We start from the raw sequence: 57,671 nt of genomic DNA on the forward strand, positions 1-57,671 counted from the left end.
TTCTATGATAGCAGAGGAGAAAATACGATGAAGTATGCGTGCGACATATGCGGAGCGGACGATGCGGTGGAGGTACCGCACGTCAGGGAATATACGGGCGGACAGGTGATACATATCTGTAAGTCCTGCGGCTTCGTATATGTGAGGGAACGCAGGACGCATAAAGAGATAGCCGACGTATGGTCGAAAGAGCTCTTCGGGAAGGGAAAGGGTTACACTTCCCGGACACCCCTCATGCTCGCAAGGCATAACTATGTGGCGGAATTTATAGACCAGGCGGCAGGCCTCCGCGGGAAAGTGGTATGCGACATAGGCGCAGGGGAGGGACAGTTCCTGAATATAGTAAAGAAGGATTACGGCGCCGAGGCCTTCGGCATAGAGCCGTCCGGCGATAATTGCAAGACGCTCGCAGGGCTGGGCATACCGTACTTCAACGGGACATGCGAAGAATATGTCGAGAAGAGATCCCCCTCGAAAGAGATCGACATAGTGACGATGATGTGGACCCTTGAGAATTCCACGTCCTGCAATGACCTCATTAAAGGGGCCTGGGATATATTGAAGGACGGCGGATACATCGTCGTCGCCACCGGCAGCAGGATACTGGTGCCTTTTCAAAAACCTCTCGATATGTACCTTAGTAAAAACCCGGTCGATGCGCATTGCTTCAGGTTCAGCATGAGATCCCTATCCTCGATACTCGCAAAAAATAAGTTCAGTGTATCGAAAATAAATGATTATTTGAATGACGGCATACTCTGCGTCATAGCCCGGAAGACGGATAAGGCCTCCGGCATCAAAAAAGACGATCATAAAAAGGTAGTGGAATTCTTCGAAAAATGGCATAATGAGACGAAGTATTTTAAAGGTCTGTCATAACCAAAAGGCGAGAGGTAAAGGACGATGAAAGAGACTATATTGCAGGAGATCAAAGAGGCGGTCTTCAGGGGGGACAGGGGCGGCGTGGAAAAGGCGACCAAGGCCGCGTTAGGCCAGGACCTGGGTATAAAAACGATCCTCGATGACGGCCTCATCGCGGCGATGGGCGTCATAGGGGAGAATTTCAAGGCCAACCGCATATTCATACCGGAGGTCCTCATCTCGGCGAAGGCGATGCAGGCGGGCACGGCCCTCCTCGAGCCGCATTTTGCGAAGAGCGGCATAAGGCCCATAGGAAAAGTGGTGATAGGGACCGTCAAGGGTGATCTTCACGATATAGGAAAGAATATAGTCGGGATGATGCTCAAAGGTTCATGCTTCGAACTGATAGACCTGGGTATCGATGTCGCGCCGCAGAAGTTCGTCTCCGTTGTAAAAGACGGGAACGCGGGCATCATCGCGATGTCTTCGTTGCTCACGACGTCGATGGGGGCGATGCGCGATACCATTAATTCCTTGAAAGATTCAGGCCTTCGTGATAAAGTTAAAATCATGGTAGGCGGCGCGCCCGTGACGGAAGAGTTCGCCAGAGAGATCGGCGCCGACGCCTACGCCAGGGACGCAGCTACCGCCGTCGACAAGGCGAAAGAGCTGCTTAAAAGATAGGGTCAAGGGTCATGGGTCAAGATAAAATTTTTTACTTGACCCTTGCTGCTTGACCCTGACACAGCTACAACGAGGCACTGAATGCCCCTTTTCCCCCGAAAACCCAAATATACTATCGTCAAGGTCTCCAAAAAACGGGACATCCCGGAGGACTTATGGACGAAGTGCGAAGAGTGTAAAGAGCTCATATATAATAAAAAACTCGAAGAGAACCTGAAGGTCTGCCCGAAATGCGGTTTTCACTTCACCATAGGGGCCCGGGAGCGCGTGAAGTCGCTCGTCGATGAAGGAAGTTTCGAGGAGACGGATGCGGTCATGGAGTCGCTAGACCCGCTCATCTTCGAAGGGCCGAAGACCTACAAAGAGAAGGTGAAGAAGGACCAGGAGATCACTTCTCTGAAAGAGGCGGTCATTACCGGCGATGCCGCGATCAACGGAGAAAAGGTGGTCCTGGGTGTCACCGATTCCAGGTTCATCATGGGCTCCATGGGTTCCGTAGTAGGCGAGAAACTCACCCGGGCTATCGAACGCGCGACCAAGACGAAGAAACCGCTTATCATCATCTCGGGTTCCGGGGGCGGGGCCAGGATGTATGAAGGGATGTATTCGCTCATGCAGATGGCCAAGACATCGGCCGCATTGAGCAAGATGAACGAAGCGGGCGGGCTCTTCATATCCGTATTGACCAATCCCACCATGGCCGGTATTATGGCAAGCTTCGCCTCTCTCGGCGATATAATCGTCGCCGAGCCCAAGGCGCTCATAGGTTTTACGGGGCCGCGGGTCATCGAACAGACGATACGCCAGAAATTGCCGCACGGGTTCCAGAGATCGGAATTTCTGCTGCAGCATGGCCTCATAGACATGATCGTCCACCGGAAGAATATGCGCGATACGCTGTCGAAGCTGGTGAGCTACCTGGCATGACCAAAGGCCGGATCATCCTCCTGATTTTTGCAATATCCCTGTCCCTGGTGTCGGCAGGCGTCTATTTTTTATCTTTCGGCATCTCCGAAAAGATATACGATAAGGCGATGTGCTACTACATTGCCAGGCATCTTACAGATGGCGCGGATACGTTCGAAGAGAAGATAGCTTCCATCAGGGGTTTTGTCCACGAGAACGTGCATCCGATAGCCGGCTATCCCAACAGGCTGGACACGGTGGGCATAGAGAAGCTGACCTCCGGCATAGGATGGTGCGACCAGCAATCACGCGTATTCATGGAGATCGCAAGCGGCGCCGGGATAGCGACGCGGCTTCTTTTCCTGAAGATAGAGGGCGGGGCTTCGCCGCATACGGTCGCCGAGGCCCTGGCCCCGGACGGCAGATGGGTCATAGTAGATACCGGATATGACCTTGACCTGCGGAACAGGTCCGGCTCCTGCGCAAGCCAGGATGAGATAAGGATGGATCCGGCGATAGTGTCGGAGAACGAAAAGGTGCGCCGCAGGGCCCCGACAGAGACACGGTGGGCAGACGGGAAGTATCTCTCCATTTACGCCAATACGCCGGAATATATCGTTACAAGAAAGAGGATGAAGTTCGACATCCTGAAGGCCGTGCCGCTATCCTGGATAAGGCCATTTACCGCGGCCATAAAGGACAGATACCTTGACCGCACGCTCACCCCATTAAAAGATATTTACGCCTCCGCGATGGTCCGGGCCCGCGGGTATCAACTCCTGGGTCATTATAAGAAGAGCGACGCTTTATATGAGAAGATAATAGCATCATCGGGCGATTATCTGCTTGCGCGAAAAGCGGAATTTTATTATGCGCTTTCGCTTAAAGAGAGAAATATGCACAGCGAGGCCCTGGGCTACATCACCGATACCCTCCGTACGCATCCGGGCCATCCGTACCTCAAGTATCTGTACAGAATGAGGGCATCGATATTCGATGGACTGGGCAGGAGGGAAGAGGCGGAAGCGGACCTGGCGGGGATAGGATACGATCTCGACGCATAGAGGATTTTGGTTACTTCTTTTATCAAATATGGTAGCATAATATCCGCTATGGCACAGGTAAGCCTACAGAACGTCTCAAAGAGATTTCCGGGAAATGTCTGGGCTATACGCGATATAAACCTGGGCATCGAGAATAAAGAGTTCATGGTCTTCGTCGGTCCCTCCGGATGCGGAAAATCCACAACCCTCAGGATCATTGCCGGCCTGGAAGAGTCCACCGGCGGAAATGTCTACATAGGCGGCCGACTCGTTAACGATCTCCCCCCAAAAGACCGGAATATAGCCATGGTCTTCCAGAATTACGCCCTCTATCCCCACATGACCGTCTATGATAACATGGCCTTCGGCCTGAAACTGCGTAAGTACCCGAAGGCGGAGATCGACTCCAGGGTCAGGGACGCCGCCGCCATCTTAGGCATAGAGAAACTGCTTTACAGGAAACCGAGGGAGCTCTCCGGCGGCCAGCGGCAGCGCGTGGCGGTGGGCAGGGCGATCGTAAGAAAACCGCTCGTATTCCTCTTCGATGAGCCGCTCTCCAACCTCGATGCCAATATGAGGATGCAGATGAGGGCCGAGATAAAGAAGCTCCACATGCGGCTTCAGACCACCATGATATATGTGACGCATGACCAGACCGAGGCCATGACGATGGGGGACAGGATCGCCGTCATGAAGGACGGGTATATCCAGCAGATAGCCGACCCCATAACCTTATATGATAAGCCGGTCAACAGGTTCGTCGCCGGTTTCATAGGCAACCCCCCTATGAACTTTGTCAGGGGCACGCTCTTCAAAAAGAACGGTAAACCATACTTCAATGAAGGATCTTTCCAGGTCAAGGTGATCGACTCGATGATGGCGCCGTTGGCGAAATATATGGATAAAGAGGTCATCTTCGGCATAAGGCCGGAAGATATATATGATAAACTCTTCGTCTCCGAAGCCCCCCCTGAAAATACGATAAAGGCCAACTGCGAGATAATCGAGCCGATGGGTTCCGAGGTCCACCTTTATCTTAATACCGGGAAGAGTTCCATGATCGCGAAGGTAGACGGTCATGCCAAGCCCACTCTTAACCAGGATATCGATCTCGTCCTGGATATGTCAAAGGTCCATTTCTTCGACAAAGAGACGGACTCGACCATAATTTAGGATATTTTTACCACTGCGACTCGCATGACACATTACCGCGATAAGTCACTCTGCGGCGTTCTTACGGTCACCCTTTCAATAGTCGCGGCCTGTCTTCTCGTATTATCTTCATCGCATAATACCCCGCGCACCCCGTTCTTTTCCGGCCTGTTCGGAAGCGCTATATTCATATTCAATATAGCCATACTGTGCGGATGGATGGCATACGGGAAGGGCGGAGGCGCGGCATCCACCGTCTTGGCCGTCATCATAGCCTTCTTCGAGGTGCTCCGTTCCGGGCAGTACGGATATCTTCTCTTCATCGTCTCCTTCTTCCCCGTGACGTTCGCGGGATACGCGTACTATAAGGCCAACCTCAGTATAGAGAACTTATATGCCTTGAAGTCGGAAAAGCTCGAAGAGGACATGAACCTTCTCGCAAGCTATGCCGGCGATAAACACAGGAGCATAACTGCCCTTGAAGAGAAATTAAAGAAATACTCCATCCTTAAGGAGGTCACGGAAAGGTTAAGCGCCCTACTCTCGCTCGAGGATATAAACAAATTATTAACGGAGAAGGTGGCCGAGACGATCGGAAAGAGCGGGAGGGTGCTCCTCTTCCTGGTGGACTTCGAACGGCAGGAGCTGATGCTTTCGGCCTCCTCTCTGGGCGCAGGCGATCCCAAGGTAAAGACGAAGAGGGGGGATCCGTTCGACTACTGGGTATTGCGCCACAGGAAACCGTTGATCGTGGAAGATATAACGAAGGATTTCAGGTTCCCGATAGACGAAAGCGAGAAGGCGGCGTCGTATTTCAGGTCGCTGATAAGCGCCCCGCTCATAAGCGCCAATAACGTCCTCGGTGTCCTGCGGGTGGACAGCCGGCGCGAGTTCTCATATACACAGGAAGACCTCAGACTGCTCGACATATTGTCCGACCTGGGCGCAGTGGCCGTGCAGAATGCCATCCTGTACGCCAGGACGCAGGAGCTCGCCATAAAGGACGGCCTGACGGGCCTCTTCCTCAGGCGCCATTTCATGGAGCGCTTAAGGGAGGAGTGCAGGCGCGCCGCCAGGAAAAAGGGGTCGCTGTCGGTCATAATGATGGATATAGACCATTTCAAGGAATATAACGACAGATACGGTCACACTGCGGGAGACCTTGTCCTGAAGCACCTGGCGGGCATCGTGACCTCTGGCATACGCGAGGGTGACATGGCGGCCAGATACGGCGGGGAAGAGATCGCGGTGCTCCTTCCCGGGGCCGACAGGAGATCGGTCACCCTTACTGCGGAGGCGATCAGGAAGAGGGTAGAAGAGAACCATTTTGTTCTCAGGCGGCAGAAGATGCCGATCACGGTCTCCATCGGGATATCGACTTATCCGCAGGAGGCGGTGCTGGAAGAGGAGCTTATACGGATCGCCGACGAACGGCTCTATAAAGCCAAGATCGGCGGGAGGAACCGGCTATGCGCGGATTGATGATAGCGCTGCACGGCTTAACGGCCATAGCGGCGCTGGTCATATTTCATATACTGTACTCTCTGCACAGGATCGACTACCCTTTCATAAATATAGTGCTCCTTATCCTATCCCCGGCCGGTTATCTTTACCGGAGGCCCTTCTCTTACATGGCGCTGGCAGGGGCCTGGGCCCTTCTCTTCCCGCTCTTCTTTTTTGTATACAGGATAGATATCGTGAATGCCGCGCTCCCTCTCCTTATATTCAGCGGCATGACAGCCGGTTTTAACGGGTGCAGGGTCATGATGCGGAAGACCATAGCCATACGCGGCCGTGAAGTGAAGTATAAGGAAGCGGAAAAGGCGGACCTGTCGGGGAATTTCGAAGAGTTGAGCGAAGCGGAGGATGCCGTAAGGAATAAGGAGCTCGTCATCGTCAACCTGTATGAGGCCACTAAGAAGATGTCGGCAAGCCTCACGTTCGAAGACATCTTCAGGATATTCAGCACATTGATGAAGGACCATTTCACCTTTTTGAGAAGCGAGCTCGTGATCCTGAAGACGGCCGACGGCCACCCTGCGGCAGGCAGGTCGTATCATATGCAGGGCCCCGATACAGGTGATGACCGCGTATCAGAAGTCGACTACGGGGAACTTGTCAGGGCCTCTTCGGAGCATAATAAGGCCGTATACATAACGAGACAGGACGATGCGCCGTTATTTGACCGGCTGAAACTGGGGCAGGAAGCGGACAGTATTATGATGATGCCGTTCCTGAGCGGGAAGAAGACAGTGGCGGTCCTTGCGGTAGAGAACCTTCCGCAAGGCGATTTCGAACGGCTTGTCATACTGGCTGCGCAATTTTCGCTTGAGATGAAGAAGATACTTCTCTATGAGAAGGTAGAAGAGATGGCCATCACCGACGGCCTGACGGGGCTATACGTGAGGAGATATTTTCTCGAACGCCTGGACGAGGAATTAAGCCGTTCGAGGCGGCACAGGTTCAACTTTGCGTTCCTGATGTGCGATATAGACAATTTCAAACACACCAATGACACATACGGTCACCTTGTCGGGGACGTCGTCCTGAAAGAGGCGGCCCGTATCATGAAGGGGAGCATACGGGAGATCGACCTTGCCGCCAGGTACGGCGGAGAGGAATTTTCTATGATATTGCCGGAGACCGATGCGGCAGGCGCGCTGGTGGTCGCCGAGAGGATACGGAAGAAGATAGAGGACAGCACATTCAAGGCGTACGACGAGAGCATAAAGGCGACGATAAGCATAGGCATTGCGATGTACCCGGAAGATGCGAAGTCCGCCGATGACCTGATAGAAAGATCGGACGCCGCGCTATACAAAGCCAAACGTTCGGGTAAAAATGTTGTATGCGCGTATGGGAAGTAGTATAATAGAGCTTTAAAAATAGGGTCAAGAAAAAACGGGGGGTTATGAAATTATTCATAGATACCGCTAATATCGAAGAGATACGGGAGGCGAATGCGCTCGGCATAGTGGACGGTGTAACGACGAACCCTACCCTGATAGCCAGGGAAGGCAAGGACTTCATATCGACGGTCAAAGAGATATGCGCGATAGTGGACGGCCCTATAAGCGCTGAGGTGATAAGCCTGAAGGCCGACGAGATGGTAAAGGAAGCTCAACAGCTTTCAAAGATACATAAAAACATCGTAGTGAAGATCCCCATGACCGCCGAAGGCCTCAAGGCGACGAAGGTGCTCTCGGGGGACGGTGTAAAGACGAATCTTACGTTATGCTTCTCACCCGCGCAGGCGCTCCTGGCGGCAAAGGCCGGCGCCGCTTACGTCAGCCCGTTCATAGGCCGTCTCGATGATATAGGCCAGGTCGGCATGGATCTCATAAGGGATATCAGGACCATATTCTCCAATTACGGTTTCAAGACCCGGATCATCGTAGCGAGCGTGAGGAACCCGGTTCATGTGCTGGAAGCGGCCAAATTGGGAGCGGACATAGCCACGGTGCCGTACGGTGTCCTGATGGCGCTCGTGAAGCATCCACTGACCGACGCCGGGATAGAACGGTTCTTAAAGGACTGGAAGAGTGTTCCGAAGAGATAGAACAGGGTATAGGGTATCGGGTATAGGGTATAGTCCGAAGTTCATAGCTCTCGGCTTTGGGCTTTGGGCTCTGTGCTCTGTGCTTCCTGCCAAGGCCTCCGCGGAAGAACCTCCGTCAAAAGAACCCATCGTCGTCAACGGCGACACCGTCGAATACCTGCACGAGAAGAAAGAGGTCACCGGTTCCGGCAACGTATCCATAACCTATAAAGACGTATTGCTCACCTGCGACAAGATAACGGTCCACCTTGATACAAAAGACGCCATAGCGGAAGGGAACGTAAAGATAACCCAGAAAGAGTCCTACTTCACCGGCGAAAAGATATTGTACAACTTTGACAAGAGGACGGGGGATATCGTGAACGGTTATATCAATTCGAAACCGTTCTACGGCAAGGCCGACGAGATAGCAAAGGTAAGCGAAAAAGAGATAAAGCTGGACCGCGGTTATGTGACTACCTGTGAGCTCGAGAAACCGCATTACCGCGTACAGGCAAGGCAGGTGAAGATATACCTGGAAGACAGGGTCGTCGCCAAACATATACTCTTCTTCGTAGGCAACGTGCCCATAATGTACTTCCCGTATTATGTGCAGCCGCTCAAGGAGCAGACCGCCCACGCCACGATACAGGTAGGGAAGGAGAGCGAGTGGGGCTACTACGTCCTCACGTCATACAGGTACTATTTCAGCGAGATATGCAACGGGAAGTTCCTGGTCGACTACAGGACCAAAAAGGGGCTGGCGGAGGGTGTAGATAATAAATACAGGATCAACGGCCTCGGGGATGGTGTAGTCAGATTTTACTATACCAACGAGAACGACAGCACCGCTTACGACCGCGAGGGCGACACCCAATCCAAGTACAGGGTCCAGGTCAGGCACAAATGGGACATGGGCAATGATACCGTTGCCACGCTTGAGCTCAATAAGGTCCGCGACCAGAATTTCGTGAAGGACTACCTCTACAAGGAATATGAGGAAGCAGGCGACCCGGACAACTACCTCTCGTTCATAACGACAAAAGATAATTACACCATAAGCCTCCTTTTCCGTAAGAGGATGGATAAGTACTTCGATGTCGTGGAACGCCTGCCCGAATTCAAGATCGAGATACCGAACAACCGGCTGACGGAAAAATTCCCCATTTACTACAAACAGGAGACGGCGGGCGTCTACCTGAACCATACCTTCCCCGAGACGGACCTGGAAGACCAGAAGGACGTGAGCACGATACGATTCGACACGTATCACCGGCTCTCATATGCGTCGAAATTGCTGGGGTCGTTGAGCGTTACGCCCTATGCGGCCATACGGGAGACGTACTATTCGAAGAACAGGTGGGGCACCACGAATGTGGACCGCACCGTATTCTCGGCCGGCCTGGACAACTCCATAAAATTTTACAGGATCTACGATGTGCAGACGTCGTATCTGGGGCTCGATATAAACAAATTGAGGCATATAATAACGCCCACCGCCAATTACTACTTCACATACCAGCCGACGGTCTCTCCCGACAACCTTAACCAGTTCGATGAGGTGGACTCGATAGCCGCCAATAACGGCATACAGTTCGCGATAGAGAATAAACTACAGACGAAGAGGCCCGAGGGGAAAGATGGGCCGCTCAAATCCGTGGACCTCGCCACGCTCATAGTCAGCACCGACTACGCCTTCCGCCTGGAGAAAGGGAGCGCAAGCTTCAAGTCGCAGAAGTTCCAGAGCATAGAGTTCCAGCTGGAGTTGTCGCCCTATCCGTGGCTCTATTCGATAGTGAAGATGAGCGTCGACACGAAGCGCCAGCTCATACAGTCCGAGAGCGTCGACCTTGTTGCGAGGTGGGCTGACAGGTGGTCGCTCGGGCTGGGCCACCGTTTTGAGGATGTCGAGTCGGGGAGGAGCAATTTTGCCACTCTCGATTTCATCTATAAGATAAACGAAAAGTGGAAGGTCCGCGCCTATGAACGGTTCAATATGCTGGACGGTTCTTTCGAAGAGCAGGAGTACACAGTATACAGGGACCTCCACTGCTGGGTCGCGGAATTGACCTACAACACAAAGACGTATTCGGACGACCAGACCATCTGGTTCGTGATGCGCCTCAAGGCCTTCCCGGAATACCCGATAGGGTTCAAGCGCACTTATTACCGTCCGCAGTTCGGCTCCACAGGGAATATGTAGCCCTCTTCGATTTTTATATTGTAATTTTTCATACCCCCATGATATAATTTTAACCTAATTATATACTATAACCATATATAGATAGGGGAAGAGACGCGATGAATATCTGCATAATCGGCTCAGGGTATGTAGGACTGGTGACGGGCGCCTGCCTCGCCGACCTCGGCAACACCGTGATATGCGTAGATAAGGACGAAGCGAAGATAAAGAGGCTTAAGTCGGGCAAGATGCCTATTTATGAGCCCGGCCTGGAAGAGCTTGTCATGCGCAACAGGAAAGAGAAGCGCCTCTCTTTCGGGACGAGCATAAGGGAAGGCGTGAAGAAGTCCGAAGTGATATTCATCGCGGTCGGCACGCCCTCCAAGAACAGCGGCGAAGCCGACCTCGCCTTCGTGGAGGGCGTCTCTAAAGAGATCGCCCTATCCATGCCCTCCTACCGGCTCATAGTCGAAAAGTCGACCGTCCCGGTCAATACCGGGGAGTGGGTAGAGCACACCATCGGCGTATTCAACAAACGCAAGGTCAAGTTCGACGTGGCCTCCAACCCGGAGTTCCTGCGCGAGGGTTCCGCGCTGGATGATTTTATGCACCCGGACAGGGTCGTGATAGGGGTCAAGTCGAAGAGGGCGCGCGACATCCTGACAGAACTGTATAAACCCCTGTCCGTGCCGCTGGTCATCACGGACATAAGATCGGCAGAGCTCATCAAACACGCTTCCAATTCATTCCTCGCCGCAAAGATATCCTTTATCAACGCGGTGGCCGATATATGCGACCTCGTGGGGGCGGATATCTCGGAAGTCGCCAGGGGCATGGGTCTCGACAGGAGGATAGGTAAGGATTTTCTCAATGCAGGCATAGGGTTCGGCGGTTCGTGCTTTCCGAAAGACCTCTCCGCGTTCCTCAGGATAACGGAGAAGCTGGGGTATGATTTCGGGATGCTGAGAGAGGCCCAGAAGGTGAACGAAGACCAGAAGACGTTCCTTATGAAAAAGATCGAAGGGCTCTTATGGAACGTATCCGAGAAGACGATAGGCGTCCTGGGGCTCTCGTTCAAACCCAATACCGATGATATACGGTACTCGCCGGCGCTGGGCATGATCTCGATCTTCCTGAAAGAGGGCGCCAGGGTAAAGGTCTATGACCCGAAGGCGATGGAGAAGGCTAAAAAGGTCCTGAAGAAGACGGTGAAGTTCTGCAAAAACCCGTATGAAGTCGCCCGGGGCAGTGATTGCCTGCTGATAGCCACCGAGTGGAACGAGTTCAAAGAGCTCGATTTCAAAAAGGTCAGGGGATTGATGCGGCAACCGGTCATAGTCGACGGCAGGAATATTTACGATCCCGTCGAGATAAAGAAGCTGGGTTTCAGATATACGGGAGTGGGGAGGAGCTGAAGAATGGTCATGATCGACGGAGTGAAAGTGAAGAAGCTGAAACTGATACCCGATGAGCGCGGGCGGCTCATGGAGATGCTGCGCAGCGACGAAGATATCTTCAAAAAATTCGGCCAGGTCTACATGACCACCGCCAAGCCCGGCGTCGTCAAGGCGTGGCATTACCACAAGAGACAGACGGATAACTTCGTCTGCGTCCACGGGAAGATAAGGCTGGCCCTCTACGACTCCCGCAAGAAGTCCCCGACGTACGGCCAGGTGAACGAGTTCACCCTGTGCCTCGAAGACCCGATACTCGTGCAGATACCGGAGATGGTCTACCATGGTTTCAAGGGAGTGAGCGATTGCGAATCGATAGTGATAAATACCCCTACCAGGCCTTATGATCACAAGAAGCCGGACGAATACAGGATAGACGCTTACGAGAACGATATACCGTACGATTGGAGAAGATGACCATGAAGATAAAAGGCGTGATTTTGGCGGGCGGCCTGGGGAAGCGGCTCTTCCCGCTCACGAAGATAACGAATAAGCACCTCCTGCCGGTATACTGCAAGCCGATGATCTATTATCCGATACAGACGCTGGTCGATGCCGGCATAACGGAGATATTGATCGTGACGGGCGGTATGCACGCCGGAGAGTTCCTGCGGTTATTGGGTAACGGCGCGGAATTCGGCCTCAAGCATATAAACTACACCTACCAGGAAGGCGAGGGGGGTATAGCCGAGGCACTCGCGCTCGCCAAACACTTTGCCGACAACGACAGGATAGTCGTCATACTGGGGGATAATATAATAGAGAAAGATATACGGAAGCCCGTGGAAGAGTTCAAAAGGCAACCCGCCGGCGCAAGGATACTCATAAAGAAGGTGGAGGACCCGGACAGGTTCGGCGTCGTAGAATTCGACGGGAAGAGGATCGTCTCCATAGAGGAGAAGCCCAGGAAGCCGAAGTCCAACTACGCCGTTACGGGCATATACATGTACGATAACCGTGTCTTCGACATCATACGGACGCTGAAGCCGTCGCGGCGCGGAGAGATGGAGATCACGGACGTCAATAACGCATACCTGAAAAAGGGAGAGTTGTCCTACAGTGTATTGAACGGCTGGTGGACCGATTCCGGGACGTTCGATTCGCTCCTTAGGGCGAATAACTTAGTAGCGAAGAAAGCCGGGAGTTCGGAGTTTGGAGTTGGGAGGAAAAGAAAATAATATAATATGAAAAAAATACTCGTAACAGGCGGGGCCGGGTTCATCGGCTCGAATTTCATCAGACATATACTTAAGACGTATGACGATTATTCCGTGGTCAATCTCGACAAGCTGACCTATTGCGGCAACCTGGAGAACCTGAAGGATGTCGAGAAGGACAAGCGGTATAAGTTCGTCAGGGGCGATATCGCCGACAGGAAAGTCGTGGAGTCCCTGGTGAAGGGATGCGATGTGATAATAAACTTTGCCGCCGAGACCCACGTCGACCGTTCCATAAAAAAATCCGACGACTTCATAAGGACGAACGTCTTCGGTACGCACACGCTCCTTGAGGCGGCCAGGGGTTCCGGCATAGACCTCTTCGTGCAGATATCTACCGACGAGGTGTACGGCAGCATCCAGGAGGGTTCTTTCAAAGAGACGGACGGCCTGAACCCGAACAGCCCGTATTCCGCCACTAAGGCCGCGGGCGACCTCCTGGCCAGGTCGTATTTCGTTACGCACAAGCTGCCGGTCATAGTGACGCGCAGCTCGAACAATTTCGGCCCTTTCCAATACCCGGAAAAGGTCATACCGCTCTTCATCACCAACGCCCTCGAGGATAAGAAGCTTCCGCTCTACGCGGACGGTATGAATATGAGGGACTGGCTTTTCGTGGAAGACAACTGCACGGCGATAGATAAGGTCATGCACAAAGGGAAGCCGGGCGGGATCTACAATATAGGCGTCGGAGGCGAGACCACCAACCTGGAGCTTACCCACGCGATATTGGATATACTCGGCAAAGGCAGGGACCTCATACAGTTCGTAAAGGACAGGCCCGGCCACGACAAGCGTTATGCGCTCGATATAAGCAGGATAAGCGAGCTCGGCTGGAAACCGGAACACGATTTCAGGTCGGCGCTTGAGCTTACCGTAGAGTGGTACAGGAATAACGAGAAGTGGTGGAAGCGATTGCTCAAATGCCGCCAAGACATAAAATACTGATAACCGGATCGAGCGGCATGCTCGGGATCGATCTTTCGCAGGAACTGCACGGCGACTATACGGTAATAGGTGCGGATGTGGTCCACGGTCCACGGTCCATGGTCCATGGTTTTGAAAGTTGCGATGTAACGGATAAGAAGAGGGTCGCGGAGGTGGTGGAGGGCGCCAATCCCGATGTCGTCATCCACGCTGCCGCATTCACGGATGTGGACGGGTGCGAATCAAATGAGGCGAAGGCCCGCGCGATAAACGTCGAAGGCGCGGGGAACGTCGCCGCTGCATGCAGAGATGCCGGCGCGGCCATCATATACATCAGCACCGATTTCGTATTTGACGGCGCGAAGAAGACGCCTTACCTTGAGACGGACAGGACGCGCCCGTTGAGCATATACGGGAAGTCGAAACTCGAGGGCGAGGAAGCGATAAAGGGCATGACAGGGAGGCACTATATACTTCGCACGAGCTGGCTTTACGGAAGATACGGAAAGAACTTCGTCGATACCATAATAAATAAGGCGCGGACGGAGAAGGTCTTGAAGGTGGTGGACGACCAGGTCGGCTCCCCGACGTATACGAAGGACCTGGCTAAAGCGATTCATGCGTTGCTGGACAAGCTCAGCCCAAAGCCCACGGCCCATAGCCCAGAACGCTATGGAATTTATCATATTTCCAACTCGGGAACCGTCTCATGGTACGAATACGCGAAGACGATACTGGAAATGGCCGGGTCTGGGACGAAAGTCATCCCGATATCGTCTAAAGAGCTGGCCCGGCCGGCCAACAGGCCTGCCATGTCGGTGCTGGACAATGAAAAATTCACCGGGTATACCGGATATATCATGCGCAGCTGGAAAAGCGCTTTGAGAGAGTATCTGTCAGAAACGCCAAGAAAAGGGGAATGATATGCTGAGGGAACTTGAGAAGAAGATATTGAGCAAGAAGGCGAAGATAGGCATCATCGGTCTCGGCTATGTCGGCTTACCGCTGGCCGTCAGTTTCGCCAAAAAGGGGTTCAACGTGTGCGGTATGGACATAGATGCCAAGAAGGTAAAGAAATTGAACAACGGCGAATCGTACATACTCGATGTTTCCAGCTCGGACCTTGCAGAGGCGAGGAGAAAGAAGAACCTGCGCGGCACATCCGACTTCAGCGCGATAAAGGGTCTCGACGCCATCATCATATGCGTCCCGACGCCGCTCAATAAGTCGAAGGAGCCGGACGTCTCTTATATCGTATCCGCCGTAGGGAGCATAAAGAAGCATATGAAACGGGGACAGCTCATGGTGCTGGAGTCGACCACCTACCCGGGTACGACCGAAGAGGTGATGCTGCCGATACTGGAATCGGACGGCCTTAAAGAGGGGGAGGATTTCTATCTGGCCTTCTCGCCTGAAAGGGTCGACCCGGGGAATAAGAGATACCACACGGAGAATACGCCGAAGATAATAGGTGGTATATCGGAAAAGTCGACGATGATAGCCAAATTGCTGTACGAGCAGGCCATAGAGACGATAGTGCCCGTCTCGTCGAGCAAGGTCGCGGAGATGGTAAAACTACTTGAGAACACTTTCAGGATAGTGAATATCGGTCTCGTGAACGAGATAATGCTCATGTGCGATAAGCTGGGCATCGACGTCTGGGAAGTCATAGATGCCGCGAAGACGAAACCCTATGGCTTCATGCCTTTCTACCCCGGGCCCGGTGTCGGAGGCCATTGTATACCGGTCGATCCCATATATCTTTCATGGAAGGCCCGCGGACACGGTTTTGAGGCGCGCTTCATAGACCTGGCATCATACGTCAATTCGCAGATGCCTCATTATGTGGTCGATAAGGTCGTTGAAGGGCTTAATGACCACGGTAAGCCGCTGAGGTGTTCCAAGGTCCTGATCCTGGGCGTCGCATACAAAAAGGACGTAAAGGACCTGCGGGAATCGCCCGCCCTAGAGATAATAAATCTGCTCGTAAAGAAGGGGGCGCTGGTCTCTTATTACGACCCGTATCTGCCCTATCTCAAAATAGACGATATAAACCTGAAGGGCCTGCCGTTCAACGAGAGCTCGTTCAGGGATTCCGACTGTGTCGTGATAACCACAGACCACACGGATGTCGATTATAATTTCGTATTGAAGCATTCAAAACTGGTCCTGGACACGCGCAATGTCCTGAAGGGCGCAAAGAAGAGGGATAAGATAATAAAATTATAGGAGAATCATGGCAAGATATCTCGTAACGGGCGGGGCAGGGTTCATAGGTTCAAATATAGTTGAGGAACTTGTAAGGCGCGGCGCGGAGGTGGCGGTCCTCGATAATTTTATAACCGGAAAGAGAGAGAACCTGGCGCCTTTCTCGGGCCGTATAGAGCTGATCGAGGGCGATATAAGGGATGGCAAGGCGCTTGCCGTTGCTCTCAAGGGTGTCGATTTCGTCATCCATCAGGCGGCGCTTCGCTCTGTCCCCAAGTCGGTAGACGATCCTTTCTCGACGAACGATATAAATATAACCGGGACGCTCAAACTGCTCGCCTCGGCGAAGTCGGCGGGCGTCAAGCGTCTCGTCTATGCTTCGTCGAGCTCCGTATACGGGGACGTCAGGAAGTTCCCGCAGAGGGAGTCGGATGTCACATCGCCGATATCCCCTTACGGCGTGTCGAAGCTGGCCGCGGAGTGTTATTGCGTGACCTTTGCCAGGACGTTCGGCCTCGAGACGGTATCGCTCAGGTACTTCAATGTCTTCGGCCCGCGCCAGAACCCGGAGAGCAAGTACTCCGCGGTCATACCCGCGTTCCTGTTCAATATGGTGAAAGGCGAATCGCCGGTGGTAGAATGGGACGGCAGGCAGGCGAGGGACTTCACGTACGTAGGAAATGTCGTGAAGGCGAACCTTAAGGCATGCGTCACGCCGGGCATATCCGGCGAGGTCTTCAACGTCGCCTGCGGCACATCCAAATCGGTCATAGATATAGTGAGGGCCCTCAATAAGATCCTGAAGACGGACGTCAAGCCGCGGTATGCGCCGAAGAGGTCCGGTGATGTACGCAAGACCTACGCCGATACGGCCAAGATGAAAAGGCTGCTTAAGCTCGGCCGCCTGGTCCAGTTCGAAGAGGGGTTACGGCTTACGGTCGAGTGGTTCAGGAAGAATATCTAGGAGAACCAGTTGCTATTCAAAAGCGTCAAGGTCAAAATATTTCTCACGGTATTCCTGGTATATCTCTTCTACATAGCCCCGAACTACATCGCCGCCAATACCTACAGGTATGTGATGCTGGCCAGGGCGGTAGCCGATGACGGCACCTTCAACATCGATAAAGAAGCGGATAATACGCGCGACAGGTCTTCATACGGGGAACATTATTATATAGGCGCCGCCCCGGGCCTGGGGTTGACCGCGGTACCTCTCTACATGGTCCTGAAGCCGGTCATCGGGGCGATGCCTGGGGTCGTCTACCGGGATCACGGGACATCCGTCCTGAACCTCTTCTTCACATTCTTCTTCTCCCTGCTGCCGGGCGCGCTCATAGCGGTGCTCTTATATGAGGTGCTCCAGCAATTCGAGCTGGACGATAATGACCGGATCCTGATCGTCTTAGCATCGGCATTCGGCACGATACTCTTTTACTATTCCACAAAGTTCACCGCCCATACGATGGGCGCATTCCTTTTATTCAGCGCGTTCCATATATTCTTCATCTCCAGGTACCGTCCCGTTCCGCCGCGCTCATATTTTATCGCAGGCCTGTGCCTGGGCTCGGCGGTGCTATTCGAGTACACTCTCGCCATAGCGTCGGGCCTCCTGGCGATATATAGCATGATCAATATCAGGAAGGTGAAGTTATCGCACTATCTGCTCCTCGGTTCGGGGATCTCCCTTATGGCCCTTGCCTTTATGAGCTACCATTATGCCTGTTTCGAGAATCCTTTCGCGCTCGCCACTACCTATAGCCGTATGGTGGGGCCTATACCTTTTGCGTTCCCTCAGCCGAAGATAATATTCGAATTGACGTTCGGCACATACAGGGGGATCTTCATGTATATGCCGGTGCTCCTGGCCGGCGCCTACGGCCTATTCGTATTTTACAGGAAGCCCATAAAAGAGTATATACCCGAAGTGATACTGATCAGCCTGATATGCCCGGCCATCTTCATGGCCGTCGCGCTCTTCTGCAACAAGGTGTGGCCGTGGGGAGGGGACTTCGGCCCCAGGTTCTTCATATGCTTCGTCCCGTTCCTGATGATCCCGGCGGCGTTTGCGCGCAAGGCGTTAGGTTACAGGATATTATTCTGGATATCGGCCGTCTCGATATTTATAAACTGGTGCGGCGTCCAGTACGGCGACGCCGATAGCGTATTCACCGATATAGGGCTCTTCATATTCATGGGGCTCAACTCAAACCTCGCGGAGTGGGCATACGGCATCACCAACGGCTGTATAAGGAAATTGAACGTCATTACCCATTTTTCGCCGCTCTTACTGTTCGTAGCGTTACTGGCCGTCATATACATCATATGGAAAGATGAGATAGACGGCCGTATCCGGTTCCACTTTTGCAAAAAGACAGGGATGGTGACATGAAGAAGAGGGTGCTTGTAACGGGCGGCGCGGGCTTCATAGGCTCGCATATGTGCGATCTCTTCCTGGGGAAGGGGTATGAGGTGATCTGCGCGGATAACTTCATCACCGGCTCCATGGCTAACATCCGACACATGCTGAAAGAGAAGGATTTCCTGTTGTTGAAACGGGACGTAACGCGCCCTTTCGACATCAAGGGGCCGCTCCATTATCTGTTGCACCTGGCATCGCCGGCCAGCCCGCCGGACTACCTGAGGTATCCTCTGGAGACCCTGGAGGTGGGCTCTCTCGGGACCCGCAACGCGTTGGAGACGGCAAAAAAGAAAAGGTCGGCGTTCCTGCTGGCATCGACGAGCGAGGTCTACGGCGATCCCCTGCGCCATCCGCAGGATGAGGGCTACTGGGGCAACGTGAACCCGGTGGGGCCGCGCAGCGTATACGATGAGGCGAAGAGGTATGCCGAGGCCGTGACCATGGCCTATCGGACCCATTGCGGTGTCGACACGCATATCGTCCGCATATTCAATACTTACGGGGAGAGGATGCGCCCCAATGACGGCAGGGCCATACCTAACTTCATCGGCCAGGCGCTCAAGGCCAGGCCGATAACCGTATACGGCGACGGTTCCCAGACAAGGAGTTTCTGTTATGTGAGCGATATGACAGCCGGTATCTATAAGCTGCTCACCTCCGGTATACATACGCCGGTAAATATAGGGAACCCGAGCGAGATGACCGTCCTTGAGCTGGCAGGCCTTATAATAAAACTGACCGGGAGCAAAAGCAGGGTGGTCTTTAAAAAGCTGCCCGTGGATGACCCGAAGGTGAGACGGCCCGATATCGCGAGGGCGGCCTCTTTGCTGAAATGGGCCCCGAAGGTGCCGCTTGAGCGCGGGCTCATAAAGACCATAGAATATTTCAGGGGCATATAAGAAGGGGACGAGAGGAGCATCTGTAAATGAAGATACCGATACTTAACCTGAAGGCGCAATACGCGGAGTTCGAAAAAGAGACGCTCGCGAGGGTGAAGGCGATAATGCGGGAACAGGACTTTGTCCTGGGCCAGGAGGTGCGGACCCTCGAGGCCGGTATAGCAAAATACTGCGGCACGAAATACGCCGTCGGGGTAGCTTCGGGCACCGATGCCCTGATATTGTCGCTCAAGGCCATGGGTATAGGCCCGGGAGACGAGGTCATAACTACGCCTTTCACTTTCATGGCCACTGCCGAAGCGATCGCCCTCGTCGGCGCAACGCCCGTCTTCGCGGAGATCGACCGCGCCACTTACAATATAGACCCGGCCCGCATAGAGGAGAAGATAACGCCCAGGACGAAGGCCATACTGCCGGTGCACATATACGGGTTATGCGTCGACATGGACCCGGTCCTCGAGATAGCGAAGAAGCGCCGCCTCAAGGTGCTGGAAGACGCCGCGCAGGCGATCGGTTCGGAGTATAAAGGGCGCAGGGCCGGCTCGATGGGCGACGCCGGCGCCATAAGCTTCTTCCCCAGCAAGAACCTGGGTGCGTTCGGGGACGCCGGCATGGTGGTGACTAACGATCCGAAGATCTGCGAGTCGCTGAAACTCCTGCGCGTCCACGGGAGCGACAGGCGCTATTATCACGATGTCATAGGGTACAACTCGCGGCTCGATAACCTGCAGGCCGCGGTCCTCAATATAAAGCTGAAACGCCTGGAGGGGTGGATAAAGGAACGTATAGCCATCGCCCGATACTTTGATAAAAAATTCAAGGCGCTTCCTCTCAAGACCCCGTATGTGCCGGACGGTTACAGGCATTCGTATTATCTATACGTGCTGCGCGGCGCCGACAAAGACGGCATTGAGAGGTCGCTGATCGATTCCGGCATAGAGACGAGGACATACTATCCGGTGCCGCTCCACCTGCAGAAGTGCTTCAGCTATCTCGGCTATAAGGAAGGCGCGTTCCCGGAAGCGGAAAGCGCCTGCCGCGAGACCTTCGCCGTGCCCCTCTACCCGGAACTGACCGGAAAAGAGAAAGAGTACATAACGGGCAAGATCGCCGGCTTTTTCCGGGACTGAGCCGGTGCCGTTTCCGCCGGGTCCATTATGAATGCCATTTCCAAAAAGATCATCTTCATCCTGGTCACTGTCGTCTTCATGCTCGCGGTGCTCGAAGTATCTTTCCGCGTGATATATTCGATAAAGTACCGCAACGCCGAATATCTAGTATACGGCATCAGGAACGTATTCAAGTTCAATGTCGACCAGTTCAGGGGTTATATCAAATTGCGCGCCCCGGAGAACAAAGGCGACATACTATACCTGGGGTTCCGTACCGCACCCTTCCCCATAGAGAAACCACAGGACGAATACAGGATAGTCGCGCTTGGCGGGTCCTCTACCTACCACACCCAGGGGACGTATGAGGAGAGCTGGTCCTATATCCTGGAGAAGCTGCTTAACGAGCGGCTGAACGACCGCGCATACAGGGTCATAAATTGCGGTGTGCCGGGCCAGACCACCTACGGCGCAGACCGCCTGCTGACGGACGAGATATTCGGCTGGAAGCCGGACATGATAGTCCTATATACCCTGTATAACCATATAAATTTCGATACACCGGCTATACTGAAGGGAAGAGAGGAGGGCGACCTTCTCTTCAGGGCGGCAAAGTTCCTTTTCTACGACAGGAGCCTCCTCGCCACATACCTGATAAATTTTGCAGGCCTCCATTCCGGACTGACGACTCAGAACAAGATGGAGAGCTACCGGTACCTGCTGAAGGATATTATAAAAAAGTGCAGGGATAACGGCGTGGAGATAATAGTGGTAAAACAGCTGATAAGGCCGGCCGACTTTTTAAGGGTCAATAGCGAAGGATGCACCACCGATTTCACGCGGAAGGCGCCTGACCAGTACATGCTTTTTCTGGATATCATCGATGAGGTCTCGGCGGAAGACCATACGGAGATGGTCGACTTCTCGGCCTATTCGCCTGTATGCAGAGACAGGGTGGACAGCATATTGATGGATACCCAGGTGCACCTGTCGGCTTACGGGAGCGAGCTCCTGGCGGATACCCTGGCGGATAAGATCGTCTCTATAAGGCGCAAATAAGGGTTGCTCTGTCTTCCGGCAACTTTCTGCCTTGACACTATCCGGTGTGAGGAGTAGAATATTGTTCAATGAATGAACATGACACTTTCAATGAAGAGACCCTTTACCTTATAAGGGAGATAGAGCGGGACCCGTCCTCAAGTCAGCGCCGCCTTTCCAATAACCTCAATATATCCCTGGGGAAGACCAATTATCTCATAAAGGAACTTGCCAAAAAGGGGATAGTCAAGATAGTCAGTTTCTCCAAGAGCTCCGGGAAGGTCAAAAAATTGCAGTATGTCCTTACCCAGAAAGGGCTTGAGGAGAAGGTTACCCTTACATACCATTTCCTTAAGGCAAGGGAGAAGGAGTATAAACGGCTCAAGGAGGATTACGAGAAGGCGATCGCCCTGGTAAGCACCGCCCAGGGACAGGCCGCCGAGAAAGGGCATAATACATGAAAGTTACCCTGCTGATACCTACGCTGAACGAGATAGGCGGCATGAAGAGCATAATGCCCAGGATAAAGAAGGAGTGGTATGACCAGCTCATAGTCCTGGACGGAGGATCTACCGATGGCACGATAGAATACGCCAAAGAGATGGGTTACGACTTATATGTGCAGAAGAAAGAGGGCATCAAGGAGGGGTATAAAGAGGTCTATGACATGATAACCGGAGATATCATAATAACCTTCAGCCCGGACGGGAATTCCATAGCGGAGCTGATACCGCCTTTGGCGGCAAAGATGCGCGAGGGGTATGATATGGTCATAGTGTCGCGTTACGCGGGACACGCAAAGAGTTACGACGATGACGCGGTCACTTCATTCGGCAACTGGATGTTCACCTCGGTCATAAACCTCCTCCACGGTTCCAGATATACGGACGCGATGGTGATGTTCCGTGCCTACAGGCGCAAGATGGTCGAAGAGCTGGACCTGGACAAGGATGGGAGCTACTCGTATGTGGAGAAGCTCTTCAATACGAAGATCAGCTGGGAGCCGCTCCTTTCGGTGCGTGCGGCCAAACGTAAGATGAGATGCGCCGATATACCGGGCGATGAACCTCCGCGCATAGGGGGCGAGCGCAAGCTTAAGATAATAAAATGGGGGCTCGCCTATCTTACGCAGGTGATCACCGAAAAATTTGTCTGGATGAAATGAAGAAGATCACAAGAAGATCCGGAAAGATACGGTCCCTGAGAGGGGCTGCCCTGGCAGACCTCTACGCCTGCATGTCCAGGATCCGGCTGGTCGAGGAGGCGATAGAGGAGTTCTATCCCGCCGACGAGATGAAGACGCCGGTCCATCTCTGTATAGGCCAGGAGGCGATCGCCGCGGGTGTCGCTCTCAATCTTAAGAAGGAAGATCTCCTCTTCAGCAATCACAGGGGGCACGGCCATTATCTTGCCAAAGGGGGAGACCTTAATGCCATGATGGCGGAACTCTACTGCAGGGAGTCGGGGTGTTCCAAAGGGAGGGGCGGGTCGATGCACCTTGTGGACACCGCGGCCGGGCTTCCGGGGTCTTCGTCCATAGTGGGAGGGGATATACCGGTCGCGGTGGGCGCGGCGCTCGCCATATCGATGCAGAAGAAGCCGCTCGTCTCAGCGGTCTTCTTCGGCGATGCCGCCACAGAGGAAGGCGTATTTTACGAGAGCGTTAACTTCGCCGTATTGAAGAAGCTTCCGGTCATATTTGTATGCGAGAATAACTTTTACTCCGTCTGTTCCCACCAGGGGAAACGCCAGGCGATAGATAATATATACGAGCGGCTGGAGAAGTGCGGTATCCCCGGTCACCGAGTCGACGGTTGCGATGCCATAGAGGCGTACCGGGTATCGAAGAGTTGTATCGACAGGGCCCGCTCGGGCAAGGGCCCTTCGCTCATAGAGTGCCGGGCCTACCGCTGGAGAGGCCATGCGGGCGCAGGCCCGGATTATAAGATGGGCCACAGGACGAAAGCGGAGCTTGACGGGTGGGTCAGGAAGTGCCCCATCAGGGCCTTGAGGTATATATTGTCAAAGGAGAGGGTGCTCTCCAAGGAAGAGCTTGACGGTATAGAGAGGTCGATAAAGAAAGAGATATCCGCGGCATTCGAATATGCCAGGAAGAGCCCTTTACCCAGAAAGGAAGAGGTCGGTAAGTACCTCTACAGCTGACTATGCCCTGGACGAAGATACTTTTAGAGAGGCTCGCCCCCGGACCGGAGATAGAGACCGGCCGGCCCGGTGACAGGAAGATGGCTTATTCCGAGGCGATCCGTGAAGCGTTCGACCAGGCGCTGGCGAACGATCCCAGGGTATTTTTGATGGGGCAGGGAGTGGATGACCCGACCGGCATGTTCGGCACCACGCTCGGCCTGCAGAAGAGATACGGAGAGGCCCGGGTCTTCGATACACCCCTGGCGGAGAACGGTCTTACCGGCGTGGCCCTGGGCGCCGCGCTTGGCGGCATGAGGCCCGTATATCTGCATAACCGTCCGGATTTCCTGCTCCTTGCCATGGACCAGATAGTCAACCATGCCTCTAAATGGAGCTACATGTTCGGCGGCGCCGTAAAGGTGCCGCTCGTCATATGGACCGTCATAGGACGGGGCTGGGGCTCTGCCGCTCAGCATTCGCAGGCCCTGCAGGGCCTCTTCATGCATGTGCCCGGCCTGAAACTTGTTATGCCTGCCACGCCATATGACGCAAAGGGCCTTCTCATAACGGCCATAGCCGATAATAACCCCGTCATCATAATAGAACACAGGTGGAATTTCAAGCAGCAGGGGTATGTTCCGAAAGAGCTCTATTCCGTCCCGTTCGGGAAAGGGGCGATAAGGCGCGAAGGGAAGGACCTGACCATCGTCGCCGCGTCATATATGGTCTCCGAGGCGATCAAGGCCTCCGACACGCTCTTCAGGGAGGATAAGATAGATGCGGAGGTGTTAGACCTCAGGACCCTCAAGCCGCTGGATGAGGAGATGATACTGCGCTCGGTAGGCAAGACGGGACGGCTCCTCGTCGCGGATACCGGCTGGAAGACGGGCGGTATCACGGCGGAGATAGCCGCCATCGTAGCCGAAAAAGGTTTTTCGTCATTACGCTCGCCGGTGAAGCGCGTGGCGTCCGAAGACGTCCCCACACCGTCGAGCTATGTACTTGAGGATGCGTTCTATAAAGGGGCAGGCGATATCGTGCGTGCCGCAAAGGAGCTGTTCATATGAAGAGATCGGGAAAGGCCAGGTCGATGAAGGTCCTTGTGACGGGAGGGGCGGGATATCTCGGTTCCATAATGGTCCCGGCGCTCCTCGGGGAGGGGCATGAGGTCACCGTCATAGATAATTTCATGTACAACCAGTCGTCCCTCCTTGACTGCTGTTATGATAAAGGTCTGGAGATAATACGGGGCGATGTGCGTGACAGGCAGCTTGTCCGGAACGCCCTTAAAAAGGCGGACGCCGTATTCCCGCTCGCATGTCTCACCGGCGCGCCGCTCTGCGCAAAGGACCCGACCGGCGCCCAGACGACGAACTTCGATGCCGTTAAGATGATCCTCGACCTCAGGGGGAAGGGCCAGAGGATAATATTCCCTACGACTAACAGCGGTTACGGCGTAGGGGAGAAGGATAAATTCTGTACCGAAGAGACACCTTTGAGGCCGACCTCGCTTTACGGGCGGCTTAAGGTGGAGATAGAGAAAGAGATACTGGCCAGGGGCAACGCGATCACGCTCCGCCTGGCCACCGCATTCGGCATAAGCCCGCGGATGCGCCTTGACCTCCTGGTGAACGACTTCACCTACAGGGCGGTGACCGACCGTTTCGTGGTCCTCTTCGAATCCCACTTCAGGAGGAACTATATACACACAAGGGACGTGGCAAGGGCGTTCATCCACTGCCTGAAGAACTTCGAAAAGATGAAGGATGAGCCGTATAACGTGGGCCTCAACGATGCCAACCTTACAAAGTGGCAGCTCTGCGAAGAGATAAAGAGACAGGTCCCCGATTTTCATTTCACCGAGTCGAAGATCGGGAAGGACCCGGATAAGCGCGATTATATCGTGAGCAACGAAAAGATAAAGAAGGCCGGTTTCTCCGCCTCGACGTCGCTCAAAGACGGTATAGGCGAGCTGATCAAAGGGTATAAGATAGTGCGCAGGAACCAGTTCTCGAACGTGTAACGCGCAGGTGTTCGGTATGAATGCAACGGATCTCATATTGATAAATCCATCCGCCGCCGGCCATATGCCGCGCCGGCTCGGCTCCTCGTTTTCGGCGATAGAGCCGCCGGTCGAAGCGGCCCTCCTGGCCTCTTTCGTGCGCGAGAGGGGCTTCTCCGTGAAGATAATAGACGCGGACGCGGAAGGATTGAGCGCCGCCCGGGTAGCCGTGATGGTAAATGGATCCGACCCGCTCCTGGTGGGGGTGGGTGCGATCGGGCCGAACCCGTCCGCATCATCCACTCCGAAGATGGAAGCGGCGCGGGCCGTCCTGAATACCCTGAGAGACGGCCGCTCTCCGGCCAGGACATTCCTTTATGGTATACACCCTTCCGCCCTTCCCGAGAGGACGCTCGGGGAAGAGTCGGTCGACTTCGTGGTGAGGGGAGAGCCCTTTTATACGGTAGCCCGGCTTCTGGAGATACTGAAGTCCGGAGGAGATGTCGCCGGCCACAAGGTGAGCGGCCTGTGGCATAAGGCCGGCGGCGCCGTCGTGCCGGGCGGGTGGGGTAAACTGGTCCGGGACCCGGACGAACTCCCGTTCGCCGCATGGGACCTTCTTCCCATGGCCGGGTACAGGGCGCATAACTGGCACTGTTTCGGCCGTCTCGCCGAACGCACACCTTACGCCGTAATATACACAAGTTTCGGATGTCCATTCAACTGCACGTACTGTAATATCCATGCCATGTACAACGGGAAACCGGGTATCCGTTTCCGCAGCCCGCTTAAGGTTGCCGATGAACTGGATATCCTGGTGACCAGGTATAAGGTGAAGAATGTCAAGATAGCAGATGAGCTCTTCGCGATAAAGGAAGGACGCGTCATCGAGCTATGCGATATAATAATAGGCCGCGGTTACGACCTTAATATGTGGGCCTATGCCAGGATAGATACTGTGACCGGGCGCATGCTGGAGAAGATGAAGCGAGCCGGGATAAACTGGGTCGCCTACGGCATCGAATCGGCCGACGAGGGGGTGCGGTCCGGGGTAGCCAAGGGTAAATTCGTACGGCGCGATATCGAAGAAGCCGTCCGCATCACCCATGATGCCGGTATCAATATAATAGGGAATTTCATATTCGGCCTGCCGGACGACGACCCGGCTACGATGCGCCGGACGCTCGATATGGCTAAAGGCCTTGACCTGGAATATGTGAATTTTTACGCCACCATGGCCTATCCCGGTTCAAAGTTATATGAAGAAGCGCTGAAGGACGGCTCCTGCCTCCCCGGATCGTGGTCGGGCTATGCCCAGATGGACCCGGGCGCTCTCCCGCTCTCCACCAGGCACATCCCGGGGACCGAGGTCCTGCGCTTCAGGGATGAGGCGTTCGCCGAATATTTTTCGGACCCGCGGTATCTGGGGATGGTGGAGAAGAAGTTCGGCCCGGAGACCCTGGCACACGTAAAAGAGATGTCGGCCGTGAGGGTGCCGAGACACCTGTACCCTGCGGAAGCGTCAAACGAAAGGATTCGAAGATGATCATAAGCAAGACCCCGTTCAGGATATCTTTCTTCGGCGGAGGCACCGATTACCCCGTATGGTACCATAATAACGACGGGGCGGTCCTGTCTACGACGATAGATAAATACTGCTATATAACATGCCGTTATCTTCCGCCTTTCTTTGAACACAAGCACAGGATAATCTATTCCCTCACCGAGCAGGTCCGGAGCGTGGCGGAGATAAAACATCCCTCGGTCCGCGGCTGCATGGAGTTCACAGGCATAGATGAAGGGATAGAGATACACCATGACGGTGACCTGCCCGCGCGCACGGGGCTCGGCTCGAGCTCTGCATTCACAGTAGGGCTTCTCAATTCGCTGTATGCGTTGAAGGGTATAATGGTGACCAAGGAGCGCCTGGCGAGAGATGCCATACATATAGAGCAGAAGGTATTAAAAGAGAATGTCGGCTCGCAGGACCAGATAGCGTCCGCATACGGGGGTTTCAACGTAGTGGAATTCAACGGCACGAACAGGTTCCATGTCCGACCCGTAACCATAGACGGGCCGCGGTTCGACGAACTGCAGGACCACCTGATGCTCTTCTTCACCGGCTTTTCCCGCAACGCCTCCGATATCGCGGCGGAACAGATCAAGATGACGCCCCACAAGGCGAAGGAACTTAAACGGATATACCAGCTGGTCAAAGAGGCCGTGGCCGTCATAAACAGCAGGCAGGACATAACCCGGTTCGGGAAGCTGCTGCACGAGAGCTGGCAGATAAAGCGCGACCTCACGCATAAGATATCGACCCCGGCCATCGATGATATATACGACGCGGCCCGCAAGGCCGGGGCCATCGGCGGCAAGCTCCTCGGCGCAGGCGGCGGAGGGTTCATGCTCTTCTTCGTCAGGACGAACGCCCGGAAGCGGGTGAAGGACCGGCTGAAGCACCTTTTGCACGTCCCTTTCAAGTTCGAAAACTCGGGAAGCCAGATAATATTCTACAGCCCGCCTTATAAGGCGAACGGGGCCGTAACGGGAAGGGGTTAGATAAATGGGAAGGGTGAAGATATGAGAGTATCGTTCGGTTCGATAGAGATCCCCCCGTATTCGAAGAAGCTGATAAGGGATATAACGGAGTCGGGGAGGGTCACGAGCGGCAGATACGTGAAGCGGCTGGAGGAGGAGTTCGCCTCCGTCATGGGCGTCAGAGAGGCGGTCGCCTTGAGTTCGGGCGGCGACGCGGACGCGCTGGCCCTCGCGGTGTTATACGATTTCGGCGCCGGGCGCGGGGATGAGGTCATAGTGCCGGCCCTGTCGTTCGTCGCGACCGGTAACGCCGTCCTGCAGGCCGGTTTCACGCCGGTATTCGTCGACGTCGAACGGGATACGCTGAATATCGACCCGGCAAAGATAGAGTCCGCCATAACGAAGAAGACGCGCGCGATAATGCCCGTGCACCTGATGGGCAAGCCGGCAAAGATGGACCCCATAAATAAGATCGCGAGACGCCGCGGCCTCGTGGTGATAGAGGATGCCGCAGAAGCGTACGGCACGGAATATAGAGGCAGGCCGGCCGGGACCCTCGGCGATATGGCCTGTTTCAGCCTGTACGCAGCCCATATAATAACGGCCATAGAGGGCGGGATGGTCGTCACCGATAACGCCAAATATGCGGAGATCATAAGGTCGTTGAGGGCGCACGGCAGGGCATGCAAGTGCAAGGAGTGCGTCCTGAACACGAAGTCCGCATATTGCAGGAAACGTTTCTATTACGACACGGATATCAGGTTCATATTCGAGAGGATAGGATATTCCAGCAAGATGAACGAACTTGAGGCCGCCGTAGGCCTCGGGCAGATCAGGAATTACAGGGCCATAATCAAAAAACGGAGGTCGAACCTCCTTTACCTGATGAAAGCGTTCGGGCAGTTCGAACCGTATCTGGCGACGTTGCACGAAGAAAGGCATGAGAAGATAGGCCCGCACGCCTTCGCGGTCATCATACGGGAAGGTTCGGGCATCAGGAGGGACGAGATGGTCTGTTACCTCGAGGAGAAGGGCATCGATACGCGCTCGTTATTCTCCTCCATGCCTACGCAGTGTCCCGGTTTCCGGTTCCTGGGCTATAGAACGGGCGATTTCCCGAATGCCGAGTATATCGGCAATAACGGTTTTCATATAGGTGTCCATCAAGGGCTGGATAAGAGGCATCTCGATCATTTTATCGGATGCGTAAAGGATTTTCTGAAAAAAAGGCCGAAATGAGACCGAAAGAGAAGGTATTCATTACAGGCGATAAGGAGATGGTACCGGACGCGCTATGGCGCGCATTCGGCAAAGGCGGTATGGATGTATCGCTTCGCGGCTATGCCGGCGCGGACTTCTCGGATAGAGGAGCTCTCCTGGACCTCTTCAGGCGCGAGAGGCCGGGATATATCTTCCTTACATCCGCGGTATCCGGGGGGATACAGGCAAACATATCGCATCCTGCCGAATTCCTGTATCAGAACCTCGAGATGCAGAACAGCGTTATCGAGGCGGCCCGCCTGGCGAAGGTGAGGCGGCTCTTCTTCATCGCCGCCTCATGCGTCTACCCGCGCAAATGCAGACAGCCGATAAGAGAGGAATATCTCATGACAGGTCCGCTTGAGCCGACCAATGAGGCGTACGCCATAGCTAAGCTGGCCGGCATAAAGATGTGCGGGGCCTACAACAGGCAATATGGCACCGATTTCATATCTCTGATACCGTCCAATCTGTATGGCCCCGGCGATAAATTCGACGCCGGGAGCTCGCATGTCATACCGGCATTGATAATGAAGATGTATGAGGCAAAACGGCGCAAGGATAAGAGCGTCGCGGTATGGGGGAGCGGAAGGCCCGAGAGGGACTTCCTGTATATAGACGATTTTGCGGACGCCTGCCTTTTCATTATGGATAAAGACGGCCTGCCGGAGGTAATGAACGTTGCAAGCGGGCTCGGGGTGACCGTCAGGCGCCTGGCCGGGCTCCTGAAGAAGGCAACCGGCTTCCGCGGTAAGCTGGAGTTCGATACCACAAAACCGGACGGCATGCCTAAAAAGGTTCTCGATATAACGAAACTGCGTTCGGCCGGATGGGTCCGGCGGACAGAGATCGGCGCAGGGTTGAAAAAGACGTGCCTGGACTACGGCAGGCGGTCTGGATAGGCGTTCAATGATAAGGACGATGAAGGTGGGCGGGATAATACAGGCCCGCATGAGCTCTAAGAGGTTCCCGGGAAAGGTATTATATCCCATATGCGGCAAGCCGATGCTCGGATATCTGGTGGAACGCCTGTGCCATTCCCGTCTTCTCGATATCGTGGTAGTCGCTACGTCGCTGGACCCAAGCGACGATCCGATAGTATATTTTTGCAAGAAGACCGGTGTGGAGTGCCACAGGGGGCCCCTGCATGATGTCGCCGGCCGTTTCAAAGAGGTGATCATCAAGCTGGGGCTGGACGGTTTTCTGCGCTCCACGGCAGACAGCCCGCTCCTCGATCAATGGCTCATAGATAAGGCCGTCGAGATATTCCGCGCGGGCACTTTTGAGATAGTCACGAACGTCCTGGAACGCACTTATCCGGCGGGACAGTCCGTGGAGGTGCTCAAAAGCGATATATTCATAAAGGGATACGGCAGCATGAGCCGGCTTGACGATTTTGAACATGTGACTAAATTCTTCTACGATAACCACGATGACTACAAGATATATAACATACATTCCGGTAAAGATCATAGCGGCATACAGTTATCTGTGGATACCGCCCCGGATATGGATACCGTCACCTATATTATCTCGCGCATGAAGAAGCCGCACTGGGAATACAGGATGGAAGAGATTCTCAATATGGCAGAGGGATACAAAATCGAAAAGGAACGCTCCGGGCGGCACGGGAAAGGCAGTGATATATGAAGGTAAAAAGGGAAGCGGGAGAATTCCCGGGGAGGGTGGAGATCGAACTTTCCGGCACATGTAACCTCAACTGTACCTATTGCCCCAGGAAGTATATGGGGGGCCTCAACGGGTTTATGCCGCTCGAATTATATGAACGGCTTATAGACGAGATGTCCGCGTATCCTGATACCGTAGTGGTCCTGCACAGGAGGGGGGAGAGTTTATTGCATCCCCGTTTCATAGAGATGTGCGATTATATAAAAGGCAAATTCAAAGAGGTCCAGATAGCCACGAACGCCACCCTGCTCGACGACGCTAAATCCAGGGCCATTATAGATGCTATAGATTTCATCTCCTTCAGCATAGACGTGCCGGAGATATTCGATAAGACGCGCATCCCCGCCAGGTACGCCGACGTCGAATCGCGGATACTCCGTTTTCTCGATATGAATAAAGGCAGGGTGCTCACCCAGGTATCCATGGTGAAGACGACCGAGACCCCGTCCGTTAATCCGGAGAGATTCAAGAAGATATGGACGGGCAAGGTCAACAGGATAAGGATATACGAAGAACATTCGAGGGACGGTAAATTCGGCTCGCTCATAAAGAAGAGAGAAAGCAGAATGCCGTGCGTGATGCCTTTTTACGAGCTCCTCGTATATTTCGACGGCTCTGTGGGAAGGTGCAACCATGACTGGAACGGCGAGCCGATGGGGAACCTGAACGGGATGTCCATAGGGGAGCTCTGGAGCAGCGCCCGTTATGAGGCCCTGCGCGCCCAGCACCGGGACCTGAACATAACCGATGAGGTATGCAGGGGCTGTGATTCATGGTATGCCGAGGTGCGCGTACAGGGAACAGGGGAGACAGTGGAATGAAGAGAAAAAAATTCCTGCCGCTTTCGAAGCCGCTCATCACCTCCGCCGAGATAGACGCGGTCTCATCGGTATTGAGGTCCGGGTACCTTACGACCGGTCCGAAGGTAGAAGAATTTGAAAAGGGAGTGGAGAAATATCTGGGCGGCTCGGTGCATGCGGTCGCCCTGAACTCCTGCACCGGCGGGCTGTTCCTGGCCCTTAACGCCTGCGGCATAGGCCCGGGCGACGAAGTTATAGTGCCCACCTGGACGTTCGCGGCGTCTGCGCACGTGGTAATATGGACGGGCGCAAAACCGGTACTGTGCGATGTCGACGAAGGGTCCCTCAATATAGACGTCCGCAGGATGAAGGAGCTGATAAGCGCCAGGACAAAGGCGATAATGCCGGTGCACTTTGCCGGTTACCCCTGCGAGATGGATGAGATAACGGCCGTTGCGCGGAGGCGCGGCATGGTCGTCATAGAGGACGCGGCGCATGCCATCGGGTCCGTATATAACGGCAGAAAGATAGGCACGATCGGGGACGCCACGGTCTTCAGTTTTTACGCGACTAAGAACCTGGCATGCGGAGAGGGCGGGATGGTCGTCTCAGAGGATGAAAAGATGATAGAGCGGATCAGGAAGGCGAGCTACTTCGGCATCGATAAAGAGGCGTTCAGCCGCTACCGTAAGGCCGGGAGATGGTATTATGAGATAGAGGAGCTCGGCTACAAATATAATATGGACAGCATACATGCCGCCATCGGGATAGTGCAGCTAAAGAAACTTAACGCCATGAGCGGACGCAGGCGCCGTATCGCCCGCCTTTACAGGGCGCACCTTGACGACAGGATACGCTTCATGACGGACGGGGACGGGCACTACCATACGTACCACCTCTTCCCGATCCGCATAGACAGGCGCATAATAGGCCGTAACGACTTGATCGAGAAGCTGAAAGAGAGGAATATAGGGGCGGGCGTCCACTTCATACCGCTGCACCGTCATCCCTATTACAGGAGTTTTGTAAGGCCGGGAGAGTTCCCGGTAGCCGATAAGGCGTATGAGGAGATCATTTCCATCCCGATGTTCGCCGGGATGTCGGACGGCGACGCATGGTATGTGATACGTACGATAAACGATATATTAAAAAGGAGATGATGATATGACGCTGCGGGATATTTTGAAGACGAAGACGGTATCTGTATGGGGCGTAGGGTATCTCGGGTATACGTCCATGCTTGCATTACAGCAGGGTGGATTCGACATCGTGGCCTATGACCTTCACCGGCACCAGCTGGAGAAGATGAAAGGCGGGGACTATCCCGACAAGGAGCAGGCGGCCGTATGGTCGCGCGTGAATTATCTCCCGAAACTGGACCGCGATAAGATAAAGATCGCAAATAGCCCGGCAGGGCTCTTCAGATCTTCGTCTATCCATATAATAGCCATGTCCGAATTCCGCGAGACGACCAAAGGCGATAATATGGTTAAGCGCATGGCGGCGATATTTGCGGCAAATCTCAGGAAGGGAAGAACGGTCCCGCTCGTCATATTCGAATCTACGTCCGTGCCGGGACACATCGAAGAGAATTTTGTGAAACCGCTCGCTGCGCGCGGCATCAGATGTTCCAGGGATTATTACCTGGGGGCGATATTCAGGCCCGATTGGACCACGGAGGCCTTCATGAACCGTAAAGGCAAGCTCCCGATAGCCGGCCACTGTCTCAAAGGGCTGGCCGCGGTAAAGAGGCTTACCGAATATCTGGGGATACGGACCATAGAGCTTGACGGCATAAAGGAAGGAGAGATATATATCAACTCGATGAACGCCATACAGGTGGTCGTAAGCGACTTCCTGCGGCAGCTGGTGCTGGGTTATCCCTCGGTGAACATAAAGAAGATCTCCGAGCGTCTCTTTAAAAATATATCTTTCGACGATTGCGCGGTGAACATAGGCTCCGGCGGCGAAAAGGAGACGTTCGCGATAGATAACCTGATAAGAGGCAGCGAGAGCCAGGAAGCCCTGGCGCTTCTCAAGGAATTCCAGGATTCCGGCATCTCCTCGGTGCTCAGTTACGCGGAATATATAGTACGGCACGGATATAAGAGCGTTGCGATGCTGGGGATAACATACAAGGGGAACCAGAAAGATGTCGTCCTCTCCCCGTCGTTGACGCTCGCGGATTACCTTTTGAAGAACTCGGTGCGTGTCTGGCTGAACGACCCTTTCTATTCCAGTAAAGATATCGTCAAGCTCGTAAAGGGCGCCAGGGCCGCAGATTTTCCGGACGGCGTCTTTGATGCCGACGTCGTGGTGGTTTCGTCCGATCATAACCAGTACAGGTACCTCTCGCAGGAGCGCCTGGACGGTATAAAGAAGAAGACGCGGCTCGTGATCGACAATATCGGCGTATGGTCGCATCTCAAGTTCGACGGCGGGATATATCATCAGGTGGGAGACGGCTCCCTCAACCTTCTAAAATGACAATATGTGCGGCATAGCCGGGTTCGTTTCGACGGACCCCAAATACAATTCTAAGAAGATCGTCCGGGATATGCTCTCGAGCATCAGGCACAGGGGGCCCGATCAGGACGGCGTTTATAAGAAAGACGCCTTCACCATCGGCACGGTGCGCCTCAGCATAATAGACACGGATAAGCACGTCATCCCTTATAAGACGCCCGACGGGGCAGTCGCCATCGTCTATAACGGCGAGATATATAATCACGAAGACGTGCGGAGGTCGCTCGGCGGACGCTATCCTTTCGATACGAAGTCCGACGCAGAGACGGTCCTTTACAACTACGTGGAGAAGGGGGTCTCGTCTTTCGGAGATTATAACGGCATGTACGCCTTCGCGATATACGACGCCAGGAAGAGGGAGCTTTATGTCGTCCGCGACAGGGCCGGCGAGAAGGCGGTCTATTACACCCTTCAGAAGTCCTTCTTCGCGTTCGCCAGCGAGATCAAGGCCCTGTGCGCTCTCCGCGAGCCGGTCTTCAACGAAGGATGCCTTTCCTACAAGGCATATGAGTTCAATACCGGGGAGGAGACCGTATTCAAGGACATATATGCCCTGATGCCCGGCGAATACCTGAGCGTCAACGGAAAACTCGATGTGAAGAAGCATGCGTACTGGAAGATATGGGACAACCTGATCGATGTGCCGGACAACCTCAGGAAGATCGAGTCCCGGCTCAGCGACCTGATAGTGGATTCCATAGAGCTCCGTACGCGGAACAGGGTCCACAGCTACGGCACCTTCGTCTCCGGCGGCGTGGACAGCGCGCTGGTGGCATGTATCGCCAGGCCCGATCATATATACACATGCCATTACGAGGTGGACGGCTATGACGAGCTCCCGTATGCCGAGCTCGTCGCCAGGAAGATAAAGAAGAAGCTCATCGTGGTCAAACCAAGGCCGGAAGACTTCGAAAGGACCCGCAGGAAGATCATATATCACCTCGACACGCCGTGTACCTGGACGAGCTTCAGTTTATGGATGCTGCTGGAGAGGGCCCACAGGGATATAAAGGTCGTCCTCTCAGGCGACGGCGCCGACGAGATATTTGCCGGCTATTACCGTTATCATCTGCTGCACCACGACGAACAGATAAGGGACCTGAAGGCGCTCGAGAGATACTCTTATCTCATAGACCGTTACTACGGTTCTCCCGTGGAGCGTTACGTGAAGCTGGTGAACCGCTGTGAGAACCGTTATGACAGGAAGGTGTTGAAATACCTTGAAGATACGGTGGGGAGATACTTCTCCAGGGCGGGGCATCACTACATTCACGCTATGGGGATGACCGATTTTTATACTACGATGCAGGAGCTGATGCAGTTCGCGGACAGGATAAATATGGCATTCAGCGTCGAGAACAGGTCCCCCTTCCTTGACCACCGCCTCATCCAGTATGCCTTCAGCATGCCTCAGAAGTACAAGATACGGAACGGGGTGACCAAATGGATCGTGAAGCGTATCGCAAAGAAGTTCATACCGCGCGAGATAATAGAAAGGGTGGACAAGAGGGGCTTCAGCGCGCCGGTCAACCACTGGTTCGGGTGGGGAAAGAAGGGCACATACGACCGGAGCGAATACAGGAAACTCGTCTTCAATGATTGGGCAGATGTCTTCGGCGTGAAGGGATCAGGCGGGGGCAGGGACAGATGAAAGTCGTCATCATCGATTACGGCCTCGGTAATATAAGGTCCATAGCCGGCGCGCTCAGGAAATTGGGGCACGACCCCGTCGTCTCGCGGAGCGGCGATGACCTGGCGGCGGCCGACCGGCTCATACTGCCGGGGGTCGGCGCTTTCGGCGACGGCATGAAGAACCTGCGGGAGTTCGGCCTTGTCGAGCCGCTCGCGCGCGAGGTGCTCGGAAAAGGGAAGCCGATCCTCGGCATCTGCCTGGGTTCGCAATTGATGGCGAGAGAAAGCGAGGAGTTCGGCCGCCACGAGGGGCTGGGGTGGTTTGACGCATCGGTGATCAGGATAGAGACGGCGGGCAAGGATCTCAGGATACCGCACGTAGGATGGGATAGCCTGATAAAGGTGAGGGAGGACGTCCTCTTCGACGGTATACCGGACGATGCCCTGTTCTATTACACGCACAGTTACCATGTCCGATTCAGGGACCGCGCCCCGGTGATAGGTGAATGCGAATACGGCGTCCGCTTTACCGCGGCGTTCAGCCGCCGCAACATATACGGCACGCAATTCCACCCGGAGAAGAGCCAGCGTTACGGGCTCGTACTCCTGGAAAATTTTTTAACCAAGGTACGCTATGCTGAAGAAACGGCTAATCACGGTATTGACGTTCAATAACGGGGTGCTCTTCCGCACCAGGAATTTTCATCCCGATTACCGCTATACGCTAAATTTTGTGGACGCGTGGTCCGTGGACGAGATCGTGGTGCTGGATATAACACGCGAGAGCATGGGGGAGAAGCCCAATTTCTACAATATCGTCACGCAATTTGCGGACAGGTGTTTCGTGCCGCTCGCCGCAGGCGGAGGCGTAAGGAGTGTCGAAGATTTCAGCACGCTCCTGAGGCTGGGCGCAGATAAGGTAGTTATAAACACAGAGGCGGTAAGGCGTCCGGAGTTCATACGGGAGGCGGCCGGCCTCTTCGGCTCCCAGTGCGTGGTCGTCTCCATAGACGCCAGGAAGACGGGTACGGGGGCCTACGAGGTATTTACGGATTTCGGCACAAGGCCTTCCGGCCTCGACCCTGTCGAATGGGCGAAAAAGGCCCGGGACCTCGGCGCCGGCGAGATAATGGTGACATCTATAGATAAGGACGGCTCGCTGGAGGGGTACGATAACGACCTGAACCGCACGGTCTCGGAGGCAGTCGATATACCGGTGCTCGTCTCCGGAGGCGCAGGCAAATGGCAGGACTTTGTGGACGGCTTCGAAAAGGGCAAGGCGACGGCGGTCTGCACGACAAATATATACCATTTTACGGAAACGAGCATCAAGAGCGCGAAGGTCTATATGAGGCGGTCCGGCATAGAAGTGAGGATATAGGTTTCGGGGAGGATATATGAAAGAGGGCTTATATAAAGGTGCAGAAGGTGAAAGAGGCGCGAGGCGGGTGGCCTATTGCAAAAGATGCCTTATGCCCAATACGCGCCCCAGGATAATATTTGACAAAGAGGGTGTATGTAATGCATGCAGGAACGCAGATACGAAATGGGAAGATGTCGACTGGGATGCGCGGAGAAAGGAATTTGAAGGGCTCCTGGACCGTTACAGGTCGAAGGACGGCTCATGGGACTGCGTAGTCCCGTGGAGCGGGGGCAAGGACTCCAGCTCGATCGCCTACCGCCTGAAATTTGAATTCCATATGAACCCGCTCCTGGTGACCTTCTCTCCGCAGGTGCCCAATGAGGTGGGGAGCGCCAACCGCGAAGCCCTCATCCAGGCGGGCATGGACCATATATTCTTCCGGCCGAATCAGAAGGTCCACAGAAGATTGGCGAAGAGGTTCTTTGTGGAGAGGGGTAATCACAAGGTGCCGTGGGATGCAGGCGTGAACACCATCCCGGTCATCGCGGCGGTGAAGTTCGGGATCCCTCTCATATTCTACGCAGAACACGGAGAGAGCGAATATGGGGGAAAGCTACTGAAAGAAGATTCCAATAAGATGAGGGATTTTACGGAGGTCATAGAACATCAGATAGGCGATGATCCGAGGAACTGGATAGACGAAGAGATAACGCTGAACGACCTGGCACCGTATATATATCCCGATGTCGGCTCTATGAAAAAGGTCGGCGTGAAGGCGCTCTATTTTGCCTACTTCTTTAAATGGAGCAGCTACAGGAACTATCTCTACATAAAGGATAAGTTCAACTTCAGGACGTGCGCCGAGGGCAGGACCGAAGGGACCTTCACCGACTTCGACTCTCTCGACGATAAATCGGACAACCTCTACTATTACATGCAGTACATAAAGTTCGGATTCGGCAGGGCGGTCCGGGATGCCAGCCGCATGATACAGAATAAACAGCTGTCGAGGAGCGAGGGCCTGGAGCTTGCCCGTAAATACGACCACGAGTTCCCGGCAAGGTATCTCAAGGAGATGCTCGAGTACCTCATGCTCACAGAAGAGGAATTCAACGATATAACGGACAGGCACAGGAATCCCGAGATATGGACAAAAGAGAACGGCCAGTGGAAACTCCGGTATCCCCTGGAATAGAAGGAGCTCAGATGGATTTTAAGGAGAGGGTTAAGCGGAGGAACGGCTTTGACGCCAGCGTCGTATACGGGACGAAGAAGTTCAACCTCCTGACGGGCCGCGATAAGCACCTGGACCACCGCAAGGCCAGCGACGACCGGTGGATAGACCCGAAGACGGGCATGATAGCAGACAAATTTGCCGAACGGCGGCCGTGCCCCTTATGCGGCATGACAGAGTCCGAAACAATATTCGTGAAGAGCGGTTTCCCTCACGTGAGCTGCAGGTCCTGCGGGCTTGTCTACGTCAACCCCATATTGAACGGGGAAGAATACTCCAAGCTGTGGACGATGGAAGATTCCTGGGAGGCGGTCCTGGAGAGCGCCGAACAGGTCAGGATGCAGACACTCGAGGCCGCGTACAGCCTCGACATAGCGGAGCTCTATATGAAGGGGAAAGGCCGGATATCGGTATGCGACGTCGGGTGCGGCCCCGGCACATTACTTACCGAGGCGGCGAGGCGCGGTTATTACGCCTTCGGCGTGGAACCTAATACGAAATGCCACGGCCTCCTGGATAAGAAGGGGATAGCGTACACGAAAGAGTTCTTTCCCCTGAAGGCCGGCATCAAAGAGCGGTTCGATTGCATCTTTCTCCTGAACGCCCTCGAGCATATGCATGACCCTGTCCGGATCGTTGAGGAGGCGAAGAAACTGCTCAAGCCGTCAGGCCTCATCTACATATCCGTCCCCTGTATAGATGCCCTGGTGAACAGGGTGATGCATGAGAAGGCGGGCGTCTTCGGCGGCCATTCGCACATACAGTTCTTCAGCATAAAGACCCTCTCCATGCTTCTGGATAAGACGGGTTTCGAGATGCTGGAGTACGAGACGATCATAACGGAGCTCGGCGTCATAAAAAATTACATGAGCTTCAGGGACCCGTATTTCGGGGAAGGTCCGGATGGGCTCGATTTCCTTACGCCGGAGCTGATCTATAAGAATCATATGGCCAGAAACCTTAATATGGTGGGACGGTTGAAATAGATGAAGAGTAAAAAGAGGGTATATATAATCGCCGAGGCGGGGATAAACCACAATAACTCCCTCGATAACTGTTACGGGTTGATCGATTCGGCCTCCGACGCCGGGTGTAATGCGGTGAAGTTCCAGTTCTTCACCGCCAGGGGTCTATATCCGCGCTCCGCGGGTAGATTGAACTGGCGCGACGGATCGAAAGGTTATAGTTACGATATATACAGCGCCGTTAAGTCATTTGAGCTACCCCGGCGCTGGATCGCCGACATTATGAGATACAGCCGGAGGAAGGGGATAGATTTCCTCTCTTCCGTGTCTGATGCCAGGGGGGCGGACGAACTGGTCCGCCTCGGGGTGAAGATGATAAAGATCCCCTCCTATAGCGTTACCAACCTTCCGTTGTTAGACCATTGCGCGCGTCTCGGCCTGCCCATGATAATGTCCACCGGCGGGGCGTCTCTCGGGGAGGTCGAAGAGGCGGTGAGGACGGTCAATGCGTACCATAATAAGCTCTCGATCCTGCACTGTTCCATAAAATATCCTACCGAACCGGGTGAATGTAACCTCGGGGTGATCGTGACGTTACGGTATGCGTTCCCTTATAACAGGATAGGGTATTCCGACCATACGGCTGAAACTTCCTCCGCGCCGGTCCAGGCGGTCTACCTTGGTGCCGATATAATAGAGAAGCACATCACCCTCGACAGGCACATGAAGGGGCCCGATCACTTTTTTGCGCTCGAGCCGCGCCAGCTGAAAGAGATGGTGTGCGCCGTCCGTGATGCGGAGAAGGACCGGGCAAAGGGCAATATGGTCTTCGACCGCAAAATGTACGGTTCATCCGCCAAGGTGACATTCGCGCATGAGCGATACCTGAGGGATTTCTGCTATCCCGGTCTATTCGCGCGTAAATGCATCAAAAAAGGCGAAAGGATACTCTTTAGGGACCTCAGTATACTAAGGCCCGGCAAGAAGGGCCGCGGCCTGGAACCCAGATACCTCTCCCTCTTCAAAAGATACAAGATCCGCGCGGCAAGGGATATCGCCGAAGAGGAAGAGATAAAGTGGGAGAGTATCTTCGATGCATAAGATATTGATGCGGGCCGATGCGGATGCGAAGAGCGGGACCGGAGACCTGTTCTCTCTACTCTCTTTTTCGGAATACCTGACCGGTTGGAAGCGGTATTTTGTGACTAAGGATACGAAAGAGGCCAGGGCCATCTTGAGTAAGAACGGCGTCCGGGACGTCCTGTATATACCGCGCACAGTATCGATAGGCAAAGAGATAGACCGCATGAATCGTATGATAGATGCCGAGAAGATAGATGCCGTCCTGATAGAGATAACGGCAGCGGATACCGCCTCCTATAAGGATATTGCGGCGCCATACAGGGCGTGCGTCGACTTTTATGGTAAGGTGCCGCGCGGGTTCGACCTGGTGATAAACTGGGATACGTACGCTGAAAAATTATACGACCGGCGGGAATATCCGGGGACCCGTTTTCTACTCGGCCCTGAATATGCGTTCCTGAGGAGAAGCGTAGCCGGGAAGGCAAATAGCGCAATGAGACGGCCGGGGAAGACAAAGAGGGCGAAGAAGGTGCTGATATTCTTAGGGGGGTTCGACGAATTTGATTTTACGTTAAAAACGGTTAAGGCGCTCGAGAAGATGGATGCCGGGCTCGAACTGAATATAATACTGGGCGCCGGATATAAAGGCGAAAGGGATCTATCGTCTTACCTCAGCCATTCCGGTTTCTTTAAATACCGCATACGTCGGAATATCGGGAATATGCCTGCGGAATACGGGAGGAGCGACCTCGCCATAATCGCCGGGGGCTTGAGCATCTTCGAAGCGGTTGCCCTGAAAGTGCCGGCCGCGGTCATAGCGACTTACGGGCACCAGGTAAAGCGCAGCTTATTCTTCGAGAAAACCGGATCTGCCATATATCTCGGTTTCAGGCGTATCTCCGTTCCGAAACTGAAGAGGGCGGTCTCCGGATATCGTTTTACACCTTTCAGGGAAAGGATACTGACCGGGAAGATACCGGGTATAATAGATGAAGGACTTAACGATAACAGATAAAGGGAATCGGCTCAGGTTTAAATTCCTGGACTGGGATACGCGCTTCTTCGGCGTCAACTCTTTTACGCTGGATGCGCGCGGCCTTGTCCTGAGACCTGATTCCGGCCGTTTCCTCGCCCGATCTCTCCGTTCGCTCAAGGGACCTTCTTTCGTCACAGCCAAGATACCGGATGACGCGCCGCGACATGTCATAGATCTCTTATCCGACGCAGGTTTCAGATATATGAACACCGAAGTAACGCTGGAATATGTCCGGCGCCCGGAAGACGGCCTGACGGGCCGGATACCCGGCGGCCTTTCGATAGAGAAGGCCTCCGTGATGCCTCGCGATGCGTACCTCTTAGGAAAGGAGTTCAGGCTGACCCGTTTCCACATGGACGAAAATATAACGCGCGCTAAGAGCGACGGCGTATGGACGGAGTATATCAAAAATTTCCGGCCGGGCAGGGCAAGCCACGTCTTCATCGCAAAGGCCCGACACGAGACCGCGGGCATCATACTCGTCAACCGATCCGCTCAAGAAGGGGAGTACGTCAATAACCTCTTCTTCGTTGCTATCAAGAAGAAGTTCAGGGCCAAAGGCGCAGGAAGGGCCCTCATCAGGCGCTCCCTTAAATGGTGCGCCGGCCAGGGCGGCACCGTTACCGTGGGCACGCAGGCGAACAATGTCGGAGCGCTCAATTTCTATATGAAGAACGGTTTTACGAAAGTGCGCGGCACGAAGACGGTCCTGCACAGGTGGAGCGGACGATAAAGATGCGGACAATAATATTCCTCGATTACTTTGAAGACCTGTCCGACGCGGTGCCTGTCATAGAGAAGACCTGCCGCCGTCTGGCTTCGAAACCTCTCCTCGTCTCCTCGAACTTCGATAATAGCGCGCTCTCCGAGCGCCTGGGCCTCGAGATCGTTTACTTCGACGACCTCTTATCCCAGGGCGATTACGATCTTATGGATGAATATGTTTACGGCATGGCGAAGACGTGGCATGCCTCGTTACCTGAGAGGGAGGGGCTCACCGTTCATAAAGGCATCTCGTTCGGCGTTATAGGGGAGGAGAGGGCCCAGCGTTTATTCACGCCCTCCATAAAAAATCTCCAGATAGTCCTGAATATGGCAGAAAGGTTCCGGCCGGATAAGATAATATTGGCGGGCGAGAGGGATATCTTCTCGGGCCTCGTCTCTTTTATAGAGAAGAACCTCCGGATCCCCGCTGAATTCGTTGAGGTGCGGAAGAAGAGGGACTTATGCGGCGATACTAAACGGTTCGTTGCAGACCTGCTTTCGGAGATGGTCGATATATTCATAAGGAATAAGTCACTGCGCCGGCCGATCAAAGGGGATATCCTTATTGACGCGCGCCTTTCGCCTGAGCTAAAAGGCCTCGGGAAGAGGCACCGTCTATTCCGTTATCTTATGGAGAAGGGTCTGCGTGTAAGGTGGCAGCTTATCGTGAAGGAGAGGGTGCTATTCGCCCCGGTCCTGGAAGACGGCATGATCGCGAAGATCAAGGGCCGCCGGTTGCGTATCTACTGGCGTTCGGCGAAGGATGACAGGAAATTCCGGGACAGTTTTATCTATAAAGGATTTTCCATATGGGATGTGGTCGAAAGGCCTATAGAGGAACTGGTATTGAACGATTTCGCGGCCATCAGCGATAATATGGTCTTCCTCGAAAAGTTCTATAAAGCGCTGAAACCCCGCGTTGTCGTGCTGCGGGAGGCGGTGAGGATGCCTGAGAAGACGATCGTCTCTGCCGCCGGACTTTCCGGGGCGCGGACGTTCGTGGTCCAGCATGGGCTCCTCGCAGAGAGGTATGTATATACCAGGCTCTTTTCCGACCGGATAGCATTATGGGGCAGCTCCGGTATAGAGTGGTACGGGAGATACGGGAACGACACCTCAAGATGCGTCGTCACGGGAAAACCCGGCCACGACGCGCTGTATTCGAGGATGCGCGACGGGTCATTGAGCGCCGGAGGCGGTCCTCAGAAAGATCCCCGGGCCGCGGAGACGATACTTTATGTGCCGAGCTACTTCAAGGATATAAAATGGCTTCATGGTGTATTCTACCCCTACGATTCGGAATATGTCTCCATGGACGCGATCACGGCGGCCATGCGCCATTTTCCCGATAAGCGACTCGTCATAAAGGTGCACCCTTTCGATCCCGTGGATATTGATAGATTCACAACTTCCAGGCTGCGAGGCCTCGGTAACGTGACTGCGGTGAAGAATGCCGATATCCTGAAACTGATAGCGGAGAGTTCCCTGGTGATAACGTCCCTATTCTCCTCTTCCGCCCTGGATGCCGTCATATTGGATAAGCCGGTGATAGCGCTGAACGTATATAAGCGTGAGGACCTGGTGCCCTTTGTCAAATACGGCGTCGCGCTCGGGGCCAAAAATTCCGAAGAATTAAAGGGTGCGATAAGCCGAATACTGGGTGACGCGAAGACGCGGGAAGGGCTTGCCGCGAACCGCCCGCAATTTATACGCGATTACGCTTATGCGATCGACGGAAAAGCGACGGAAAGGGTCATGAACGAAATAGAAAAATTTATCTCCGAAGCCATATGAAGATACTATTGATAAACCCGCTCTGCAGATTGCCGTTCATGCTCCCGCTCGGTCTTGGTTATATAGCGAGCGTAGCCAGGAACGAAGGGCATAGCGTCAACTTGCTCGATATCAACGGGTTCGGATATTCCGAAGGCCGGGTAGAGGCGGCATTGAAGTCGTCCGAGTTTGACATCGTAGGGATAGGCGGGCTCACCTCTACCTATAGATATGTCAAGTGGCTGGCGCGGACCATCAGGCAGATGAAACCCGGCGTCAAGATAGTCGCAGGCAACATGGTTGCCACCGCCCATCCGGAGCTGTTGCTCGCCAGGAGCGATGTCGATATCGCCGTTATAGACGAAGGGGAGACGACTTTCAGGGAGCTATGCGCGGCGATAGAACGCGGCACGGACCTGAAGGCGGTGGACGGGATCTTCTTTAAGGAGAATGGGGCCATAGTCAAGACAGGGCCGCGCTCGAGGATAACAGACCTCGACTCGTTGCCGTTCCCGGCATGGGACCTCTTCCCTATGGAGACATATCTGAATAACTCCACGCAGTCCGCCGCGACCTTCGGCCTCAGGTCCATAAATATATCGTCGGTAAGAGGGTGCCCATACGACTGCGTATTCTGTTCGCGCCCTTTCGGCACCAAGGCCTACGCGCGGTCCGCCAAGAGCATAGTCGGCGAGATGAAGGAACTGCGAGAGAGGTACCGCGTGGATTTTATAGATTTTTCCGACGATCTTTTTATGTTGAACGAGAAGCGGATAGGGGAGTTCTGCGATCTTCTCGTAGCGGAAGGGTTGGATCTCAGATGGGGCGCTTCGGGGAGGGTGAACCTCGTCAATGATCGTATCTTATCGAAGATGCATAAGGCCGGCTGCGCCGAACTCTCTTACGGCTTTGAGAGCGGCAGCCAGGAGATGCTCGACAGGATGGGGAAGAGGGCCACCGTGGCCCAGGCGGAAGAGGCGGTCGCGGCTACGAGGAAGGCCGGCATACGCGTCACAGGGTCTTTCATATTCGGCATGCCGGGAGAGACCGGAGATACCATAAAAGAGACGCTCGGGTTCATAAAACGGACGCGGCTTCCCCTGTACCGTTTTTTCTACGCCACGCCTTATCCCGGCACAAAGTTATATGAGATAGCGAGAGAGATGGGACGACTCCCGGCCGATGAAGACCGTTATCTGGAAAACTTGGGAGAGATGCGTACCACTTTCCTGGTCAACCTGACCGATTTTCCGGACGAAGAGCTGGTGAGGTTAAAGAACGGGTCGGAAGCGATCGCCAGGAAGAACCTGCCTCTTTCCGTTAAATTAGAACTCTTTACGGAAGATTGGCAGAGACGTTATATAATCGTCCGCCGCAGCATAAAAGATTCAGGCCTCATCGCTACACTTAAGAAGATATATTCAAAGGTCCTGTTAAAGGTTAAGAGATGAGCAAGACCAAAAAGTTTTTCAAAGACGTCGTATTCTATTCGGGGAGCAACCTTCTCGCGAATATCATGAACTTCATCACGGCCATAGTGGTGCGCAAGATATTACAGCCGGCCTTGATGGGGCTCTATAACGAGATAATGCTTATCTTCGACTATGCCCAGTATTCGCACCTTGGTATAATCAATTCCCTCGATAAGGAGCTGCCGTACCTCTACGGCAAGAAGGACTACGGCCAGGTGGAGCGGGTCAGGAACATCGGTTTCACCGTATGCCTGATGGTCGTCGCCAGTATAAGCGCAGGCATCCTGATCGCCTCCTTCTTCGTGAGGTCGGCCGACATGCTCCTCCTGAACGGCATCCGCATCGTATCTATCCTGATAGTGGCGCGGCTCATCGGCTCGCTCTATGTAGTATTGAACAGGTCTAAACACGAATTCGCGGTGATCAGCAAATACACAATGCTGGTGGCCGCGCTCGACCTGGTGCTCAAAGTGGTCCTGATACTGAAATTCGGATTGTACGGCCTCCTGTGGGCGTCCGTCATCACGGCGTTAGCAGGGCTCATATATTTTTACGCGGCCAGCGGAGAGCGTTTCAGCTTCTTATTTGACTTCGCAGTGCGCGATATCGCGCGTCTTCTCAAGATAGGTTTCCCGATATTCCTTACCGGGTTCGTATTCATGACATTGACCAACATAGACCGGATAATGATCCTGCGCCTCCTCGATACCGAGAAGCTCGGTCTTTACACGATAGGGCTGATGGTGAACGTATATATAGTGCAGCTCCCCAACCTCGTATATGCGGTCATATTCCCGCGTTTCTACCAGGCGTACGGGGAGAGGCAGAACATATTCGAGATAAAGGACCTCTTCGTCAAGCCGACGCTAGTATTCGCATATCTATTCCCGGTATTGATAGGCGGCGTGATCCTCATCCTGCCGCTCCTTGTGCACTACATATTGCCCGCTTACGCGCCGGGCCTCTTCCCGGCGTATCTATTGCTGCTGGGCTCTTTCTTTCTAGCCCTGGTGAATATGCCCGGCTATCTCCTGGTGGTCCTGGATAAGCAATTCAGGATGGTGATGATCTCCGGCGCATGCGTAGCTTTAAGCATCTTCTTTATCTATATAGCGGTGCGCAGATTCAACCTCGGCCTGGCCGGGGTCGCTATAGGGGCATCGCTGGCCTATCTCTCATACACGAGCGCCCTCATCTCTTACGCATTCACCCACTATACGAAGAAGGTATCGGAGCACGTCCGGTTTTTAGCCGAGTTGTACATGCCCCTCGTGTGGGTCATCGCCATGCTCTTCATCGTGCGGGCGTTCAGGACGGATGTCTCCGGCCGTATCGGCGCCGATCTTATCTCTATGTTCGGAAAGTCCGCCGTCTTTTTGATCGGCTGCATCCCGCTGGCCTTATTTGCCAATAAGAAGACGGGGATCATTACGCTGTTGCGAAGTACGTATATGAAAAAGACGTAACCGGAGGTACATGGCTTCTGACAGGTTTTTCCGGCAGATAGCGAAATGGACGGCGATAGGCCTTTTATTGCGCGTGGCGTTGATGTTCACTGCCATGCACGGCCAGGACCTGGTCTTCATACACTACTTTCCGTCGGTATGTATACGCGAAGGGACCTGGGACCCGTACGGCCTTATCAGGACCAGTTTCCCGGCATTCCCGTCAACATATTATGGCCCCGTCTTCTATTTTATAATGATAATAGCCCAGGCCATGACCAGGTTGTTCTCTGACCCGTCATCGCTTATCGAGATATTGAAGATATCGGCCACCATGATGTTCGGCGATTCCACGACTGCAGATTACGCGCGCGCCTTCGCGGGGAAGGGGCTCTATAAAAATCTCTTTCTCATGAAGCTCCCGTACCTCGCGTTCGACCTTTTGATGGCGGCCATCATTCTGCGCATGGCACGGGCGAAGGATACAGCGCTCGCGTCTTATAAATTATGGATGCTGAACATAGTGGTGCTGCACAGCACGTACGCGGTAGGCCAGTTCGATATAGTCCCGGCATTTTTCGTACTGGCGGCGGCTCTTGCCGCCGTCAGGAAGAGGCCGTATCTATGCATGGTGCTCCTGGGTCTCGGCGGAGGGACTAAATTATTCCCGTATCTATTGATCGGTCCGGCGGCGTTCCTCCTGGGCGATACATGGCGCAAGCGGTGCGCGCTATCTTTAGCCGCAGCCGCAGCTGCCATATTGCCGTACGTGCCATTCATGCTATCGTCAGGAAATGCGATATTCGGGTCCCTCATCCTTGGCCGGTACTATTCGGGCCCTGCCCGGTGGGCGCTCCCGGCCATATGCGCCTGCCTGTATATCCTGATCCTTATATATGCCGCTAAAGATTCGGTCAGGGGGGAACCGGCAAAGTCGATCATCTTCTATTTTCTCGCGGTCGGTTTCCTGACATATGCGGTGACGCCGATAAGCTTCAGGTATTTTGTATTCATAACGCCGCTCCTGGCGCTCGTCATCCCGGGGAATAAACGGTTCGGCCTTTTCATGCTATTCGTCATATTGCTCCTGGCTTTTGTGAGATTGCCGGACAGGGACCTGCAGATGGGGCTCTTTGCGCCTATCGACCCCGGCCGCTTCGCCGGTATTCCCGCCCTCCAGGAGATCATCGGAAAGGTCGTACCCATAAACGCGCTGTACAGTATCGCGGCCAAGGCGCTCTTATTCTCTTTCTTCGGAGCCGTCGCCTGGATATGGGCCATTAAGATAAAGAGCGAGGAGCGGCATATATGGCCAACGATATAGTAGTAGTCGTCCCGACCTATAACGAGAGCGAGAATATCGGACGGCTGATAGAAGAGATAAATCTCCTTCGATTGCCGCTCGACATATTGATAGTCGATGACAATTCCCCGGACGGCACCGGAGAGATGGTGGAGGCGCTGAAGAAGAGGATAGCCAATATCGATATTATTCACCGGAGGGAGAAGGAGGGGCTGGGGCCCGCGTATCTGGAGGCCTTCCGTTACCTCCTGGCAGAGGGCGGCTATAAGTACATAGTCCAGATGGACGCCGATCTCTCCCATGATCCTAAGGATATACCGCGGCTCCTGGAGGCCGCCAGCCGGTGCGATGCGGCGATCGGGTCAAGATACGTCAAGGGCGGCGGTGCCGCCAGCGACTGGGGTATCTTCCGGAAGATGATATCCAGATACGGGAATTTCTACGCTCGGGTCATCGCGGGGCTCGAGGTCTCCGACTGTACGGCGGGATTTAAGTGTTACAGGGCTGAGGCGCTGCGGTCCATAGACCTTAACAAAAAGTTCCTGAACGGGTACGGTTTTCAGGTCCAGATGCTTTATGAGCTCGAGAGAAAGGGTTTCAAGCTCTGCGAGGTGCCCATATATTTCACCGAACGCCGGAAGGGCGCATCCAAAATGAGCTTGAATATAGTGGTGGAGGCGTTCTTCTACCTTCTCTTGATGCGGCTGGGTATAAAAAAGTAGGAAGATATGCGGATCTTATTCTTTACCATAGGCACCAGAGTATATCCAAGTTCGCGGGTACGGGTCTACGGCTACCTGCCATACCTTGAAAAGGAAGGCGTCGGATATAAGATCATAAACCTCTTATCCCAGCGCCACACCATGAACAACCTCAAGATGAAAAAGGAGAGTGCCGCATCCTTCATATGCGAAAGGGCGGTTATGGCCAAACAGATGGCCCGGGCAGTGGTGTCGGCGTCAAGATATGACATCGTTTTCCTGCAGAAGGTCTTGTTGCCGAAAACGGTATTGAATGCGATCGGCGCGCGGAACGGCAGGATAGTGTTCGATTTCGATGACGCTATATACCTCTCCGGCGACGGATCGCGGTATAGATTTACGGATGCCGTGGCATCGAGCAGGGCGGTGATCGCTTCGAGCGATTTTCTGGCCGCGAAAGCGGTGACATACAACAAGAACGTGGTCGTCATCCCGACTTCAGTAGAGACGTCCAGATATAGACCTAAGACCCCGGCCGGGCAGGATGGGCCGTTCGTTATAGTATGGATAGGCACGCCTGAAGCATCAAAATACTTATATGGCATACGCAGCGTCCTTATAAGATTGGTGAAGAGATACGGCGACCGCATAACCGTAAAGCTTATCGGGCTCGATGAGTTTAAGACAGGCGACGTTATGACGGACAGACGCATAAAGCTCATACGCTGGAGCGAGGGGACGGAGGCGGACGAGATCGCGTCGGCGGACGCCGGCATAATGCCTATGGACGAGGATGAATGGTCGCTGGGGAAGGCGGGCTATAAACTCGTCCAGTATATGGCAGGCGGGCTTCCGGTCCTGTCGTCCGCCAGCGGCATCGCCAAGACGCTGGTCGAAGAAGGGGTGAACGGTTTTTTGGTTAAGGACGAGGACGGCTGGTTCAACAGGATATCTTTTCTCATCTCCGACAGGGACCGGGCCGGGCGCATGGGTCTGACGGGACGGGAGAAGGCGGAGACGGAATATTCCTATAAAGCCAACTTCGGGAAATTTTACTCCGTCTTGAAAAGGTGCGCGGAGACGCCATGAAAAAGACAATGATATTGCTCGCCGTATTTGCTCTTGCATTCGTCGTGCGGGCCGTTTTCCTGTCCGGAGATACGGCAAAGCTGGAGTGCGATGAAGCGGAGTACGAGCGCCTGGCGCTCAACCTCGTATCATCCAGGGGGTATATAAATTCGGCGGACGGGTCGCCGACGGCGCTGAGACCTCCGTTATATCCCGTATTCCTGGCCGCGACATATGAGATCTTTGGCCATGATCTGTTTATCGTCAGGATGATCCAGGTGATATTGAGCGCATTGACCGTATGCCTCCTGTGCCTGATAGCCTACAGGATATTCGATGGCACCGCCGCCCTGGTTACGGCCGTCATGACGTCGTTTTACATGCCCTTCGCCAGATGCTCAGGCATGATCTATACCGAGACGCTCTTTACGTTCCTCCTCGTCCTGATCGTCTATATGGCGCTCCGGATAAAGCGGCCGGGGCCTGCCGCGTTCTGCCTCCTCGGCCTTTTATGCGGCCTCCTGACCCTGGTGAGGTCCACGGCATTCCTCATCCCGTTCGTGCTTGTGCCTTATCTCTTCTTCAGGATGAGGGACGTCTCTTTCGCCAAAAAGGCCGTCGTCTCGCTTGCGCTCGTCCTGTCCTTTGTTGCGGCGATCCTGCCGTGGTCAGTCAGAAATTACAGGGTATTCGGCAGGCCGGTCTTCGTATCGACGAACGCAGGCCTCAACCTTTACCAGGCCGTGAGCTTCACCGGCGGCAAGGTCTTCGACCTCGATACGGCGAACGACCCGGTCGCGGCAAAGGCGGACGCGATCGTCGATGAGGTCGAGCGTAATGATTTTTATGTCAGATCGGCATTCGATGTCTATATGAAGAGGCCGCTATTTACGCTTAAGATGTTCGCTGTGAGGGTATTATTCTTCCTCAACGTATATGATTGGGAGATACTGGGAGGGGAGACGCTCAATTATCACTTTCTCTTCGTGCTTCCTTTTGCCGTTTTGGGGAGCGTCTTCTCCTTGAGGAGGCGCAAGGACGCAGCGATCCTTTTTCTCTCCATAATCTATTTTGCCGCATTTACGCTTCTCTTCCCCGGGACGCCGCGCTACAGATTTCCGATAGACGGCTTCATAATAGTCCTCGCCTCTTACGGCCTGGTTCTCTTCATGCGCCGGTACACAAATAAGGTCTATCCTGCCCTTGCAGTAAGCGCCTATCTCATCATCACATACATTCTTTACGCGCAGTCCCTTCAGGTGAAGTACGCCATCAGGGAGCTGATGCGCCGTATCGGATTGTGGTAGGGGGTTATGCCTCTCGCTTCCATCGTTAATGTCAAATGTCCAATTACAAATGTCAAATTAATGTCCAATTTTTAATTTCAAATTTGACATTGGCCATTGGGAATTAATTTGGAATTTGACATTGGGAATTGGAAATTAGCGTATTAAATAATTCCTTGCTAATTTCAGCTCATTGCTATAGTATTATATTGGTATAATTATAACCAATGGGCGACTCACATCCAAAGACACTTTCGTTGCTTTCGGAACTCGCGCCGTATCTGGCGATAGCGGCCGTGGCGTGGTATATCTTCCGCGGAATATTCGCCTCGGGTCTCATGTCGGGTTACGACAATTCCCTCCATTATTACGACGCGTGGTACCTGACGCAAGTCCTCATACCGCATAACCACTGGATAAGCGGCTGGACGATGCAGCATATGGCGGGGATGCCCATCCTCGTAGATTATTGCCAGCTCCCTTTCCTGGCGATAGCATTTCTGAACGCCGCATTATCGATCCCGTTGGAGGCCGCTTATAAGATCATGGTCCTGGCAAGCTACGCGCTGCTCGGCGCAGGATTCTATGCGGTATCTGCGCGCAGGTTCGGTAGGGTGGCGTCTCTCCTTACGGCTGCATGCGTAATGCTGCAGAAAGACATATACCTTGACAGGATATTGAACGGAGTATGGACCAATTATCTGGCGATAGGGATGCTGCTCATATTCCTTCACCTCCTGGACAGCTATAGCGAGTCCCTTACGCCCCGGAGGGCGGTTGCTTTGGGGCTGCTGCTCGGCTCGATCATCCTGACGCATATATTCGTCGCCATATTCGCTTTTCTGCTGCTGGCCATCTACCTGGCGCCGTATATGAGGGAGATGCGCAGGTGCCGGATGGCGGGCAAAGCGTACCTCTATCTCCTGATACCTGTCCTGGGTTTTGCGATCGCGTCATACTACCTTTACGGCTTCCTGACTTCGCGCAGTTATTTTGAGCCTTATTCCTCGAAAGACCTCTTCGCCGGATTGGAATGGAGCGCCAAAGCGCTCATAGGCCCTGTGGACGGATTTACGGACTTAAGGTCGGTCGTCGCCCAGGTACCCGTATTTATACGTATCATATTCAGTTTCCTGGGGCTGGTGATATTCCTGAAGGGGGAGGGGGATGAACGCATAAGACGTTTTCTGGGCTGTTCGGTAGCTTTCACATTGCTGGCCCTCGTCCTCTTCAGCGACATCCTCCCGAATATCTTCGGGCCGTGGCGCCGGCTCCCTTTTGTGGGGGCTCTCCAGACGAACAGGTTCCTAGTGTATGTGCATATAGGGGCCTATCTCTTTGCGGCTTACGGCATATCGAAGTTCCTGGCGAGATCCGGAAAGAAGGTCATCCTTTCGGCCGCGCTGATCATCGCCGTATCTGCCGCAATGGCCGCAAACTATTCCGGTTTTGCCGCCGCGGCATCGCGTACACTGGACGAGTCGCAGAGTATGGCGGATCTCCGGAAGGTCTGGGCCTGGGTCAGCGCGAATGCGGGCAGGGATGGTTCGAGGGTCGTTTACCAGGACACGATAGGCAATATAGACGATCCGATCTTCTCGCGAAGCGACGTCTTCGCCGTCTCCGGCGTATTTACGGGAGTCGCTCAGATAGGCGCATCCCGCGCCGCCTCACCGTTCCCGCAGGAAAGATATATGCGTAACGACGGCGGCCGGATATTCGGCAGGGACGTTGATACCATAGACGGTATATATATAAGCGGGATGATGGAGCGCTTCAACGCGGGGTATATTGTGACCGTGGAACCTCGCCTGGCGCGCTTATTGGAAGGGTCCGGGCTCTTTTTGAAAGAAGCCGGATTCGGTCCGTTTGTCATCTTCAGGTTATCCTCCTTCAGGAGCGAATGGGTAAGATTTACGAAACAGGCAGAACTCCTGGCGCTTGCGATAGGGGAAGGGTCCGTTGACCTTACCGTGTCGAACGGATCTGCCGGCAATGAGGCATCCGTCAAGGTATCGTATCATCCGCTCTGGGAGGCGCGGGCGAACGGCAGGCCGGTCCGGCTGGGCCGGGATGCGTATGCCATGATGACCGTCTCGCTCCCGGAGCAGGGGATATGCAGGGTCAATATGGTCTTCGACCCTGCCAGCCGGTTATGGGTCGCGATCTCGCTGGCGGCTATCGCGGCATCGGCGGCATTTCTGATATTTCCTTTACGCAATATCAGGGAGAAGTCCGATGAATGATATGAAGAAGACGATGGCGATATGCGTATCCGCATTTCTCTTTTCCGCGCTGATCGGTAACAGCATGCCGCAGGCGGTAACAATAACGCTCCTGGCCGTCTCAGGCGTACTATTCATAAGGCGCTATGTGGACGGCCGGATGGTGCCCGATATGACGGCGCTCTTCCTTGCGGCATTCTTCGTACAGATCGTCCTGAGCCTGGCCATGTACGATAAGACGATCGATACGAAGTACTGCGGTTTCTCATATATGGGGGACGATTACGTTTACGGGGATTTCGGAGCCATCGTAGGGGGCCTGTGGAGGCGCGGCATCTTCCCGGATCCCCTGCAGCTCACATACTATAATCTCATAGGCGAGAACGTCTTTCCCCAGCCCTACCAGATCTACAACGCGGTCATATTTTATCTCTTCCGGGGTAACGGCGGCCAGGTGCTCCTCATCATAAACTGCTTCTTTCACACTGCCATAATACTGCCGGTATATTTTATTTCGAAGGAGTTCGGCATAAGGCGGCAGGTCATGCTATTCACGTTTCTCCTCTTCTTATTCTGGCCTTCAACGTTCTATTGGTCCATGTTCAATTTCAAGGAACCTCTTATACTCTTCGGGATGTTCGTCGTATTCGCCATGATATTCGTGATGAAGAGACCGCGTCTATTGACGGTTTTGATCCTTACGTTGCTCCTTGTGATGTTATATCAGCTGAAGAATTACCTGCTGGCGCTCTTCCTCGCGGTATTTCTTTACCTGGACATGTCGTGGAGATGGAGATGGAAGAATGTCGCGATACTGGCGGTATTGGTCACGCTCACATTGGTGCAGATGATCGCGCACCCCTCGTTCTTCGACCTGGTTAAATTCGATTGCCTGCCCCTGACGCTTTACAACGCGCGGACGGCCGCTTACGTCAGCAATACCCCTTACTTTATGGATATGCTGACTGACACGTATATTACTACGCTGCTCTATCTGCCGCTGGGGTTCTGCGCCGTATTCTTCCTGCCTTTTCTGGCGCGGCCTATGGAGTTATCTCATATTGTGGCAAATGTCGAGTCGATAGTGTGGTGGTCCCTCCTGCCTTTTATGGTCCACGGTATCTGGATCGCGTTTTCCGAAAAGGCGAAAAAAAGCTTTGTCCTTCTTTTCATATTTTTTTACTGGATACTGATACTGATACTGACCCAGGGGAATATGGGAACACTCCTGAGGCAGAAATCGATCATTTATTATATAGGGTTCATATTCACCGCGATCTCCATAGAAAGGGCGCTCGAACTTATGAGGGACAGAGGTAAGGATATATGCAAAGCCGGATCGTGAGGTCTCTCTACATATCGTACAACGGTATCAATGAGCCGATCGTCCGCTCGCAGGTCATACCGTATCTTCGGGAGCTCTCTAAGAAGGGGATAAGATTTTACCTGCTGACGTTTGAAAAGGAGCGGCTGGACCGTTCAGAAAGAAACCGGATCCGTTCCATGCTCGATGCGCAGTTTGCCGGCGGCGCCGGCGTCGAGTGGCTCTCCCTGACATATCATAAATGGCCGTCCGTGCCGGCGAAGGTATTTGATATAGCCGCAGGGTTTATATATGCCTCTTACATCATAATGGCGCATAAGATCGATATAGTGCATGCGCGGGCGATAGTCGCCGCTGCAGCAGGTCTGGGGCCGGCGAAGCTATTCGGCCGGAAGTTCATATTCGATACGAGGGGTATCGACTCCGAAGAGTATGTTGACGGGGCCCTGTGGCCCCGCGGGGGATTCAGGCATACCTCAGCCCGGTTTTTCGAGGACGTCATTACGAGGTCTTCCGACCGGGTGATAGTCCTGACGGACATATTCCTCGGCATAATGAAAGAGAGGTATAAGTCCGGGAGAGAGCGGTTCTCTGCTATACCGTGCGCGGTCGATACCGGGCTCTTCAAATTCAGGGCGGAGAAGGACCCCGGGGTCGTCGAGCGCCTGAGGCTTAAGGATAAATTCGTGATCGTATATAGCGGGTCTCTCGGCACATGGTACATGCTGGGAGAGATGGTCGGCCTCTTTGCGGAGGCGATGAAACATATCGGCAATGCGCATCTTTTGATAATAACCGGCGCCGACAGGGGGATCGTGACGGATGCGATGAAGGAAGGCCTTGTAGACGAGCGCCGCGTCACGGTAATCGATGCGGCTTACGAAGAGATGCCGGGATACCTGTCGGCCTGCGATCTCGGGATATTCTTCATAAAGCCGGTCTTTTCCAAATTATCGTCGTCGCCGGTCAAATTCGCCGAATATCTGGCCAGCGGCCTGCCGGTCATAATAAATTCCGGGATCGGTGATACGGACGGGATCGTGAAGCGATATGATGTTGGGGCGGTCGTGGGGAATTTTACCGCACGGGACTATTCGGGTGCCGTGGAGTACGTGATCTCTATGCTGAAGAACGGGAAAGAAGGATTGAAGAAAAGGTGCGCCGCGGCGGCGGAGAAAGAATTTTCGCTTACGGAAGCGGTTGAACGGTACAGCAGGATATACAGCTCACTTATTACAGACAGAACAAAATAGAAGGAGAAGACAGGTGATACCTACAGCAAGGCCGTCCGTCGGCAGGGAAGAGTTGGAAAATATCGAGAAGGTATTCGGCACAGCGTGGCTCGGCATGGGGTCCTGTGTGTATGAGTTCGAGAAAGCGATCGAGGCCTACACCGGCGCGGGATATGCCATCGCCGTGAATACGGGCACCACCGCCATACACCTGGCCCTGGCAAGCGCCGGCATCGGGCGCGACGATGAGGTCATAGTGCCGTCCCTGACATTTGCCGGCACCGTGCAGCCTATAATAAATGTAGGGGCAGTGCCCGTCTTCTGCGAGGTGGAACCGGATACGCTCAATATCGATATATGCGACGTCAAAAAGCTTGTCACGAGAAAGACGAAGGCGATACTGCCGGTCCATTACGGCGGCATGGCATGCGATATGGACGGCCTCTTATCGATAGCTAAAAGGCGCGGCATTACGGTGATAGAGGACGCCGCCCACGCGTTCGGCTCGGAGTACAAGGATAAGAAGATAGGGAGCTTTGGCCACCTCACATGTTTCAGCTTCGATCCGATAAAGAGCCTGACCTGCGGCGAGGGAGGGGCCGTGGTCACCTCCAGCTCCAGGATGGCTGAGCGCCTCCGCCGCAAACGGCTTTTGGGGATAAGCAAGGATACATGGATGCGCTATAAGAACAAGAGGAGCTGGTTCTACGAGGTCGTCACCGAAGGGTACCGCTATCACATGAGCAATATAAACGCCGCCATAGGTCTGGCCCAGTTCAAGAAGCTGAGCGGTTTCCTGGAAAAGAAGAGAAGGATTGTCATGGAGTATGACAGCTTCTTCAAAGGCGTGGAAGGGATAGAGCTTCTGAAAAGAGATCATAAGAGGACGGCGCCTTTCAATTATACTATAAAGATAAAAAGAGCAAGGGATGAGTTCATGAGTTATATGGAGAAGAAGGGCATATCGGTCGGCGTGAATTATATACCCAACCACATACAGCCGTTCTTTAAGAGATGGAAGCGCAGGCTTCCCGTTACGGAAAAGGTATGGCGTCAGATAGTATCGCTGCCTCTTTACTATGATATGGGACCCGATGAAATAAGGCAGGTCACGGACGCCGTCAGGGCATTTACGGAGAGTTAGGGAGATCTATGAGAGTCGCT

The 57,671-nt window shown here is 54.0% G+C and carries 53 protein-coding genes (1 of these 53 running past the window's edge); all 53 read left to right on the plus strand.

Features of this window, described 5'->3' with window-relative positions:
* On the plus strand, positions 1–879 hold an 879-nt coding region (locus WC515_07610; GenBank protein MFA5147224.1), incomplete at its 5' end, for a methyltransferase domain-containing protein.
* 24 nt (positions 880–903) lie between these two features.
* Positions 904–1,545 (plus strand): corrinoid protein, encoded by a 642-nt coding sequence (locus tag WC515_07615; protein ID MFA5147225.1) that lies wholly within the window; start codon positions 904–906, stop codon positions 1,543–1,545.
* Between the two features lie 81 nt (positions 1,546–1,626).
* On the plus strand, positions 1,627–2,472 hold the full coding sequence (gene accD, locus WC515_07620; protein ID MFA5147226.1) for an acetyl-CoA carboxylase, carboxyltransferase subunit beta: 846 nt from the start codon (positions 1,627–1,629) through the stop codon (positions 2,470–2,472).
* Positions 2,469–3,515 (plus strand): transglutaminase domain-containing protein, encoded by a 1,047-nt coding sequence (locus WC515_07625; GenBank protein ID MFA5147227.1) that lies wholly within the window; start codon positions 2,469–2,471, stop codon positions 3,513–3,515. Before accD ends, WC515_07625 begins: the two co-directional genes overlap by 4 nt.
* A 48-nt stretch (positions 3,516–3,563) precedes the next feature.
* Positions 3,564–4,667 carry a sn-glycerol-3-phosphate ABC transporter ATP-binding protein UgpC gene (gene ugpC, locus WC515_07630; GenBank protein ID MFA5147228.1) on the plus strand — a complete coding sequence of 368 codons (1,104 nt, stop codon included), beginning with the start codon at positions 3,564–3,566 and terminating at the stop codon, positions 4,665–4,667.
* A gap of 24 nt (positions 4,668–4,691) precedes the next feature.
* The gene (locus WC515_07635) at positions 4,692–6,128 is read left to right on the plus strand and encodes a sensor domain-containing diguanylate cyclase (protein MFA5147229.1); all 1,437 of its coding nucleotides are present in this window, start codon (positions 4,692–4,694) and stop codon (positions 6,126–6,128) included.
* Positions 6,116–7,513, plus strand: a complete 1,398-nt coding sequence (locus WC515_07640; GenBank protein MFA5147230.1) for a GGDEF domain-containing protein — start codon at positions 6,116–6,118, stop codon at positions 7,511–7,513. Before WC515_07635 ends, WC515_07640 begins: the two co-directional genes overlap by 13 nt.
* Before the next feature lie 44 nt (positions 7,514–7,557).
* Positions 7,558–8,205: a fructose-6-phosphate aldolase gene (gene fsa / locus WC515_07645; protein MFA5147231.1), complete on the plus strand. Its 648-nt coding sequence runs from the start codon at positions 7,558–7,560 to the stop codon at positions 8,203–8,205.
* A gap of 79 nt (positions 8,206–8,284) precedes the next feature.
* Positions 8,285–10,387 (plus strand): LptA/OstA family protein, encoded by a 2,103-nt coding sequence (locus WC515_07650; GenBank protein MFA5147232.1) that lies wholly within the window; start codon positions 8,285–8,287, stop codon positions 10,385–10,387.
* A gap of 98 nt (positions 10,388–10,485) precedes the next feature.
* Entirely contained in the window at positions 10,486–11,781 is a 1,296-nt protein-coding gene (locus WC515_07655; protein ID MFA5147233.1) for a UDP-glucose/GDP-mannose dehydrogenase family protein, read from the plus strand.
* 9 nt (positions 11,782–11,790) lie between these two features.
* Positions 11,791–12,237, plus strand: a complete 447-nt coding sequence (locus WC515_07660) for a dTDP-4-dehydrorhamnose 3,5-epimerase family protein (GenBank protein MFA5147234.1) — start codon at positions 11,791–11,793, stop codon at positions 12,235–12,237.
* An 8-nt stretch (positions 12,238–12,245) separates the two neighbouring features.
* A complete protein-coding gene (locus WC515_07665) occupies positions 12,246–12,998 on the plus strand; it encodes a sugar phosphate nucleotidyltransferase (GenBank protein MFA5147235.1) in 753 nt (250 codons plus the stop codon).
* A 6-nt stretch (positions 12,999–13,004) separates the two neighbouring features.
* Positions 13,005–13,985: a dTDP-glucose 4,6-dehydratase gene (gene rfbB, locus WC515_07670; GenBank protein MFA5147236.1), complete on the plus strand. Its 981-nt coding sequence runs from the start codon at positions 13,005–13,007 to the stop codon at positions 13,983–13,985.
* Positions 13,961–14,887: a dTDP-4-dehydrorhamnose reductase gene (gene rfbD / locus WC515_07675; GenBank protein MFA5147237.1), complete on the plus strand. Its 927-nt coding sequence runs from the start codon at positions 13,961–13,963 to the stop codon at positions 14,885–14,887. Before rfbB ends, rfbD begins: the two co-directional genes overlap by 25 nt.
* A gap of 1 nt (position 14,888) precedes the next feature.
* A complete protein-coding gene (locus WC515_07680; GenBank protein MFA5147238.1) occupies positions 14,889–16,193 on the plus strand; it encodes a nucleotide sugar dehydrogenase in 1,305 nt (434 codons plus the stop codon).
* Between the two features lie 7 nt (positions 16,194–16,200).
* On the plus strand, positions 16,201–17,136 hold the full coding sequence (locus tag WC515_07685; GenBank protein MFA5147239.1) for an SDR family oxidoreductase: 936 nt from the start codon (positions 16,201–16,203) through the stop codon (positions 17,134–17,136).
* Between the two features lie 9 nt (positions 17,137–17,145).
* A complete protein-coding gene (locus tag WC515_07690; GenBank protein ID MFA5147240.1) occupies positions 17,146–18,561 on the plus strand; it encodes a hypothetical protein in 1,416 nt (471 codons plus the stop codon).
* Positions 18,558–19,490, plus strand: coding sequence for a UDP-glucuronic acid decarboxylase family protein (locus tag WC515_07695; GenBank protein ID MFA5147241.1), 933 nt, complete (start codon positions 18,558–18,560; stop codon positions 19,488–19,490). Before WC515_07690 ends, WC515_07695 begins: the two co-directional genes overlap by 4 nt.
* Before the next feature lie 26 nt (positions 19,491–19,516).
* A complete protein-coding gene (locus tag WC515_07700) occupies positions 19,517–20,620 on the plus strand; it encodes a DegT/DnrJ/EryC1/StrS family aminotransferase (protein ID MFA5147242.1) in 1,104 nt (367 codons plus the stop codon).
* A gap of 27 nt (positions 20,621–20,647) precedes the next feature.
* Entirely contained in the window at positions 20,648–21,658 is a 1,011-nt protein-coding gene (locus tag WC515_07705) for a hypothetical protein (GenBank protein MFA5147243.1), read from the plus strand.
* 68 nt (positions 21,659–21,726) lie between these two features.
* Entirely contained in the window at positions 21,727–22,098 is a 372-nt protein-coding gene (locus WC515_07710) for a MarR family EPS-associated transcriptional regulator (protein ID MFA5147244.1), read from the plus strand.
* Positions 22,095–22,802, plus strand: coding sequence for a glycosyltransferase family 2 protein (locus WC515_07715; GenBank protein MFA5147245.1), 708 nt, complete (start codon positions 22,095–22,097; stop codon positions 22,800–22,802). The genes WC515_07710 and WC515_07715 overlap by 4 nt, the downstream gene beginning before the upstream one ends.
* Positions 22,799–23,800: a thiamine pyrophosphate-dependent dehydrogenase E1 component subunit alpha gene (locus tag WC515_07720; GenBank protein ID MFA5147246.1), complete on the plus strand. Its 1,002-nt coding sequence runs from the start codon at positions 22,799–22,801 to the stop codon at positions 23,798–23,800. The genes WC515_07715 and WC515_07720 overlap by 4 nt, the downstream gene beginning before the upstream one ends.
* A 2-nt stretch (positions 23,801–23,802) precedes the next feature.
* On the plus strand, positions 23,803–24,849 hold the full coding sequence (locus WC515_07725) for an alpha-ketoacid dehydrogenase subunit beta (GenBank protein MFA5147247.1): 1,047 nt from the start codon (positions 23,803–23,805) through the stop codon (positions 24,847–24,849).
* A gap of 23 nt (positions 24,850–24,872) precedes the next feature.
* Entirely contained in the window at positions 24,873–25,805 is a 933-nt protein-coding gene (locus tag WC515_07730; GenBank protein MFA5147248.1) for an NAD(P)-dependent oxidoreductase, read from the plus strand.
* A 16-nt stretch (positions 25,806–25,821) separates the two neighbouring features.
* Positions 25,822–27,330 (plus strand): radical SAM protein, encoded by a 1,509-nt coding sequence (locus WC515_07735; protein ID MFA5147249.1) that lies wholly within the window; start codon positions 25,822–25,824, stop codon positions 27,328–27,330.
* Entirely contained in the window at positions 27,327–28,346 is a 1,020-nt protein-coding gene (locus tag WC515_07740; GenBank protein MFA5147250.1) for a kinase, read from the plus strand. The genes WC515_07735 and WC515_07740 overlap by 4 nt, the downstream gene beginning before the upstream one ends.
* Positions 28,347–28,367: 21 nt before the next feature.
* Positions 28,368–29,564: a DegT/DnrJ/EryC1/StrS family aminotransferase gene (locus tag WC515_07745; protein MFA5147251.1), complete on the plus strand. Its 1,197-nt coding sequence runs from the start codon at positions 28,368–28,370 to the stop codon at positions 29,562–29,564.
* Entirely contained in the window at positions 29,561–30,487 is a 927-nt protein-coding gene (locus tag WC515_07750; GenBank protein MFA5147252.1) for a GDP-L-fucose synthase, read from the plus strand. The genes WC515_07745 and WC515_07750 overlap by 4 nt, the downstream gene beginning before the upstream one ends.
* Before the next feature lie 7 nt (positions 30,488–30,494).
* Positions 30,495–31,235 carry a hypothetical protein gene (locus WC515_07755; protein ID MFA5147253.1) on the plus strand — a complete coding sequence of 247 codons (741 nt, stop codon included), beginning with the start codon at positions 30,495–30,497 and terminating at the stop codon, positions 31,233–31,235.
* Complete coding sequence (locus WC515_07760) at positions 31,232–32,095, plus strand: radical SAM protein (GenBank protein ID MFA5147254.1); 864 nt, start codon at positions 31,232–31,234, stop codon at positions 32,093–32,095. The genes WC515_07755 and WC515_07760 overlap by 4 nt, the downstream gene beginning before the upstream one ends.
* Positions 32,092–33,234 carry a DegT/DnrJ/EryC1/StrS family aminotransferase gene (locus WC515_07765; protein ID MFA5147255.1) on the plus strand — a complete coding sequence of 381 codons (1,143 nt, stop codon included), beginning with the start codon at positions 32,092–32,094 and terminating at the stop codon, positions 33,232–33,234. Before WC515_07760 ends, WC515_07765 begins: the two co-directional genes overlap by 4 nt.
* Before the next feature lie 4 nt (positions 33,235–33,238).
* The gene (locus WC515_07770; protein MFA5147256.1) at positions 33,239–34,561 is read left to right on the plus strand and encodes a UDP binding domain-containing protein; all 1,323 of its coding nucleotides are present in this window, start codon (positions 33,239–33,241) and stop codon (positions 34,559–34,561) included.
* A gap of 4 nt (positions 34,562–34,565) precedes the next feature.
* Entirely contained in the window at positions 34,566–36,251 is a 1,686-nt protein-coding gene (asnB, locus tag WC515_07775) for an asparagine synthase (glutamine-hydrolyzing) (protein ID MFA5147257.1), read from the plus strand.
* The gene (gene hisH, locus WC515_07780) at positions 36,248–36,907 is read left to right on the plus strand and encodes an imidazole glycerol phosphate synthase subunit HisH (protein ID MFA5147258.1); all 660 of its coding nucleotides are present in this window, start codon (positions 36,248–36,250) and stop codon (positions 36,905–36,907) included. The genes asnB and hisH overlap by 4 nt, the downstream gene beginning before the upstream one ends.
* Positions 36,867–37,613: an imidazole glycerol phosphate synthase cyclase subunit gene (locus WC515_07785; GenBank protein ID MFA5147259.1), complete on the plus strand. Its 747-nt coding sequence runs from the start codon at positions 36,867–36,869 to the stop codon at positions 37,611–37,613. Before hisH ends, WC515_07785 begins: the two co-directional genes overlap by 41 nt.
* Before the next feature lie 16 nt (positions 37,614–37,629).
* Entirely contained in the window at positions 37,630–38,790 is a 1,161-nt protein-coding gene (locus WC515_07790) for an N-acetyl sugar amidotransferase (GenBank protein MFA5147260.1), read from the plus strand.
* A gap of 11 nt (positions 38,791–38,801) precedes the next feature.
* Positions 38,802–39,815: a class I SAM-dependent methyltransferase gene (locus WC515_07795; GenBank protein ID MFA5147261.1), complete on the plus strand. Its 1,014-nt coding sequence runs from the start codon at positions 38,802–38,804 to the stop codon at positions 39,813–39,815.
* On the plus strand, positions 39,816–40,895 hold the full coding sequence (locus WC515_07800; protein MFA5147262.1) for an N-acetylneuraminate synthase family protein: 1,080 nt from the start codon (positions 39,816–39,818) through the stop codon (positions 40,893–40,895). It abuts the gene before it with no gap.
* On the plus strand, positions 40,888–41,892 hold the full coding sequence (locus WC515_07805; GenBank protein MFA5147263.1) for a glycosyltransferase: 1,005 nt from the start codon (positions 40,888–40,890) through the stop codon (positions 41,890–41,892). The genes WC515_07800 and WC515_07805 overlap by 8 nt, the downstream gene beginning before the upstream one ends.
* On the plus strand, positions 41,867–42,646 hold the full coding sequence (locus WC515_07810) for a GNAT family N-acetyltransferase (protein ID MFA5147264.1): 780 nt from the start codon (positions 41,867–41,869) through the stop codon (positions 42,644–42,646). Before WC515_07805 ends, WC515_07810 begins: the two co-directional genes overlap by 26 nt.
* A 2-nt stretch (positions 42,647–42,648) precedes the next feature.
* Positions 42,649–44,472 carry a CDP-glycerol glycerophosphotransferase family protein gene (locus WC515_07815; GenBank protein ID MFA5147265.1) on the plus strand — a complete coding sequence of 608 codons (1,824 nt, stop codon included), beginning with the start codon at positions 42,649–42,651 and terminating at the stop codon, positions 44,470–44,472.
* On the plus strand, positions 44,469–45,902 hold the full coding sequence (locus WC515_07820) for a radical SAM protein (GenBank protein MFA5147266.1): 1,434 nt from the start codon (positions 44,469–44,471) through the stop codon (positions 45,900–45,902). The genes WC515_07815 and WC515_07820 overlap by 4 nt, the downstream gene beginning before the upstream one ends.
* Positions 45,899–47,389, plus strand: coding sequence for an oligosaccharide flippase family protein (locus WC515_07825; GenBank protein ID MFA5147267.1), 1,491 nt, complete (start codon positions 45,899–45,901; stop codon positions 47,387–47,389). Before WC515_07820 ends, WC515_07825 begins: the two co-directional genes overlap by 4 nt.
* Positions 47,390–47,399: 10 nt before the next feature.
* A complete protein-coding gene (locus WC515_07830) occupies positions 47,400–48,692 on the plus strand; it encodes a glycosyltransferase 87 family protein (GenBank protein MFA5147268.1) in 1,293 nt (430 codons plus the stop codon).
* The gene (locus WC515_07835; protein ID MFA5147269.1) at positions 48,677–49,393 is read left to right on the plus strand and encodes a polyprenol monophosphomannose synthase; all 717 of its coding nucleotides are present in this window, start codon (positions 48,677–48,679) and stop codon (positions 49,391–49,393) included. The genes WC515_07830 and WC515_07835 overlap by 16 nt, the downstream gene beginning before the upstream one ends.
* A gap of 6 nt (positions 49,394–49,399) precedes the next feature.
* Positions 49,400–50,461 carry a glycosyltransferase family 4 protein gene (locus tag WC515_07840; protein ID MFA5147270.1) on the plus strand — a complete coding sequence of 354 codons (1,062 nt, stop codon included), beginning with the start codon at positions 49,400–49,402 and terminating at the stop codon, positions 50,459–50,461.
* Positions 50,458–51,747, plus strand: coding sequence for a glycosyltransferase family 39 protein (locus tag WC515_07845; protein MFA5147271.1), 1,290 nt, complete (start codon positions 50,458–50,460; stop codon positions 51,745–51,747). Before WC515_07840 ends, WC515_07845 begins: the two co-directional genes overlap by 4 nt.
* 206 nt (positions 51,748–51,953) lie before the next feature.
* Entirely contained in the window at positions 51,954–53,972 is a 2,019-nt protein-coding gene (locus WC515_07850; protein ID MFA5147272.1) for a 6-pyruvoyl-tetrahydropterin synthase-related protein, read from the plus strand.
* On the plus strand, positions 53,965–55,296 hold the full coding sequence (locus WC515_07855; protein MFA5147273.1) for a hypothetical protein: 1,332 nt from the start codon (positions 53,965–53,967) through the stop codon (positions 55,294–55,296). The genes WC515_07850 and WC515_07855 overlap by 8 nt, the downstream gene beginning before the upstream one ends.
* Complete coding sequence (locus WC515_07860) at positions 55,278–56,528, plus strand: glycosyltransferase (GenBank protein ID MFA5147274.1); 1,251 nt, start codon at positions 55,278–55,280, stop codon at positions 56,526–56,528. The genes WC515_07855 and WC515_07860 overlap by 19 nt, the downstream gene beginning before the upstream one ends.
* A 13-nt stretch (positions 56,529–56,541) precedes the next feature.
* On the plus strand, positions 56,542–57,651 hold the full coding sequence (locus WC515_07865; GenBank protein MFA5147275.1) for a DegT/DnrJ/EryC1/StrS family aminotransferase: 1,110 nt from the start codon (positions 56,542–56,544) through the stop codon (positions 57,649–57,651).
* A gap of 8 nt (positions 57,652–57,659) precedes the next feature.
* Positions 57,660–57,671: the start of a radical SAM protein gene (locus tag WC515_07870; GenBank protein ID MFA5147276.1), read on the plus strand. It continues 1,539 nt past the right edge of the window; the window shows 12 of its 1,551 coding nt (coding positions 1–12); its start codon is at positions 57,660–57,662; its stop codon lies beyond the right edge, outside the window.

The organism is Candidatus Omnitrophota bacterium (assembly GCA_041650805.1).
Lineage (GTDB): Bacteria > Omnitrophota > Gorgyraeia > 2-01-FULL-45-10 > 2-01-FULL-45-10 > JBAZKM01.

Coding starts and splice junctions, on each gene's coding strand:
- WC515_07615 (MFA5147225.1), top strand. CDS start 904: ATGAAAGAGACTATATTGCAGGAGATCAAAGAGGCGGTCTTCAGGGGG.
- accD (MFA5147226.1), top strand. CDS start 1,627: ATGCCCCTTTTCCCCCGAAAACCCAAATATACTATCGTCAAGGTCTCC.
- WC515_07625 (MFA5147227.1), top strand. CDS start 2,469: ATGACCAAAGGCCGGATCATCCTCCTGATTTTTGCAATATCCCTGTCC.
- ugpC (MFA5147228.1), top strand. CDS start 3,564: ATGGCACAGGTAAGCCTACAGAACGTCTCAAAGAGATTTCCGGGAAAT.
- WC515_07635 (MFA5147229.1), top strand. CDS start 4,692: ATGACACATTACCGCGATAAGTCACTCTGCGGCGTTCTTACGGTCACC.
- WC515_07640 (MFA5147230.1), top strand. CDS start 6,116: ATGCGCGGATTGATGATAGCGCTGCACGGCTTAACGGCCATAGCGGCG.
- fsa (MFA5147231.1), top strand. CDS start 7,558: ATGAAATTATTCATAGATACCGCTAATATCGAAGAGATACGGGAGGCG.
- WC515_07655 (MFA5147233.1), top strand. CDS start 10,486: ATGAATATCTGCATAATCGGCTCAGGGTATGTAGGACTGGTGACGGGC.
- WC515_07660 (MFA5147234.1), top strand. CDS start 11,791: ATGATCGACGGAGTGAAAGTGAAGAAGCTGAAACTGATACCCGATGAG.
- rfbB (MFA5147236.1), top strand. CDS start 13,005: ATGAAAAAAATACTCGTAACAGGCGGGGCCGGGTTCATCGGCTCGAAT.
- rfbD (MFA5147237.1), top strand. CDS start 13,961: ATGCCGCCAAGACATAAAATACTGATAACCGGATCGAGCGGCATGCTC.
- WC515_07680 (MFA5147238.1), top strand. CDS start 14,889: ATGCTGAGGGAACTTGAGAAGAAGATATTGAGCAAGAAGGCGAAGATA.
- WC515_07685 (MFA5147239.1), top strand. CDS start 16,201: ATGGCAAGATATCTCGTAACGGGCGGGGCAGGGTTCATAGGTTCAAAT.
- WC515_07695 (MFA5147241.1), top strand. CDS start 18,558: ATGAAGAAGAGGGTGCTTGTAACGGGCGGCGCGGGCTTCATAGGCTCG.
- WC515_07700 (MFA5147242.1), top strand. CDS start 19,517: ATGAAGATACCGATACTTAACCTGAAGGCGCAATACGCGGAGTTCGAA.
- WC515_07705 (MFA5147243.1), top strand. CDS start 20,648: ATGAATGCCATTTCCAAAAAGATCATCTTCATCCTGGTCACTGTCGTC.
- WC515_07710 (MFA5147244.1), top strand. CDS start 21,727: ATGAATGAACATGACACTTTCAATGAAGAGACCCTTTACCTTATAAGG.
- WC515_07715 (MFA5147245.1), top strand. CDS start 22,095: ATGAAAGTTACCCTGCTGATACCTACGCTGAACGAGATAGGCGGCATG.
- WC515_07720 (MFA5147246.1), top strand. CDS start 22,799: ATGAAGAAGATCACAAGAAGATCCGGAAAGATACGGTCCCTGAGAGGG.
- WC515_07725 (MFA5147247.1), top strand. CDS start 23,803: ATGCCCTGGACGAAGATACTTTTAGAGAGGCTCGCCCCCGGACCGGAG.
- WC515_07730 (MFA5147248.1), top strand. CDS start 24,873: ATGAAGGTCCTTGTGACGGGAGGGGCGGGATATCTCGGTTCCATAATG.
- WC515_07735 (MFA5147249.1), top strand. CDS start 25,822: ATGAATGCAACGGATCTCATATTGATAAATCCATCCGCCGCCGGCCAT.
- WC515_07740 (MFA5147250.1), top strand. CDS start 27,327: ATGATCATAAGCAAGACCCCGTTCAGGATATCTTTCTTCGGCGGAGGC.
- WC515_07745 (MFA5147251.1), top strand. CDS start 28,368: ATGAGAGTATCGTTCGGTTCGATAGAGATCCCCCCGTATTCGAAGAAG.
- WC515_07750 (MFA5147252.1), top strand. CDS start 29,561: ATGAGACCGAAAGAGAAGGTATTCATTACAGGCGATAAGGAGATGGTA.
- WC515_07755 (MFA5147253.1), top strand. CDS start 30,495: ATGATAAGGACGATGAAGGTGGGCGGGATAATACAGGCCCGCATGAGC.
- WC515_07760 (MFA5147254.1), top strand. CDS start 31,232: ATGAAGGTAAAAAGGGAAGCGGGAGAATTCCCGGGGAGGGTGGAGATC.
- WC515_07765 (MFA5147255.1), top strand. CDS start 32,092: ATGAAGAGAAAAAAATTCCTGCCGCTTTCGAAGCCGCTCATCACCTCC.
- WC515_07770 (MFA5147256.1), top strand. CDS start 33,239: ATGACGCTGCGGGATATTTTGAAGACGAAGACGGTATCTGTATGGGGC.
- asnB (MFA5147257.1), top strand. CDS start 34,566: ATGTGCGGCATAGCCGGGTTCGTTTCGACGGACCCCAAATACAATTCT.
- hisH (MFA5147258.1), top strand. CDS start 36,248: ATGAAAGTCGTCATCATCGATTACGGCCTCGGTAATATAAGGTCCATA.
- WC515_07785 (MFA5147259.1), top strand. CDS start 36,867: ATGCTGAAGAAACGGCTAATCACGGTATTGACGTTCAATAACGGGGTG.
- WC515_07790 (MFA5147260.1), top strand. CDS start 37,630: ATGAAAGAGGGCTTATATAAAGGTGCAGAAGGTGAAAGAGGCGCGAGG.
- WC515_07795 (MFA5147261.1), top strand. CDS start 38,802: ATGGATTTTAAGGAGAGGGTTAAGCGGAGGAACGGCTTTGACGCCAGC.
- WC515_07800 (MFA5147262.1), top strand. CDS start 39,816: ATGAAGAGTAAAAAGAGGGTATATATAATCGCCGAGGCGGGGATAAAC.
- WC515_07805 (MFA5147263.1), top strand. CDS start 40,888: ATGCATAAGATATTGATGCGGGCCGATGCGGATGCGAAGAGCGGGACC.
- WC515_07810 (MFA5147264.1), top strand. CDS start 41,867: ATGAAGGACTTAACGATAACAGATAAAGGGAATCGGCTCAGGTTTAAA.
- WC515_07815 (MFA5147265.1), top strand. CDS start 42,649: ATGCGGACAATAATATTCCTCGATTACTTTGAAGACCTGTCCGACGCG.
- WC515_07820 (MFA5147266.1), top strand. CDS start 44,469: ATGAAGATACTATTGATAAACCCGCTCTGCAGATTGCCGTTCATGCTC.
- WC515_07825 (MFA5147267.1), top strand. CDS start 45,899: ATGAGCAAGACCAAAAAGTTTTTCAAAGACGTCGTATTCTATTCGGGG.
- WC515_07830 (MFA5147268.1), top strand. CDS start 47,400: ATGGCTTCTGACAGGTTTTTCCGGCAGATAGCGAAATGGACGGCGATA.
- WC515_07835 (MFA5147269.1), top strand. CDS start 48,677: ATGGCCAACGATATAGTAGTAGTCGTCCCGACCTATAACGAGAGCGAG.
- WC515_07840 (MFA5147270.1), top strand. CDS start 49,400: ATGCGGATCTTATTCTTTACCATAGGCACCAGAGTATATCCAAGTTCG.
- WC515_07845 (MFA5147271.1), top strand. CDS start 50,458: ATGAAAAAGACAATGATATTGCTCGCCGTATTTGCTCTTGCATTCGTC.
- WC515_07850 (MFA5147272.1), top strand. CDS start 51,954: ATGGGCGACTCACATCCAAAGACACTTTCGTTGCTTTCGGAACTCGCG.
- WC515_07855 (MFA5147273.1), top strand. CDS start 53,965: ATGAATGATATGAAGAAGACGATGGCGATATGCGTATCCGCATTTCTC.
- WC515_07860 (MFA5147274.1), top strand. CDS start 55,278: ATGCAAAGCCGGATCGTGAGGTCTCTCTACATATCGTACAACGGTATC.